Below are 47,182 nucleotides of genomic sequence, written 5' to 3'. Positions count from 1 at the left end.
GACCGGCATGATCACCGAAATGCCCGAGTTCAGGTACCACTCGAACGCCGGGGTGTTGATGTCCCAGCCGTTGAAGTCGTCCTGGGCCCGCATGCCGTCCAGCAGGTACAGGCCCGGGGAGTCCGAGCCCCCGCTCTGGAACTGGACCTTGATGTCGCGGCCCATACTCGCCGAAGGCACCTGCAGGTACTCGACCGGCAAACCGGGCCGGGAGAACGCGCTCGCTTCGGGGGTACCGCCGACGGCACCGACCAGTCCCGCCAACAGGGCCGCGCCACCGGCGACGACCATCAACCTGTCAAGCAACTTCATCCTTGGCATCCTCATTCATTCGTTGCCGTACTTTGCTCATAGCGTGGCCCGACTCGGACCCGATCTGTGCGTACCAACGCGACAGTGCCGGTGTAGTCAACCACAAAATGTCGGAAATCCAAGACTCGGGGTTCACCCATTGGATTCGCCTACTCGCCAAATGCCTGATTCTGTGACGGTCGCGCTCGATCTCGATCAGGGGCATTCGAGCCGGTGGGAACCGGCTCCGCGGATGAACACGCTCAAGCAGCAATGACGTCCGTCACATTTTGGCGGGATCCGCACTCAGGGGAGCTCCGGCGGCATCCCGGTATAGGTCGCTCGGGTCGGTTCGGGCACGGCCAGTCCGCAGCGGATCAGTTCGTCGCGCGGGACCCGCTCGATCCGGTAGCGGGTGAAGCTCGGCGAGTGCAGCACGTTGGACAGGAAGCGGCGCGGGCCCATCGGCGCACGCACCGAGCCCAGCACCGCCGCGGTGTCGGGGCAACGCAGGGCCGCCTCCGCCTGGGCGATCCAGTCCTGGTCCAGGTAGCCCGGGATCAGCGGGTACCACTTGACCCACGGGCCGTCGGCCACCACCCAGTCCCGGAACAGGTCCTTGTCGTGGCCGATCCGGCCGTGCTCCAGCCGCTCGGTGTGCGCCGCGATCGGATTGATCAGCCCGATCTGGTCCAGCACCCGCACGTTAAGGCCGGTGTTCATGCCCAGCATGCCCATGTTGGTGAAGAAGACGGTGTGCGGCCCGGTTCCGCCCGGATCGGGATCGGCCGGAACGCCGATGCCCGGGGGTACCGGCAGGATGACCGGCACCACGTCCCACTGGTCGTAGTTGCCCGACGGCAACAGCAACGCCCCGTCGGGCGTGGCGGCGATGGTGGTCAACACCGCACGCATCCGCGGGTAGCCGAGGTAGTCCGCGGCGGTCAGCGGGTGGGCGTTGCCGGTGGCCTGGGAGTAGAACCGGCGCTCGTCGACGATCCCGGAGTAGGTGACACGGGTCGCGTCATCACCCATCCCCGGCGAGTTGGCTGCCCACAGCGCCCAGCCGGCCACCGCCAGCCACAGCAGGCCTACGGCACCGCTGAGCGGCAGGCTTGCTTCGCGGCGATACCGCGCGCCGTCGGGCAGCAGCAACGGAATGACCGCCACCGGGGCCAGCATGCAGAACAGCGGGGCCAGCAGCACCCGCCCGTGCATGAAGTCGCCGCCCTGGCGCACCCAGTAGGCCGCCTGCAGCAGTCCGCTGAACACGAAGAAACACACCACCGCACCCGGGCTCTGCACCAGTCGGGCCCACGGGCCGACGCCGGGCGGCACCGGCCGGCGCGGCCGGTAGCGCACGGCGGCGCCCACCCACAGCGCCGCGCCCAGCGCCACCAGCAGCACCGCGGGCACCCACAGCGCGTAGGGCGCGTTGAAGTTGGCCAGGTAGATCATGCCCTGCGACCACTTGTCGCCGGCAGCGTCTTTGGCCAGCGCGGTCCCCGGCACCAGCAGGCCGTAGTAGCCCATCCGGAAGATCTGATACGCCACCGGCAGCGCGCCACCGGCCACCAGGATCAGCGCGCGCGGCCGCCACTCGGCCGCCGTGATCAACAGCATGACAAGCGCACCGCCGCCGATTAGCGCCAGCTCGGGGCGAACCAGCACACTGCAGCCGGCCACGAAAGCCAGGCATGCGGTGAAAAGCGTTCCGCGAGCGCGGGATCGGGGCATCCGCAGCGCCTGCGACCAACAGACCAGCATCCACCACAGCAGGCCCAGGTAGGCCAGCACCAGACCGGCCTCCAGGCCGGAGGTGGCGAAGTCTCGCGCCGGCGGCAGTGCGATGTAGACCAGCGCCCCGGCGGGCAACAGCAGCGCGCGGCGGCCCTGCAGCCCAGGCGCGTAGAGCCGGGCGGTGCCCAGCATCAGCATCGCCACCCCGGCCAGGCTCGCCGCCAGCGCGAAGACCAGCGCCACGTACTCCATGCGCACCGGCCCACCAAGCCAGCTGCCGAAATACATCAAATAGGTCCAGGCCGTCGAGGTGTTGGCCTCGACGCGCTCCCCGACGTTGAACACCGGGCCGTTGTCGGCCAGCAGATTGCGCACGGTGCGCAGCACGATCAGGCCGTCGTCGGAGATCCAGCGCCGCCGCCACGCCCCGATGCCGAACATCAGCACTACCAGCGCCACCCCGGCCCATGAGCTCAGCCGCACCGAGGGGCTGTAGGAGACCGCGGGCCAGCCCAGCGGCCGGACCCGGGGGTCCGGCGCTCTGCGGCTCGTGGCCCCCCGGGACGAACTAGCCGAAGGCGACGGCAGCACCGATGGTTCCGATCCAGGCCAGCGCCGCCAGCTGCAGCACCCGATCACGTCGCAGGATGTCCTCGGCTTCGCCGGCCATGCCACCGTCGACATCGACGGCGTAGCGCAGCACCCCGATGACGATCGGAATGATCGACACCGCGAACCACGAGCCGGAACCGCTGTCGCGCTCGAAGGCGTACAGGCTGTAGCAGACCAGCATCGCGGTGGCCGACGCCGTCCAGACGAAACGCAGGTAGGTGCCGGTGTAGTTCTCCAGCGACTTGCGGATCTTGGCCCCGGTCTGTTCGGCCAACTGCTTCTCGGCGTAGCGCTTGCCGGCCACCATGAACAGTGACCCGAACGCCATGACCAATAGGAACCACTGTGACAGCGGGATGCTTGCGGCGACGCCACCGGCGATAGCCCGCAGCAAGTACGCCGACGACACGATGCAGATGTCCAGCACCGCTTGGTGTTTGAGCCCGAAGCAGTACGCCAGCTGCATGGTCAGATAGATGGCCATCACCAGCGCCAGATTCGGCGTCAGCCACCAGGAGATGCCCAGCGAGCCGCTGCCCAGCAGCACCGCCAAGGCGTAGGCCAGCCCGACCGGCAGCACACCGGCCGCGATCGGCCGGAACCGCTTGGTGGGATGCGCCCGGTCGGCTTCCACATCACGGGCATCGTTGACCAGGTAGATCGCCGAGGCCGCCAGGCTGAACGCGACGAACGCGATCAGCGACTTGCGTGCCAGATCGGCGTAGTCATAGTGGATGCCGCCGCCGAGCGCCGCCAGTGGGGCCGCGACCACCAGGACGTTCTTCACCCATTGGCGGGGCCGCATGGCCTTGATCACCCCGGAGAGCAGGTTGGCCGGCGGTCCGAGCTCCGACGTGCGATCTTGCGTTTCTGCGCTCATGCCGAGTCTCCCGAGTTGTCCAGGCGGATCGCGGCTGCGGCGACGGCGGCACCGATCAGCGCGCCGGCGGCAACATCGCTGGGGTAGTGCACCCCGAGCACCATGCGCGATAGCGCCATCGGTGGCACCAACACCGCGGGCAGGACCCCGCGCCGCAGACCGGCCGCGCGGCCCAGCAGGATGGCCGCCGCTGCGGTGGAGGTGGCGTGCGCCGAGGGGAAGCTCAACCGGCTGGGCGTGGCGACGTTGACCGCGATCGCCGGGTGATGGGGCCGCTCGCGGCGCACGATGCGCTTGATGACGACCGCGGCGGCGTGCGCGGCGAATGTCCCGGCGCCGGCCAGTAGCCAGCTGCGGCGGCGCTGCGGCTGGAGCAGGGCGCCGAGCCCCGCTACCGCCAGCCAGCCCAGGCTGTGCTCGCCGAAGTGCGACATCGTCCGGGCCGCCGGCAGCACACCGGGGCGACCGGTCAGTGCCGACTGCACCGCCACCAGCACGGCGTCCTCGCCGTGCGGGGGTACCGAATCATCCAGGTCCATGCGGTCGGGGGCGCTGCCGAGTTCGGTCATGACGTCGTGGCGCCATCGGGAAGGAGCACCGTCTCCCACTGCTGTTTGCTCGCCAGTGTGGGCAGCGCCCGGCGGTAGGTCCGGCGCAACGCGTCGAACCGCCGTGCCAATTCGTATTGGCGGCGCAATGATTCGCGCAGCAGCGAGAACATCTTCTCCCGGTCGCGTTGCCGGTAGACCACGCCGCGGCCGTCGGCGGTGGTGACAGTGACGCCGTCCTGGGTGCACAGCAGGAACCAGCGGGCGTCCTGGGTGGGCACGTTGAGCTGCGGGCGCCGATGATGCTCGGGCTCGGTGGCCTTGAGGTTGTGCAGGATGCCACGGGCCAGCCGGTAGCCGATGGTCAGCGGCTGCACGGGGGGCCGCATCGGCTTGCGGCGCTGCGAGGGGGCAGGCAGCTCACTGGCCGCCGGCAGCACCACCGCATCGGGATAGGTCTTGCGCAGCGCGTGGATGTCCGGCAGCGCCGACTCCAGGATCGAGAAGATGTGCTCGGGGCCGGCCATGAAGTCGTCCAGCGCCTTGTTCTGCACGGCGACTGTCGAATACTCCAGGCAGGCAAGGTGTTTCAGGGTGGCCTTGAGGTGGCTGCGGATCAGCCCGGAGATGTTGCCGTCCCAGTGCAGGGCCGCCACCATCAGCCGGTTGCGCAGGTGGAAATACGCCTGCCAGTCGATCGCGTCGTCTTTATCACTCCAGGCCATATGCCAGATGGCCGCACCCGGCAGGGTGACGGTCGGGTAGCCGTGCTCGCCGGCCCGGATCCCGTATTCGGCGTCGTCCCACTTGATGAAGGACGGGATCGGCTGGCCGATCTCCTCGGCAACGGCGCGCGGGATCATGCACATCCACCAGCCGTTGAAGTCGACGTCGATGCGCCGGTGCAGGTCCGGGGACTCGGCCAGCGGGTCGGTGGCGAAGTTGTGGTCGTATTCGGTGTGCGGGGCGTTGGTCCACATGAAAACGCCCGAGTCGACGACCTCACCCATGATGTGCAGGTGCGAGGGCTCCTGCAGGTTGAGCATGTGTCCACCGATGAGGGTGGGCGTCTTGGCGAACCGGTTCAGCGCCAGTGCCCGCAGGATCGAGTCCGGCTCGATGCGGATGTCGTCGTCCATGAACAGGATCTGTTCGCAGCCGGTGTTCTTCAGCGCCTCGTACATGACCCGGCTGTAGCCCCCGGACCCGCCGAGGTTGGGCTGGTCGTGCATCGACAGCCGGTCTCCCAGGCCGGCGGCGGCCGCGGCGAAGCCCGGGTGGTCGCGAACCTTGCGGGTGCCCTGGTCGGGCACGATGACCGCGCTGATCACCTCGTCGACATCCGGGTCGGAGGTCAGCGCGAGCAGCGCGTTGACGCAGTCGTCGGGCCGGTTGAAGGTCGGGATGCCCACGGCGATGTCGGCCCGGCTGGGCGCCTCGATCGGGGCGTACCAGCCGCCGCGGTCCAGCGTGACCGCGGTGTCGGTGGTGATGTCGAACCAGATCCAGCCGCCGTCCTCGAACGGCTGCAGGCCGATCTCGAATTCCACCACCGTCGGGGTGTCGCTGTTCTCGACCGACCCGAAAGGCTTGCCGTCCACCGCGATACGCGCACCGGTCGCTTTCGAGCGGTAGACGTCGACGCGCCCCGCCCCGGTCAGCTCCAGCTGCAGCACCACCGATTCGACGATCGACCAGCGACGCCAGTAGGACGCCGGGAAGGCGTTGAAGTAGGTGGCGAACGAGACTTCGGACTCCTCGCCGATCTCCAGGCTGGTGCGGGTGAGCGGGTGGGCCCGCCGGCTGTTGGTCTCGGATTCCTCGATGTAGAGCTTGCGCACATCCAGCGGCTCGCCCTGGCGAGGCAGGATGATCCGCGAAAGCCGGCTCACCGCGCGCGAACTGTCGGTCATGCCTTACTGCCCTCCCCCAGCGGCACCCCGTCGGACAGGTGCGGCGCCAGGACGTTGTCGTACATGTTCAGCGCACTGGCGATGGCCATGTGCATGTCCAGATATTGGTAGGTGCCCAGCCGCCCGCCGAAGAGCACCTTCGCGGTGTCCAGTTCGGCCTTGGCGCGTGCCCGGTAGGCCGTCAGCACCGCGCGGTCGGCCTCGGTGTTGATCGGGTAGTAGGGCTCGTCGGCGTCGTCGGCGAACCGCGAGTACTCCCGCATGATCACGGTCTTGTCGGTCGGGTAGTCGCGCTCGGGGTGGAAGTGCCGGAACTCGTGGATACGGGTGAACGGCACGTCGCCGTCGTTGTAGTTCATCACCGGCGTGCCCTGGAAATCGCCGGTGTCGAGCACTTCGAGCTCGAAGTCCAGGGTCCGCCAGCCGAGCTTGCCTTCGGCGTAGTCGAAGTAGCGGTCCAGCGGGCCGGTGTAGACGACCGGGGCGGCGGGGCTGGCTGCCCGGAGTTCGTCGCGGACGTCGAACCAGTCGGTGTCCAGGCGCACCTCGATGCGCTCGTCGGCCGCCATGTTCTCCAGCCACGCGGTGTAGCCGTCGACCGGCAGCCCCTCGTAGGTGTCGTTGAAGTAGCGGTTGTCGAACGTGTAGCGCACCGGCAGCCGGGTGATGTTGGCCGCCGGGAGTTCCTTGGGATCGGTCTGCCACTGCTTGGCGGTGTAGTCCTTGACGAATGCCTCATACAGCGGGCGGCCGATCAGGCTGATCGCCTTCTCCTCGAAATTGGCGGCGTCGATCCCCGATATTTCCGAGGCCTGCTCGGCGATCAGAGCGCGGGCCTCGTCGGGGGAGAAATAGCGGCCGAAGAACTGCGACACCAGGCCCAGCCCCATCGGGAACTGGTAGGCCTGACCGTGGTGCATGGCGAACACCCGGTGTTGGTAGCCGGTGAACTCGGTGAACTGCCGCACGTAGTCCCAGACCCTCTTGTTAGAGGTATGGAACAGGTGGGCGCCGTACTTGTGGACCTCGATACCGGTCTGCGGTTCCGCTTCGGAGTAGGCGTTGCCGCCGATGTGCGGGCGCTTCTCGACGACGAGAACGCGCTTGCCGAGCTGCGTGGCTGCGCGCTCGGCGATGGTCAGGCCGAAGAATCCGGAACCCACGACAAAGAGGTCAAAACGAGCGGTCATCGGCGCCAAGGGTAGCCGACCAGCGCCCGCCCGCCTCGTCGGCGCCCCGCCGCCCCCGCTTGCACCTTGACTATCGCCCGCCGATTCCCGGCCGCTCGGCGATCCGGGGACCCCGGAGCGCCGAGGAAGGGTTGGTAGCGGTTTCCTCACGATTCGATCTCGTCACTCTTTTCACACGAGTCACACGCGTACCGTCGGTCACGTAGGACAGATGCAAGTGCAGTGAGCGCCACGACGGCCCCGCGCAAGTGCGGCCCCGACGGCAAAACATATTGAGGAGACTTCCGTGCCGAACCGACGTCGACGCAGGCTCTCGACAACCATGAGCGCAGTCGCCGCCCTGGCGGTCGCGAGTCCGTTCGCAGTTGTCGCAGTATCCGAGCTGGCCGCCCGCAACAGCGCGCCCCAGCACCATGACTTCGTCGCGGCGTCGTCCGTGGCCGACCTGCCCGGTGAGCTGATCACCGCCCTCACCCAGGGCCTGTCCCAGTTCGGGGTGAACCTCCCGCCGGTGCCCGGTTTCACCAACGGAACCGCCTCGACCGGGATGTACCCCGGCCTGACCTCGCCGGGTCTGGGCACACCGGGCCTCACCGACCCGTCCCTGGGCGCGCCGGGCCTCACCTCGCCCGGGCTGGGCACACCGGGTCTCACCGACCCGTCGCTGACCACGCCGTCGCTGTCGACGCCGCCGCTGGGCACGCCGGGCGTGTCCACCACATCCGGCCTGACCACGCCCGGCCTGACCACGCCGCCGCTGACCGATTCCGGCTTGACCAGCCCGGGATTGACCAGCCCCGGCCTGACCAGCCCGTTGACCAGCCCCGGCCTGACCAGCCCGCTGACCAGCCCGGGATTGACCAGCCCCGGCCTGACCAGCCCGGACACCGGCCTGCTCGGGTCCGACGGTCTGCCGCTGACGTCGCCGGTGGGCCTGGACCCCGGCCTCGACGGCACCTACCCGATCCTCGGTGATCCGTCCCTGGGTATGCCGGAGACCAGCAGCGGTAGCGGTGGTCTGGTCAGCGACCTGATGAGCGCTGCCAACCAGTTGGGCGCCGGACAGGCCATCGACCTGCTCAAGGGTGTGGTGATCCCGTCCATCGCACAGGCCGCACAGGGCGCCGGACCGGCAGTCGCCGCCCCGGCCCCGCCGCTGCCGTAACCAGACACACAGCGGAGCTGTTCCGCCCAACGGCACCGCAGAGTCAGCCCGCACCCGGCGGGCACCGGAAGACTCTGCGGTGCCGTTAACAATTGCCCAGGAGCCGGCCGTTGTCGGTGGACGCGTGTCGCATCACCAACAACACAAGACACATACGTAACATCAGCACGTGCCAACCCGTCGTCGTCCCGCGCCGACGATCAAGCTGACCGCGTCTCTCGCGACCGTGCTGATCCTGCCGTGGGCACTGAATTCCGGGTCGGACTTCAAGCCGGTCGACGCCGCCAAGCGGCCCCCCAGCGCCGCCGCGACCAAGCTGAACCAGCAACCGCTGCCAAATCTGGAGCCGGGCGTCACCGTCCGCGAGATCACCCAGGACGAACCGTTCACCATGGTCGCGCTCACCGGCGCCGACCTGAGCGGCACCTCGGCACGGATTCGCGCCAAGCGCGCCGACGGGACCTGGGGGCCCTGGTATGCGACCGCGCACGAGACCAAGCAGGAGACACCGGGTCCACGGCCGGCCGATGCGCCCGCTCCCGGACCAGACGGGACCGAGCCGGTATTCGTCGGCCGGACCACGGCAGTACAGATCGCGGTGACCCGATCCGCACCGAACACCCCCGGCGATCCGGCTCGACCCACGGCCGGGGCCAACAGGCCGGCCACGACGAAGGACCCCGCCAAGTCCGGGCCGGCCCCCAAGAAGTCCACCCCGGGCGATCTCGGTTATGTACCGGCCACCGCCGCACAACCCTTCGCCCAGAACGTCTCCGCGGTGCTGATCACGCCGCCCAAAGCCCCGGCCGACGCACAGTGGCAGCCGCCCAAGGCGGTGCTGGGGCCAGGCCAGCCCCCCAACATCATTCCGCGCAGCCACTGGGGCGTGGGCGCCTACGGCCGGTGCGGCAAGCCCGTGGAGAGCGGCCCGGTGCACGCGGCCGTGGTGCACCACACCGCAGGCTCCAACGACTACTCCCCCGAAGACTCCGCGGAGATCATCCGGGCGATCTACGCCTATCACACCCGCACCCTGGGCTGGTGCGACATCGGCTACAACGCGCTGGTGGACAAGTACGGCCAGGTTTTCGAGGGCCGGGCCGGCGGCCTGACCCGGGGCATCATGGGCAGCCACGCGGGCGGGTTCAACAACAACACCTGGGGGGTGTCCATGATCGGCACCTTCGACGACGCGCCTCCCCCGCAGATCCAACTCGAGACAGTCGGCCGGTTGTTGGGCTGGCGGCTGGGTCTGGACCGCACCGATCCGCGCGGTATCACGCAGCTGGTCTCCGCCGGCGGCTCGTTCACCCATTTTCCGCGCGGTTCGTCGCTGACACTGCCCTCGATCATCGGCCACCGCGACCTGGATGCGACCGAGTGCCCCGGTGAGCAGGGCTACGCCGCACTCAACGAGATCCGGGAGATCGCCTCCCGGTTCAACGAACCGCCCGGGCCGGAAGATCTCGCCCGGGTGATGGAGGGCGGCGCCATCCACACCCGCTGGATGGAACTGGGCGGTGCCGAGGGCATCCTCGGCGCCCCGACGTCGCCGGAGGCGATCGGCGAGGGTTCCACCAAGTACGCCACCTTCGAGCACGGCGCGGTGTACTGGTCGCCGGAGACCGGCGCGCAGCCGATCACCGGGGCCATCTACGACGCCTGGGCTTCGCTGGGTTACGAGCGTGGCGTGCTCGGGTTGCCGACCAGCGCCGAGCTCGCCGAACCGGAATGGGTGGGGCAGAACTTCCAGCACGGCACCCTGAACTACAACCGGGCCAGTGCGACGGTCATCAGGGTCGTCGACGGCAACGCCGAGGAGCTGCCCCCGCCGCCCCCGGAGGGTCCGCCGGTGCAGCTCGAGCGCTTCTCCCGGGTGATCGACCCGTTCGGAGTCAGCTAACCGGCGTCGTGATGCGGCGCGGGCGGGAAGGTGCGAGAGGACTGCGCCACCGGCGCAGCGTCAACGCAGGTAGATCCGCTCCAGGACCCGCGCCAGGCCGTCATCGGTGTTGGGCGCGGTGATCTCGGCGGCCGCCGCCAGCACGTCGGGATGGGCGTTGCCCATCGCCACGCCGTGCCCCGCACGCACCAACATCGGCAAGTCGTTGGGCATGTCCCCGAACGCCACCACCTGCTCGATCCCGATCCCCAGCGGCGCGATCAGCTCCTCGATACCGCTGGCCTTGGTGATGCCCGCCGGCACCACCTCGATCAGCCCGTGATTGGTGGAGTAGGTGAGTTCGGCGGCCGTTCCGACATGCGCCTGCAGCTGCTCGGCCATGGCGGCGCTGGACATCCCCGCCTTGCGAATCAGCAGTTTGATCGCCGGCTGCGACAACAGGTCATCCAACGACACCTCGGTGTTGTCCGGGTTGAGCCAGGCGTGTTCGTAACCCGGCGAGCTGACGAACTGCGGGGTCGCCGCGTCGTGTGCGCTCTCGCCGATCCGCTCCACGGCCAGACCCGCCCCCGGGAGGGCGCGGCCGACGACCTCGGCCAGCTTGACCAGACTGTCGGCCGAGAGCGTGCGAGCCGAGACCACCCGGTCGGTGGCAGGGTCGTAGAGCACCGCCCCGTTGGCGCACACCGCCATCGGGGCGAACCCGAGCGCGTCGACCACCGGCGCGATCCACCTCGGCGGGCGTCCGGTCGCCAGTACGAAGCGGGCGCCGGAGTCCACCGCTGCGTGCACCGCATCACGCGTACGCGCGGTGATGTTCTCGGTGTCGTCGAGCAGGGTGCCGTCAACGTCGCTGGCGATCAGTGCGGGCGGTCCGCCGTGGAGCTGCATCAGCGCGAACTCCGCCCGGCCGGTGTCCAGCGCCGCGGTCCGCGGTGGGCCTGCTCGGCCCGTTTGCGATCACGCTCGGCCAACTCGGCTGCCCGCATCTCCAACGCTTCGGCCAGGGTGGGCGCGCTGCCGCCCAGCCGGCGCGGCACCCAGTGCGCCCCCGCCGGATGCGGATACTCCAGTTGCGCCTCTTCGAGCATCGCCGCCATCGTGTTCCTCAGCTCAGCGGTGGTCGCCGCAGCATCCGCGGTGGCAGCCATCGGCTCGCCGATCTTCGCCAGCACTGGAATATGGTTGCGCCACAGAAGCTTCGGGTGGTCCTTTGTCCAGACCCGGTGGATTCCCCAGACGATGACGGGGATCAGCGGAACGCCCGCGCTATGGGCCATCCGGGCAGCCCCCGTCTTGAACTCCCGCAATTCGAAGCTACGGCTGATGGTGGCCTCTGGATTCAGACCGACCAGCTCGCCTTGCCGCAACCGCGCCACCGCTTCGTCGTAGGCGCCGGCCCCGGCGGAGCGGTCGACCGGAATCAGCTTGAGGTGCTTGATCACGAAGTTGACCACCGGGACCTCGGTCATCTCGGCCTTGATCATGAAGCGCAGCCGGCGGCGTCGCCGCAAGGCCGCGATCGAGGCCGGAAACCAGTCCAGGTAGCTGGTGTGGTTGACGGCGAGCACCGCCCCGCCGCGCTCGGGAATGTGCTCCAAGCCCTCGATGGTCACATGCGGCCCGTTGGCGTTCGCCAGCCGCGGGACCACAATCTCCAGCGCCCGGAAGACGGGTTCTGCCATGATCTACTGCTCCGTGCCAGATGGGTCGGTTCGCCGGTCGCCTGCGCGCTTGCGCATCCGTTCCGCCAGCTCCTGCTCTTCGGCAACCCTAGCCTCGTCGGGAGTGGGCGCGCCGCCGCCGAGTCGCCGGGGCACCCAGAACTCGCCTGCGGGGTGCGGATATTCCTGCTGCACCTGAGCCAGCAGCGGCGCCATTCGCTCGCGCAATCGGGCGCTGAGCGCGGCGGCGTCACCGGACGGGGCCAGCGGTTCCCCCGCCAGGACGGTGATCGGGATGTTGCTGCGCACCAACCGCGCCCTCGGGTGGTCCTTGGTCCACAGCCGGTGGGCACCCCAGACGATCAGCGGGACGATCGGAACCTGCGCCTCCAGCGCCATGCGGGCCGCACCGGATTTGAATTCCTTGAGCTCGAAGCTGCGGCTGATGGTGGCTTCGGGGTAGACACCCACCACCTCGCCGGAGCGCAACGCGGTCACCGCGTGCCGGTAGGCGTCGGCTCCGGCCGCGCGGTCGACCGGAATGGTGCCGGTGTGGCGGATCAGATAGTTGACCACCCGCACCTGCTGCATTTCGGCCTTGATCATGAACCGCATCCGGCGTCCGCGGCGGTATGCCGCCAGTCCGGCCGGCAGGAAGTCCACGTAACCGGTGTGGTTGATCGCGATCACCGCGCCGCCCTCAGCCGGGATGTGTTCCAGGCCGAGGTAGTCGATCGCTGCGCCGGCGATCTTCGCCGCGCTCAGCGCCGTGAGCTCCAAGGCCCGAAATACCGGCTGCATGCCAGCTCTACTCCGCTGTGCCCGTCGGGCTCGGCGGCTGCTTCTGGCGGGCGGCCCGCTCCTCGGCCTTGCGCGCCGCTTCGGCGGCGTCGAGCTGGAGCGCCTCGGCGGGGGTGGGGGCGCTGCCGCCCAGGCGCCGGGGAACCCAGAACGCACCGGCGGGATGTTCGGGGTAGGCGTCCTGCGTCTGCTCCAGCAGGTGCTGCATCCGGGTCTGCAGCAGCGCGCGGAGCTCTTCGACCGGCAATGTCGGCGGTATCGGCTCGCCGATGTTCACCGAGACCGGTATCTTGCTGCGGCCCAGTTTCTTCGGGTGGTCCTTGGTCCAGATCCGCTGGGCGCCCCACACGATGTGCGGGATGATCGGCACCTGCGCCTCGATCGCCATCCGGGCGGCGCCGCTCTTGAACTCCTTGAGCTCGAAACTGCGACTGATGGTGGCCTCCGGGTACACCCCGACCAGCTCACCGGCCTTGAGGCAGGAGACGGCGGTGGCGTAGGACTCCGCCCCCTGGCTGCGATCCACCGCGATGTGCCGGCAGCCGCGCATGATGGGCCCGCTGTAGCGGTTGTCGAACGTCTCCTTCTTGGCCATGAAGCGCACCCGACGCCGCGGCTTGCCGTCATAGGAGGCCACGCCGGCAAACAGGAAATCGAGGTAGCCGGTGTGGTTGATCGCGACCACCGCGCCGCCGGTGGCGGGCAGGTGCTCCCGGCCGGTGACGGTGATCTTCAAGCCCTCATAACGCCACAGCGTGTGTGCAGCTACAGCGACAGTCCCGTACCAAGGCTCCACAGCGCCCAAGCCTAGGCGATGGGACGGGCCACGCCGCCGGTAAACTCCTCAGGGAGCTCTTTCAGCGTCGGGAGAAGGTACACGTGCAGGTCACCAGCGTCGGGCACGCCGGCTTCCGGATCGAGACCGCCGCAGGCAGCATCCTGTGCGACCCGTGGGTGAATCCGGCCTACTTCGGCTCGTGGTTCCCGTTTCCGGACAACTCGGCGCTGGACTGGGACGCTCTCGGCGACTGCGACTACCTCTACATCTCGCACCTGCACCACGATCACTTCGACCCGCGGCACCTGGCGGCGCACGTCAACAAGGACGCGATGGTACTGCTGCCCGATTACCCCGTGCCGGATCTGCGTCGCGAGCTGGAAGAGCTGGGCTTTCACCGGTTCTTCGAGACCGCCGACTCGCAGCGACACACCGTGTCGGGCCCCAAGGGCGAGCTGGACGTGATGATCATCGCGCTGCGCGCCCCGGCCGACGGCCCGATCGGCGACTCCGGGCTGGTGGTCTCCGACGGCGTGACCACGCTTTTCAATATGAACGACTCCCGTCCGATCGACCTCGACGTGCTGCAGGCTTTCGGCGCGATCGACGTGCACCTGCTGCAGTACTCCGGGGCGATCTGGTACCCGATGGTCTATGACATGCCGGCCCGGGCCAAGGAGGCGTTCGGCACCCAGAAGCGCCAGCGGCAGATGGACCGCGCCCGCCAGTACGTCGCCCACGTCGGGGCGACCTGGGTGGTGCCGTCGGCGGGTCCGCCGTGTTTTTTGGATTCCGAGCTGCGTTACCTCAACGACGACCACGGCGATCCGGCCAATATCTTCCCCGACGAGATGGTGTTCCTCGACCAGCTGCGCTGCAACGGCCACGACGGCGGGCTGTTGATGATTCCCGGGAGCACCGCGAGTTTCACCGGGGCGCAACTGGATTCGCTGACCCACCCGCTCCCCGACGCCGACGTCGAGGCCATCTTCACCACCGGCAAGGCGGACTACATCGCCGCCTACGCCGAGCGGATGGCACCCGTGCTGGCTGCCGAGAAGGCGTCCTGGGCGCCGGCGGCCGGTCCGGCGATGATCGAGCCGCTGCGCGCCCTGTTCGAGCCGATCATGGCCCGCAGCAACGAGATCTGCGACGGTATCGGCTACCCGGTGGAGCTGGTGCTGGACGGGGAGGGCCACACCGAGACGGTGGTGCTGGACTTCCCCAAACGGATGGTGCGCGAGCCGATTCCCGGCGAGAAGTTCCGTTACGGCTTCGGTATTCCACCCGAGCTGGTGCGAACCGTGCTGCGCGACGGCGAACCGGACTGGGTCAACACCATCTTCTTGTCCACCCGGTTCAGGGCGTGGCGGGTCGGCGGTTACAACGAATACCTGTACACCTTCTTCAAGTGCCTCACCGAGGACCGGATCGTTTACGCCGAAGGCTGGTTCGGGGAGAGCCACGACGACTCGGCGACCATCACCCTGGGCGACTGGCAGGTTCAGCGTCGCTGCCCGCACATGAAGGCCGACCTGTCGAAGTTCGGAGTGGTCGAGGGCGACATTCTGACCTGTAATCAGCACGGCTGGGAATGGGATCTCAAGTCCGGACGCTGCCTGACTGCCAAGGGCCACGAATTGCGTTGCGAGAAGCTGTGACCGGCGGCTCCTACGACGACGGATTGGTCGTCCTGGATCGCCGGGCGATCACGTTGCGCCGCTATCACTTTCCTTCCGGTACCGCGAAGGTGATCCCGCTGTCGGCGATCCGCGGTTACCGCGCAGAGCCGTTGGGCATGCTGACCCACCGGTTCCGGATCTGGGGCAGCTCGGATCTGCGGCGCTGGCTACCGCTGGACATCAAGCGCCCGACGCGGTCCGCCCTGATCACCCTGGAGCTGCACGGCGACCCGTGGCCGCAGCCGGCATTCACCCCGGCGGACCCGGACACGTTCCGGGCACTGCTCGACGAGCTGCTGGCGGCGCAGCGGTAATCGCCGCCCGCCGTGTCGCTCAGCGGTCGGCCAACACCTGGTGTGCGGCGTTGTAGCCCGGGATGAACGTGATCCCCGGCCCGCCATGACAACCCGCGCTCCCCAGATACAGTCCGGCCACCGGTAACGGCTGGCCGAGAAAGCCGCGCGGCCCGGGCCGGTTCGGGCCGATCTGGTCGGGATTGAGCAAGCCATGGCAATAGTCGCCGCCGGGCGCACCGAACATGGTTCCCATATGCCGCGGGGTGAAGGTGGTGTGCCGAGTGATGCTGCGCTCGAAATTCGGTGCCAGCCTGGTGATCTTGTCGATCACCCGCTGCCCCATCTCGACCTTCATCTCGCCGTAGTTGCCGTCCCCCTCGATGGGGAACCACAGCGCGAACGCCGACGCGGCGTGCTTGCCCGGCGGGGCCAGCTCGGGATCGTGCAGCGACGGGATCTGCAGCACCACGGTCGGATCGGCCGGGACGATACCGCGACGCGCCTCCTCCCACTGCTGCTGCACCTCTTCGGGCGTGCAGAAGATTCCCAGCGAAGCCTGCATGGCGGGGTTGTTGAGCGCCTCGTAGGGCGCGGTGAACACCGGCGCCTCGTCCAGCGCGAAATGCATCTGCAGGTAGCTGCCGCGATGGTCGGTGCGGGCGTAGCGGGCGCGCACATCCTCGGGGACCGAAGCCGCGTCGAGCAGTGCGGTGACGGTGATGTCGGGGGCGATCGCCGACACCACCACCGGTGCGTGCACGGTGTCGCCTGCTTCGGTGCGCACTCCGGCCACCGCCCCATCGGCGACCAGGATCTCCGCGACCGCGGCGCGCAGCCGCAGCTGTCCGCCCAGGCCGGTGAAGGTGTCGCACAGGTGCCCGGTGAGTGCGCCGATTCCGCCGCGCAACTTTTTCATCAGCACGGTGTTCTCGTCGGGCACACCCAGGCCGAAGGCCAGCGCCGCGGCACTGCCCGGGGTGGCGGGCCCGCGGTAGAGCGTGTTGACGGCCAACACGGTGAAGGAGCCGCGCAGCGCCGCGTGCTTCTCCCGGTCGGGCAGGTAACGATCCAGCACCTCGGTGACCGAGCCGAACAGCATGTCGTCAATAGCTGATCGCTCGAATTCATTTGCGGCGCAGGCATACATCTCGTCGAGCGATTTCGGCGCCCGACCCGCCTCGAAGCGGCCCAGCGCCCGGGTGGGCGCCTGACTCCAGGCCAGCAGCCCGGCCATGCCGTTGACCGCCTCGGCGCCGTGCACCTCACTGAGGTGGGTGAACAGCTTCATCGGGTCGGTGTACTGGATCAGCGGGTCATCACCGACGCCGCGCATCGCCACCGACATGACCTCGAGATCGATGCTCTCCAGTCCGTCGAGGCCCAGCTCCGCGCTGACCGCGGCCGACGTCGGGAACTGCACCGAGCCGGCGATCTCGAACCGATAGCCGTCGAACAGCTCGACCGTGGACGCCATCCCGCCGGCGTAGCGCCCGGCCTCCAGGCACACCGTGCGCAGTCCGGCGCGCTGCAGGATGAGCGCCGCGGCCAGGCCGTTGTGTCCGGCGCCAATGACGATCGCGTCGTAATCGGTCATCCATGGGCCCCTTCCCGCTTTCGGGGAACGCTGGCACGCGCGGATAGTTTTGTCAATATTGACGGAACTAGAGATCGGCCAGCGAGTCCAGCGCGGTCCGGCACATTCGGGCCAGCTCGGCCAGCGAGCGGTCCGCACCCAGCATCCAGACCTCCATCGCGGCGAACACCGCAGCCGCGATGCAGCGGGACGTTACGGCCACGCGCAGGGGATCGGGCGCTGCTTTGGCCCCCGTGGCCCGCAGCCGCTCGGCGACCGCATCCGCGAAATCGGTCTCCACCTGCCGGATATGGCGCACGATCCGCTCCGGATCGAGTTCCTCGGCACGCAGCGCGGCGATACGGGTCACCGCCTCGACGTCGTAGGGGAACGCGAAGATCGCCGCCTGGACCGCCTCGATCATCGGCTCGGCCGGCGGGCGGGCGGCCAGTGCGCTGCGGAACCACTGCAGTCCGGCGTCGTAATCGGCGAACAGCAGGTCGTGCTTGGAGGTGAAATGCCGATAGAAGGTCCGCAGGGACACCCCGGCGTCGGCGGCGATCTGCTCGGCGGAGGTGTCCTCCACGCCCTGCGCCAGGAAACGGACCAGTGCGGCCTGGCGCAACGCCTCGCGGGTGCGTTCGCTGCGGGCGGTCTGGGGCGCTCTGGGCATGCCGGTAAACGTACCCCAGCACCGGCGCACCAAAATTGTCATTATTGACAAAACTTGCAGCGCGTGATGAGACTGGCCGCATGACCTCGCTCATCGTGCATGCAGTGCTCGGCCTGGCGACCATCTGGTGGATCGTGGCGTCCAACCGCGCGGTCTTCGCGAAACCCGCTGCGGGCGGCGCCCTCTCACCCCTGGAGCTGGTGTACTACGCGATCGGCCTCGCCTCGATCGTGCTGGGCTGGTACTTCAACATCCGATTCGTCCAGGAGTATGCGCAGGGCCCCAACCACAATCCGATCTGGGGGCCGGGCAGCTGGACGCAGTACATCCAGCTGATGTTCACCAACCCGGCTGCCGGCTCGGCCAGCCAGGACTACACGATCATCAACGTCGTCCTGCTGCCGCTGTTCACCATCGTCGACGGCTATCGCCGTGGGCTGCGGCGCCCGTGGCTGTACTTCGTGTCGAGTCTGTTCACCAGCTGCGCGTTCGCCTACGCCTTCTACTTCGCCACCATCGAGCGCCAGCACCGGCATGCCAAGGCTGCGGCGTAGCGGCCGGCGACCCCGACCTCGCGCGCGGCGCCAGATGACGTTGACCCGCAGCGACCGGCTCCGCCGGCGTTGCGATCACCGCTAAGCTGGGCCGCGTCGAGGAGGAGGAATGTCGTGGCCAAGCCGGTGGCGGCGCGCGGCTCCGCACGCGAGCGGGTGCTGCAGGCGGCCTTGGACCTGTTCATCGAGCACAGCATCGGTGGCACATCCATGCAGATGATCGCCGACCGGCTGGGCGTGAGCAAACCCGCTGTCTACTACCAGTTCCGGTCCCGCGATGACATCGTCGTCGCGCTGGTGGAACCGATGTTCGACGACATCGTCCGGGTCATCAAGATCGCCGAGGCCATGCCGACCCGGCAGGGCCAGCGCGACGTGACCGTCAGTGGCGTCGTCGAGCTCGCCGTCCGCTACCGGCGGCTCGCCTTCCTGTTCTACGACCGCGGCATGGAGCACGCGGTGCGGGCCCGCGACGACTTCATGGCCGTCAGCGACGCCGCGGCGGCCATCCTTCGGGGCCCGGATCCCGATGCCAGAACTCGGGTGATCACGACCACCCTGATGGCTGGAGCCTTCACCGCGGCAGCCGACCCAGAACTGGCAGACATCGCCGACGAACAGCTGCACGAGATCCTGCTGGACACGGCACGGCAGATCATGGCGTTACTGACCTAACGGGTCAGGTCCAGTTCCACACCCCCATGTCGGCAGCGGGGTACTGCGCGCACACGTCGGTGGCCCGGGCAGCGACCCCGTGGTTGTTGAAGAACAACTTGGCCCAGTTCGGCCACGCGAAAGCGAGCTTCTCGTAGTAGATGTCGGTGGCCAGGTTCTCCGAGTAGGCGCGACGGCCCGGGTAGTCCATGGAGTAGAACCAGTGAATCCGGTCCTGCACCGCCTCATGGACCTGCGGGGACTTGTTGTTGTAGTCGATCATGTAGCGCTCGTAATAGACCGGCGCGACATCGCGGGCGGCCGCCATGATCTGTTCGGCGGTACAGGTGGTGTGCAGCATCCGGTTGGGAATCGGAAAGTTCTCCGTGGCATCCGCCGACGCAGTCCCCGCCGCGGCCATTCCGGTCAGCAGCCCTACCGCCAGAGCCCAGCTCCTGCGGTTCATCGAATGCCTCCAGCCTGTTCCAGAATGATCAGCTTGTCGGGGCAGTAGGTGCTCAGCGCCGTACCCACGAATTGCCAGGCCTGCTGGGAGTCGACACCTTTGATGTTCTTGCTGACGAACGCCGCCGACTCGAAGGCGTCATGGTCGACGTCGTTGGTCAACCGTTTACAGGTGAGTTTGCCGATCCAGGCGTTGTAGTCACGCGCCCCGTAGATGCCGTAGCCGTGCAATCGGCCGGCGAAATCGGTGTCGACATCGGCGTGCGCGGGCACCGCGAACAGGATTGCCGCTGACGCACCTGCCAACGCGCATGCGGCTCCGAGCCTCATCACCAACCTCCCCGATGCGCTCCACCGCCGGACCCCACGAGCTCGTCGCTAGGGTTGCGCTGCAACGGCGCCGGCCAGGGTGCGGGCTTGGGACGCAGTCGCGGCACCTGCGGCCACCAGAACCATTTACCGAGCAGAGTCGCGATCGACGGCGTCATGAACGAGCGGATGATCAGGGTGTCGAGCAGCAGCCCCAAGCCGATGGTGGTGCCCACCTGACCGATCACGCGCAGTTCGCTGATCGCCATCGTCATCATGGTGAAGGCGAACACCAGTCCCGCGGCGGTCACCACCGAGCCGCTGCCGCCCATCGCCCGGATCATGCCCGTGTGCAGACCGGCGTGGATCTCCTCGCGCAAGCGGGAAACCAGCAACAGGTTGTAATCGGCACCCACCGCCAACAGGATGATCACCGCCATCGCCATCACCATCCAGTGCACCTGCAGCCCGATGATGTTCTGCCACAGCAGCACTGACAGTCCGAAGGCGCTGCCGAGTGATACCACCACGGTGCCCACGATCACCAGCGCCGCCACCACGGCACGGGTGATGATCAGCATGATGATGAAGATCAGGCACAACGCCGCGACGCCCGCGATCATCAGGTCGTAATTGGAGCCCTCCTGCATGTCTTTGAACATCGCGGCGGTACCGCCGACGTAGATCTTCGAGCCCTCCCAGGGGGTGGTCTTGATGGCTTCCTTGGCAGCGAGCTTGATCGCGTCGATGTGCTTGATGCCGTCTGCGCTCAGTGGATCGCCCTCGTGGTTGACGATGAACCGCACGGCACGCCCGTCCGGCGACACGAAACTCTTCATGCCGCGCTGGAACTCGGCGTTGTCGAAGATCTCCGGCGGCAGGTAGAACGAGTCGTCGTTGCGGGCCTTGTCAAAGGCCTCCCCCATCGCGGCGGGATCCCCTTGGGCTTCCTGCGCCTGCTTGGCCAGTCCGCTCTGGGTGGCGTAGGTGGCCTGCATCATCGCCTTGGCGTTCGTCATCATCTGGATCATCGGCGGCATCAGCGTGAGCATCTGCGGCAGTTGCGCCGCCATCGCGTCCATGTCCGGAACGATCTGCTTGAAGTTGTCGGTCATGGTGTCGACACCATCCATGGCATCGAAGACCGACCGCAGCGAGTGGCAGACCGGAATATCGAAACAGTGTGGTTCCCAATAGAAGTAGCTGCGCATCGGCCGGAAGAAGTCGTCGAAGTCGGCGATCTTGTCGCGCAGTACTTCGATGTCGTCGACCATCAGGTGCATCTTGCCGACCATGCGTCCCATGGTGGCGTTCATCTCCTCCATGAGCTCGATCATCTTCGTCATGGTGTCGATGTTGACCTGCATATCCTCTGCTTGCGCCAGCATGTCCGCCGCGCGATCCTCGTTGAACTTGCGGGTCATGTCCTGGCTGACGGCCTGCATGCCGAGCATGTAGCCGAAGGTGGAGTGTTCCATCGGAATACCCTGCGGCCGGGTTATGGACATGACGCGCGAGACACCCTCTACCCCGGTGACCCGCTTGGCGATTCGCTCGATCACCAGAAAGTCCCCGGAGTTTCGAATGTCGTGGTCTGTTTCGATCATGAGCATCTCGGGGTTCATCCGCGCGGAGGGAAAGTGCCGGTCCGACGCCAGGAACCCCTGGTTGGCGGGTAGATCCGCGGGCATGTAGGCGCGGTCGTTGTAGCCGGGCTTGTACCCGGGCAGGGCGAGGATGCCGACCAGCGCGGCCGCAGTCGCGGCGATCAGAATCGGCCCTGGCCAACGGCTCACGGCCGCACCGATTTTGCGCCAGCCGCGTCCCCTGTTGGCTCGCTTGGGTTCCAGCAGCGTGCCGAACCGCCCCGCCACCGCGATGACGGCGGACCCCATCGTCAGCGAGGTGATGACGACGATGGTCATGCCGATCCCCAGCGGAATCCCCAACGACTGGAAGTAGGGCAACCGGGTGAAGTGCAGGCACAACGTGGCGCCCGCAATCGTCATGCCCGAGCCGAGCACCACATGCGCCGTGCTGCGAAACATGGTGTAGTACGCCTGTTCCCGGTCCTCGCCCGCGCTGCGCGCTTCCTGATATCGGCCGATCAGGAAGATCGCGTAGTCGGTGGCTGCCGCGATGGCCAGTGTCACCAACAGACTGGTGGCGAAGGGCGACAGGCCGATCAGACCGTGATAGCCCAGGAACGCCACGATGCCCCGGGCCGACGCCAGCCCGGTCACCACCATCGCCAGCGCCAGCGCCACGGTGGTGATGGATCGGTAGACCGTCAGCATCATGGTGATGATGACGACGAACGTCAGAGACTCGATCATGTGCATGCTGCGGGTGCCGGCCTTGTCCTGATCGGCCGCCAGCGCCGCACCGCCGGTCACATACGCCTTCACACCCGGTGGCGCGGTGACACTGTCTACTGCTTGGTTGACCGCTCTGACCGATTCGTTGGCCAGCGCCTCACCCTGGTTTCCCGCGGTATAGATCTGCACGTACGCGCTCTTGCCGTCCGGGCTCTGGGCTCCGGCGGCGGTCAGGCGATCACCCCAGAAATCCTGGATGTGCTCGACATGGGTGGTGTCGGCCTTGAGCTTGGCGATGATCTGGTCGTAGTAATGGTGCGCATCGGCACCCAGCGGCTCGTCGCCCTCGAGGACCAGCATGACCGAGCTGTTGGAGGTGAACTCCTTGAACACCTCGCCTTGGCGTTTGACTGCGATCATCGAGGGCGCGTCGTCCGGGGTCATCTGGACCGCGGCCATTTCGGCGACCTTCTCCAGCTGGGGGACGGTCACGTTCGCGAGAACGATGATCCCGATCCAGCCCAGCATGATCGGAACAGCAAGGCGCCGGATCCATTTCGCGATCACGCCCGGCTTGGCGTAGTCAGCGGCAACCGCGGGGATGGTCTCGGTGGGCGCCTCGGGCGGGAAGTTGTCCGTAGAAGTGCTCATGCAGATTTCACCAAGCAGAAGGTCAGGGCGCTGACGCCGGTGGCGGTTCTCTCGTCTTTGAGCTCGTTGTCGATGCTGATGCGGCAACCCAGGGTGGAGCCTTTGCCCTGCGCGTAGAGGTTCGGCGATACCGCGGACAGCGTGGTGCTCAGGGTCACCGACCAGGGCAGTGTGGCGGCGTCGACGTGCTGGGGCCTGCTGTCGAGGTCGAGGTATCTGATGTCGGCAGTCGCGCCGGGTTCACCGAAGACCTCGTAGGTGACGACCTTCGGGTTGTACGGCTTGGTGTCGTCGACCTTGGTGCTGATGAGGTTGGAACTCTCGCCGCCGAAGTAGGTGCGCAGCCGCAGGACGGTCAGCGTCCCGAGCACCACCACCACCACGATGAGCAGCGGCATCCACGCCCGCCGCAGCGCCTTCATCGAATGGACCCGGTCTGGCCGCCGGCCTTGCTGACCACCACCTGGACGTGGGTGTCGGCCGCGAACCGATTCGCCGTGGCACCCAGTTCGGCGATCGCATCGAACAACGGGTGGTCGCCGGCCACGACCTCCGGCGCGTCAACCACATACGCGGTGATGCCCGGGGACATCGGGCCAACGCCGGACGTGGCCGGTTCAGGCCGGGAAAGCCTGTGCACGTGTGGTTTCAGCATCAGCGACGCCCCTTTCGGCCCGGATCTGAGGTTAAGCGCGACGGAAGGCAAAATTATACGATCAGTAAAGTATAATCAAGCGATCGGTCAGTAGAACTGTGCGACGTGGCTCACGCCCGTGAGCGGTGCGGTAGAGCAGGGAGGCATGGGAGTGGCGAAGACGGCGGCTCCGCGGGGTTTCGCGCGGGAGCGCGTATTAGAGGCCGCGCAAGGGCTGTTCGCCGAGCATGGGGTGAGCGGCACGTCGCTGCAGATGATCGCCGACCGATTGGGCGTCAATAAATCGGCGGTGTACTACCAGTTCCACTGCAAAGACGACATCGTCGTCGCGGTATTCCGTCCGGTGTTCGAGGACATCGCCCGGGTGGTCACCATCGCCGAGGCAATCGACTCCCGCGAGGTCCAACGCGAGGCCACCATCAGCGGCATCATCGAACTGGCGGTGCGGCACCGTCGCACCACGGCCCTGGTCCACACCGATCCCGCCGTGGTGGGAGTCGTCGAGGCCATCGGAGACTTCCGGGACGCCTCCCGGCGCTTGCAGTCCATCCTGGCGGGACCACAGCCCGACCCGGCCACCCTCATCGCGATCGCTGTTCTGGTGCCCGGGATTCTCGGCGCAGCAGCCGATCCCGCGGTTTCGGATATTCCCAACGAGGAACTGCACCGGATGCTGTTGGACTGCTCGCGGCGGCTCTTCGCCGCCTGATGCGGCCGGCGGGTCAGGAGGCGGTCGGCTCCAGCACGTCCACGCCGACGTAGGGCACCAGCGCCTGCGGCACCCGCACGCTGCCGTCGGGCTGCTGGTGGTTCTCCAGGATCGCCACCAGCCACCGGGTGGTGGCCAGGGTGCCGTTGAGCGTGGCCGCGGTCTGCGGCTTGCCGTTCTCGTCGCGATAGCGGGTGGCCAGCCTGCGCGCCTGGAAGGTGGTGCAGTTCGACGTCGACGTCAGCTCCCGGTAGGTGCCCTGGGAGGGCACCCACGCCTCACAGTCGTATTTGCGGGCGGCCGAGGACCCGAGATCGCCTGCGGCCACGTCGATCACCCGGTAGGGCACCTCGATGCGGGCCAGCATCTCGCGCTGCCAGCCGAGCAGCCGGTCGTGTTCGGCTTCGGCGTCCTCGGGCCGGCAGTAGACGAACCCCTCGACCTTGTCGAACTGATGCACCCGAATGATGCCGCGGGTGTCCTTGCCGTAGCTGCCGGCCTCCCGGCGGAAGCACGACGACCACCCCGCGTAGCGCAGCGGCCCGCCCGACAGGTCGAGGATCTCGTCGGAGTGGTAGCCCGCCAGCGGCACCTCGGAGGTGCCCACCAGATAGAGGTCGTCGGCCTCGAGTCGGTACACCTCGTCGGCGTGCGCACCCAGAAATCCGGTGCCGGACATGACTTCGGGACGGACCAGCGACGGCGTGATCATCGGGGTGAACCCGTTGTCGACGGCCAGTCGCACGGCCAGCTGCAACAGACCCAGCTGCAGCAGCGCGCCCCGGCCGGTCAGGAAGTAGAACCGCGAACCGGAGACCTTGGCTCCGCGTCCCATGTCGATCAGACCCAGCGCCTCGCCGAGCTCGAGGTGGTCGCGCGGGTTCTCGATGGCCGGCGGCTCGCCCACCACGTCGAGCACCGCGAAGTCGTCCTCGCCGCCGGGGGGCACGCCGTCGATCACCACGTTGGCGATCGCCATGTGCGCAGCCGTGAACGCCGTCTCGGCCTCGCCCTGGGCGGTCTCGGCGGCTTTGACCTGCTCGGCCAGCTCCTTGGCCCGGGCCAGCAGGGCGGGGCGCTCCTCGGGCGAGGCCGCCCCGACCGACCGGCTGGCGGTCTTCTGTGCGGCACGCATCGAGTCCGCGGCCGCGATGGCGGCACGACGTGCGGTGTCGGCAGCCAGCAAGGCGTCCACCAGGGCCGGGTCCTCGCCGCGACCCACTTGGGAGCGGCGGACACGGTCGGGATCTTCACGCAGCAGCTTCAGGTCGATCACGGCAAAACCCTACAACCTGGCCGGCGGCATCACTTTCGCATCATTTGTCACGCGCTCGCGGCTGCCTGTCAGAATGGACGCGATGTCAGAGGCAGCCGACCAGGAGAATCCACCCGCCAAGCGGGTGTCTTGGCGACGCACGCTCCAGGCCGCCCCGACGCGCCGCGCTCTGTTGCTGACCGCGCTGGGCGGGCTGCTGATCGCCGGTCTGATCACCGTGGTGCCCGTCGTCGGCGGCGGCACCGGCGGGCTGCTGGGCCGTCTGAACGCCGAGCCGGCACCGGGAACGGGCGGCAAGGGCGCCGGGCCGGGACTGGGGCTGGGCACGGTCAAGGGCAACGAGGCGATCGACCACGCCGTCGCCGGCGACTGCCTGAACTGGCCGGACAACGACTTGGACGCGGCGACGATCGTCAGCTGCGCCGACGAGCACAAATTCGAGGTCGCCGGCCCGGTGGACATGAAGATGTTCCCCGGTGCCGAGTACGGCCCGGATGCCCCGCCGCCGTCGATGGCCCGCATCGAGCAGATCACCCAGGAACAGTGCGAGTCGTCGGTGCGCCGTTACCTCGGCGCCAAGTTCGACCCGCACAGCAAGTTCGTCGCCAGCATGCTGTGGGCAGGCGAACGCGCGTGGCGCCAGCATGGTGAGCGCCGGATGTTGTGCGGACTGCAACTGCCGGGCGTGGGCGGCCAGCAGACCGCGTTCGTCGGCAAGATCGCCGACATCGACCAGTCCAAGGTCTGGCCGCCGGGCACCTGCCTGGGCATCGATCCGGCCACCAACCAGCCCAACGACGTTCCGGTGGACTGCGCGGCGCCGCATACCAAGGAGGTCACCGGCACGGTCAACCTGGCCGAACGGTTCCCCGACGCGCTACCGCCCGAGCCCGAGCAGGATGCGTTCATCAAGGAGTCCTGCACCCGGCTCACCGACGCCTACCTGGATCCGGTGCAGCTGCGCGACACGACGCTGACATTGACCTACGCCACGGTCTCGCTGCCGAGCTGGGCGGCCGGCAGCCGCGAGGTGGCGTGCAGCCTGGGCGCCACCCTGGGCAACGGTGGCTGGGCGGCGCTGATCAACAGTGCCCGCGACTCGCTGCTGATCAACGGCCAGCCTCCGATTCCGCCGCCGTCGATTCCCGCGGAGCGGCTGAACCAATTGCCCGCGGGTAGCCAACCGCGGTGAGTGTCCAGATGGACCCAGGCCGGTTCGACGATCTGGTCTCCGACGCGCTGGATCTGATTCCGCCCGAGTTGGCCGCCGCCTTCGACAACGTCGTGATCCTGGTGGCGGACCGCAACGCCGAGGAGCCCGACCTACTCGGCCTCTATGAAGGGGTGGCGCTGACCGAGCGCGATTCGAGCTACGCGGGGTCGCTGCCGGACACCATCACCATTTACCGGGATGCACTGCTGGAGATGTGCGAGTCCGACGATCAGGTCGTCGACGAGGTCCGGATCACGGTGATCCACGAGATCGCCCATCACTTCGGTATCGACGACGACCGGCTGCACGAATTGGGCTGGAGCTGACGGTGCCCGGCGCGGCGCGGCACAACGACCTTGTCGGCGCGCAGTGCTATGAACGATCCATGGATGACCACTGCCGAGACTGCCGGGCGGAGCTGGAGCACTGCCACGGCACACTCATCCACCACGTTCACCAGATCGCGGAGTGCACCGAGGAGGGTTGCGCCGGTGAGGTGCTGCCGCACTCGTTCGCCCTCGATTGCGAGGCGGTGGGGTGCCGCTGCGCCGAGGTGTACGCGCTGGCGGTCTAGCTGCTAGCCCATCGGGTCGGTGTCGGATCGCAGCGCGTCGCCGACCGGGTCCGGATGCGGTTCGGGATAGAACGGCGGCGTCAGCGAGCCCCACTGCACACAGCTCCATCGGCCGTCGGTGATCGGAGCCAGCACCACGGCGGTGGCGTTCTCCAGGTGGTTGTCCAGTACGAAACCGCCGTCCACACCCGCCAGCGTCGCGGCCGCCAGCCGGATCGCCGCGCCGTGGCTGACCACGACGATGTCCCCGGTCCAGTCGTCATCGTCGAGATAGCGCAGCCGTAGGTCGGTGACGACCGGCAGGTAGCGGTCGAGCACCTGTTCGGCCGACTCCCCGCCGGGCAATGCGACTCCGGGCTCGCCGGAGTGCCAGCGCTGATAGATCGCGTTGAACTCGGCGATCGCATCGTCGTCGCTGCGGTTCTCCAGTGCGCCGGCCTGCACCTCGTGGATGCCCTCGAGGGCGCGGGCGGTGACCCCGAGCCGGCCGCTGATCTCGGCTGCGGTCTGAACCGCGCGGGTGGCCACCGAATGGGCGACCAGCATCGGACGGTGCGCGCCCTCGGCGGCAAAAGCCCGGGCCTGGCCGCGCCCCAGCGGGGTCAGTTCCGAGCCGGGCGGGCGGGTGTCGAGGCGGCGGTCGACGTTGCCGTAGGACTGGCCGTGGCGCAGCAGCACCAGCCGCCCGCTCATGACCCCGCCCCGCATCGGCCCCCGGGCTCGATCGGCCAGGAGCCCAGGTAGCGGACGTCGGCGCCGCTGCGGCGCAGGGCCTGCAGGGCCTCGGCGACCGCTTCGTCGTCGAGGTGTCCGACGCAGTCCAGGAAGAACAGGTACGTGCCCAGCTCGGTGCGGGTCGGGCGGGACTCGATGCGAGTCAGATCGATGCTGCGACTTCCGAACTCGGTCAGGGCTGCCGCCAGGGCTCCGGGCGCGTTGTCCAGGCGCAGCACCACCGACGTGCGGTCGGAGCCGGTGCGCGTCGGCGGCGGCGCGGGGGCACCCACCAGCACGAAGCGCGTGCGGGCGTTGGGCTCGTCGATGACGCCCTCGGCCAGGGTGACCAACCCGCGCTGTTGGGCAGCCAGCGCGGTGCTCACCCCGGCATCGACCTCACCGTCGTAGACCTGCTGCGCCGCAGCGGCATTGGAGTTGGCGGGCACGGTTTGGGCCCCGGGCAGGTGCTCGGCCAGCCAGCGCCGCACCTGGGCGCCTGCCACCGGATGGGCGGCCACCGTGCGAATCTCCCTCTCGCCGCGACCCGGTGCGACGACGATCGAGAACCGGACATCCAAGGTGGTTTCGGCGAATATCTGCAACGGAGACCCGACCGCGAGTCCGTCCAGAGTGGGCGTCACCCCGCCCTCGATCGAGTTCTCGATCGGCACACATGCGTAGTCGACGGCGCCGGAGCGCACCGCCTCGAGAGCGGCCGGCGTGCTCTCGGCCGGCACCGGTTGAAGGTCTGCGCCGGGAACCCGTCCGGCGCCGGTCAAGGCGAGCAGCGCCGCTTCGGTAAAGGTCCCCGCCGGGCCCAGATAGCTGATGCGGGTCACCGGACAACCCTATCGGCCGCCACCGGCCGGCGCGCTCACCGGCGGCGCCCGGGTGAGCTCATTCCGCAATTTCCTGTTGCGCCCACCCCGGTCATTAATTAAGTTAGCCTTACCTCACTTCGAAAGGTGATCGATGGCCACGACCACAGCAGCAACCGTCCCGACGTCCGCCGAGCGGATTCGCAGCGCCTGTATCCGGGGTCAAGCGCTCCTGGCGATCGCCGACGCCGCCGACGCCGCGCCGGTCAATGCGCCGGTCTGCCACCTGCTGCGGGACGGTTCGCTGGTGGTCGCGGTCCCGATCGGGGACCCGGTCGCGCAGGCCGCCGCCGACTCCGGTGTGCAGGCGATGCTCGAGCTGACCGATCACGCGCCGTTGCGGCTGCGCGAAAGAGTGCGTGCGCTGGCCTGGATCCGGGGACTTCTGCGCCCGGTGCCCGACCGCGAGATCTCCGTGCTGCTCGACCGGATCGCGGCGGTCGACCCCAACCCTGCTCTGCTGCAAGTCGTCTCACCGCGTTCGGCATCGCACTCCCGCGATGTGGGTGCACCCGACGACAACGATTCCGACATCGACTACGCGCTGCTGCGGCTGACACCCGAGTCGGCGGTGCTGGCCGACGCCACCGGAGCCGAGGCGGTCGACGTGCACGAGCTGCTGGCGGCCCGCCCCGATCCGTTCTGCGCGATCGAAGCGCATTGGCTGCAGCACCTCGACTCGGCGCATCCCGACATGGTCGCCCGGCTCGCCGCCGCCAAACTGCCGCCGCAGCTGCGCCGCGGTCAGGCCCGCCCGCTCGCCGTCGATCGCTACGGCATGTGGCTGCGGGTGGAGGCCCCCGAAGGTGACCGCGACGTGCGACTGAGCTTCCCGCACCCCGTCAACGATGTGACGGGTCTCAACCGGGCGGTACGCGCACTGATGGGCTGCCCCTTTCTCAACGGGCTGCAGGCCCGGCGCCAGGCGCGGTAGCAGATCGACGCCATCAGCCCGCGGCGATTGCGAGCGCGGCGGAGCCGGGCGCAGCAGATCGGCGCCATAAGCCCCGCTACCGTGGCGAGGTGACCGAGCTCCAGCCCCAGCGACACGCCCTGCGGCTGGAGATCGTTGTGGTCCTGGCGGTCACCTACGGGCTGAGCGCCGTCACCGCCATGCTGCAGCTGGCCGATGCGGTGTTGCGCGACCTCGGCGCCCAGCGGATCCCCCTCAACCCGCGCCGGTCCTATTTCGACCTGATCGACCTCGGTCTCAACGCCGCCTGGGCGGCGCAGCTGATCGCGTGGGGTGCACTGGCGCTGTACCTGCTGTGGCGCAGCGGATTCGGGCCCGCCCGCATCGGACTCACTCGGTGGCCCCGCCGCAGCGACCTGGCCGGCGGCCTCGGCCTGGCCGCCCTGATCGGGCTGCCCGGCCTGGGCCTGTACCTGCTGGCACGAACCCTGGGTCTCAACGCCGACGTCATTCCCGCAGCGATCAACGACACCTGGTGGCGCGCTCCGATGCTGGCGTTGATCGCCTTCGCCAACGCGTTCGCCGAGGAAGTGATCGTGGTCGGCTACCTGCTGACCCGGCTACGGCAGCTGCGGGTTTCGCCGTGGGTGGCGCTGGCCTGCTCCGCCCTACTCCGTGGCGCCTACCACCTCTATCAAGGTTTCGGCGCTGGGCTGGGCAATATCGCCATGGGCCTGGTGTTCGGCTACACCTGGCAGCGCACCGGACGGCTGTGGCCGCTGGTCCTGGCGCACGCCCTGATCGACACCGTGGCGTTCGTCGGATACGCCCTGTTCGCCGACCAGCTGGGCTGGCTGCGCTGACCGCTACGGCGGCCGGCGCAGACCTCAGCCCACCGCCCGAGTCACCGTGACGGTGATCGTGCTGGCGCCGGCGTTGGATCCGATGACTAGGACCGCAGCGTTGTCCGCCGAGACCACCTGACCGCCGGTCACGCTGACCTGGTAGCCGTTCGGGAACTGGACATCCGGGATCGAGATCTGAGTCTGCGACCCGGCGTCGAAGTTGCCCGAGCCGTCGGCCATCGCCGTGGAGTAGCTGAAGGAGAAGACGCCGCCGGAGAACGACCAGCTGTTCGGGATTCCGGCGATCACCTGCGGGTAAGGCTGCGCCAGAGTCGCAACGATGGCCTCGTCGACGTTGTCGCCGACCGGCGGCAGGTTGGTGTTGTGCACCAACGAGCCGGCCTCGTTGGTGTAACCCCAGTACAGCCAGCCGAATCTGTGCGAGTCGATCGAGTTGAGCTGGCTGGTGATGGTGTCGGTGTTGTGGGTGGCGCCGAACTCGGTGACCACCGCCGGGACGTTGTAGCGGTCGATGAAGCGCTGGGCACCTTCCATCATCATCCCGTCCCACAGTGAGCAGCCGAAAGCGCTGCCCCCGCCCAGGGCGTCGAAGATGCAGTAGTCGTGGAAGGCGAACACCGAGTTGTCGTCATCGACCGGGCGCAGGTTGGTGAGCGCGGTCGCGTTGCCGAACAGTACGTTGGGCTCGTAGTACACCGTGGTGTTCGGGTCGACCGACCGGATCGCCGAGGTCACCTGGTCGTAGAACGGGGTCAGCGTCTCGCGGTCGAAGTGCGCGTTGCCGAGGAAGCTGCCCAGCCACGACGTACCCGGCCACGGCTCGTTCATGATCTCGTAGCCGGCCACGCCCGGGGTGCCGCCCAGGTAGTCGGCGGTGACCTGCCACATCCGGGAGTAGTGGTTCAGCAGCCCGGCTCCGTCCACCTTCTCGTTGGACCAGAACGCATCCCACGCCTGGTTCTGCGCGGGGTTGAGCGCGTAGGCGAACGGGAACGGCTGGGTGGGGTCATTGTCGGCCGGGTTGAATATGGTCGCCCAGTCCGGCGCGCCGTGGCCACCGATCTCCTCGCTGTAGAGGTCCTGGTGCATGTCGATCACGCTGACGATGCCGTGCGCCTTGAGGGTCTCGATGGTCTCCTTGACCGAGTCGAGGTAGGCGAAGTTGTACACCCCGGGCTGCGGCTCGATCTCAGACCAGTACACGCCCAGCCGCACCGCGGTAAAGCCGTTGGCGGCCAGGAAAGCCGCGTCGTCGTCGCCGAAGCCGTTCCCGCCGGGCGAGAACGGCGGTGACTTGTACACCTGGTTGACACCCTGCAGGATGACCACCCGGCCGTCCTGGTCGACGATCCAGTTGCCGGCGGTTCCGAGTTCGGCCGGTGCCCTCTCCGGAGCTCCGTCGAGCGTGCCGAAGTGGCCCACCGCGCCGTGGGTGCCCAGCGATCCGGCGAGGCCGCCGGCCCCGCCCAGCGCGGGCAGGTCGCCCTGACCCAGGTAGACGCCGTTGCCGCCGTCCCCGCCGGCGCCACCGCCGCCGAACCAGATCGAACCGTTTCCGCCGTCACCGCCGTTGCCGCCGAGATGGGTGCCGTCACCGCCGTCGCCACCCGCACCGCCGATACCGAGCATCCAGCCGCGCCCGTCGCCACCGGCCCCGCCGATGCCGCCATTTACGCCGTCGCCACCGGCGCCGCCGGCGCCCCCGACCCCCATGTACCACCCGCCGACTCCGCCGACACCACCGCTGCCGCCTTCGCCGCCGTCACCACCGGCGCCACCGTTGCCGAAGAACCCGGCCGCTCCTCCGGCCCCACCGCTACCACCGAACTCGCTGTTGTCCCAGCCCGCCCCGCCGTCGCCGAACAACCAGCCGCCCGCACCACCGGCGGCATGCTCCGCCGTACCGTCCGCACCATCGCCGATCATCAGGCCCAGGCCCAGCACCCCACTGATCTGGTTGGACACCTCGATGACCGGCGCCATCAACGGGTTGCCGACCAACCAGTCGATACCGGTGTAGAGCGGGCTGTAGACCCAGTTCTGGACCAGCGCCGCAACGTCGGGGTAGAGCAGGCTCTCCAGGCTCGACGACGCAGCCGCCGAACCGGCCAGCAGGCCATCCCAGTTCGTCGCGGAGGCGAACGCATCCCAGGCCGCAGGGCTGAACACCGCATCCCAGTCCAGGCCGCCGGCAGTCGTGTCCATGAACGGGGCCAGCACCTGCTCGAACACGGCCTCGAAGCCCTCGGCGGCCGCCACCGGTGCCGGCGCCAGCGGCAGCACCCCGAACGCCAGAAACGCCCCCGCTGCCGTACCCAGCCCGGCAACCCGGCGGTTCCGCTTCGTGCTGCACTGACGAGTCATCTGTGGGTAGACCTCTCTTCATGACTGGGCCGCGACCGGCGTGGTCAAGATAACGATCCCTTCGGAAAATTACTAACAAAAGCTGAGAACAACGCGGGTGTGGACCGGCGCACCGGGAAGGCTCTACGTCCACCGCTGCGCCGGCCCGGGCCCGGGAGATCGCCTCCGCGCTGCTCGATACGTAGATTGGGCGGGTGAACGGTGATCGCGGGCCGGGTCCGCCCTGGCGCCCCCCACCGCCGCGTCGTGAACCGCCGCCGATGTTGTATCGCGACCCCCGTGGCCGGCCGGTCTCGCCGCCGCCCCGGGCGATCTGGAGGCCAGCGGCGCCCCCCGCGCCGCCACCTCCGCCCGCGCCGCGGCCGCCGGCGGCGCGCGCACCTGCGCCGCGTCCCCCCGCTGCGCGCCGGCGGAGATCGTGGCCACGTCGTCTGTTGGCGCTCGCCGCGCTGGCGGCCTTGCTCGCCACCGCGTCCCTGGTAGGCGCCGCGGCCTGGCTCGACACCGCGCTGCAACGCACCGCGGCGTTCTCCGGTTATGCCGACCGTCCGCCGCCGGCCCGCGGGACGACGTGGCTGCTGGTCGGTTCGGACAGCCGCGCTGACCTCTCTGCCCAGGAGCAGCAGACCCTGAGCACCGGCGGGAACCTCGGCAGCGGACGCACCGACACGGTGTTGCTGGTCCACCTGCCCAGCCCGGGATCCGGGTCGCCGGCCACGGTGGTATCCCTGCCGCGCGACTCCTACGTCACGGTCCCGGGCTACGGCAAAGACAAGATCAACGCCGCCTACACCCTCGGTGGCGCCCCCCTGCTGACCCGGACTGTGGAGCAGGCCACCGGCCTGCGGCTGGACCACTATCTCGAGATCGGATTCGGCGGCTTCGCCGCGCTCGTCGATGCCCTGGGCGGCGTCACGTTATGCCCGGATGAACCGATCGACGACCCCCTGGCGGGACTGAATCTGCCGGCCGGCTGTCAGACGGTCGCCGGTAGGGCCGCGCTGGGCTACGTCCGCAGCAGGGCCACGCCGCGCGCCGACCTGGACCGGATGGCCCATCAGCGGCTGTTCCTGTCGGCGCTGCTGGCCCGGGTCGCCGATCCCGCCGTGTGGCTCAATCCGCTGCGCTGGTACCGCGTGCCGCGCGCCGCCGCACGCGCGGTGACGGTGGACGACGGCACCGGCGTGGTCGACCTGGCGGCCCTGGGGTGGGCGCTGCGCGGTACCACCACCATGCTGACCGTGCCGATCGGCGAGTTCGTCTGGACCGAGGCCGGCGACGCGGTGGTATGGAACGACGCCGAAGCCACCCAGCTATTCGACGCATTGCGTCGCGATACACCACCCGAATCGGGCACCGACAATTAAGTCAAACCTAATTTCCGACGCGATTTCGCCATTTCAGCGTACCCTATCTTTACTTAGGCAAAGCTGACCTGACTAAGCATCACCTTGGATGCAAACCCGCTCTGACCAGGGTAGTGTCGCGGTCATGATCGAGAACGACAGCCACAAGACGAAATTTCACGCGCTGCTGCAAGAGCAGATCTACCACGAATTCACCGCCGCCCAGCAATACGTCGCGGTCGCCGTTTATTTCGACGGCGAGGATTTACCACAATTGGCGAAGTTCTTTTACGCCCAGGCCGTCGAGGAACGCAACCACGCGATGATGCTGGTGCAGTACCTGCTCGACCGCGACATCCGCGTCGAGATTCCCGGCGTCGACCCGGTGCGCAATCAATTCGACACACCGAGGGATGCGCTGGCCCTGACGCTGGAGCAGGAGCGCACCGTTACCGAGCAGATCAGCCAACTCACCACTGCCGCGCGCGACGAGGGAGACCACCTCGGCGAACAGTTCATGCAGTGGTTCCTGCGCGAACAGGTTGAGGAAATGGCCGTGATGACCCGGCTGCTCCGAGTCGCCGACCGTGCCGGGCACAACCTGTTCGAGTTGGAGACCTTCATCGCACGCGAGGTCACGGTGAGCCAGGAAGCCGGCGCACCGCGAATCGCCGGCGGGTAAACCCCTCTCCCGCCGATCAGCCCGCCCGCAACCGCGCCTTGGTTCGGGCGGGCTGATTCGTGGCAATCCACGCGACCCCGACATCCCTGCAGAAGTCGACGTCCTCGTTGCGGTCGACGGTCCAGCAGTACAGCGCACGGCCCCGGGCGGCGGCCTGGTCCACCAGCTCCGGATGTTCGCGCAGCGTCTCGATCGACGGGCCGATCGCAGTGGCACCGACCGTCGTCGCCGCGGTGCCCCCCAGATAGCGGGCGCCTGACCCGAGCAGGACCGTCGGCAGCAGAGGTGCGGCCCGGCGGATCCGCCACACCGCCGCCGCCGAGAAGGACATCACCACCGCGCGCGACCGCGAGGCCGACGCCGGCGCGGCGAGCCCGAATCGCTGCAGCAGCGCGAGCACTTCACGCTCGACCATTGCGCCATACCGCACCGGATGCTTGGTCTCGATGAAGATCTTCACCGGCCGGCGCCAGTCCAAAACCAGCGCAACCAGTGCATCGAGGGTGAGCAGGCCGGTGTCGCCGATGCTGACGCCATCCGGCGAACCCGGCTGCCCCTTGTGGTGCCAAGCGCCGTAGTCGAGGCGCTGTAGTTGCGACAACGTCATCTCGCTGACCAGCCCGACCCCGCTGGAAGTCCGGTCCACCCGACGATCGTGCACGCAGACCAGGTGACCGTCGCTGGTCAGCCGCACATCGCACTCGACGCCGTCCGCCCCCTGCTGCAACGCCAAGTCGTAGGCGGCCAGGGTGTGTTCCGGGCGGTCGATAGACGCGCCCCGGTGCGCGACCACGAACGGGTGCTCCGAGACGACATCGCCGGCCGGGGTCATGGCCTTACGCTGCCGGTTCCCGTCCGTCGGACTCAAGGGCCGGCGCCGGTGTGGTGGCTCCTTCGGCCTTGGGCTCGGCGGCCGGATCCGGCGTCGAGCCCGCGGCGGTGTCGCGGCCGTCGGCCACCACCACCCAGTGGTGAGCCGGCCGGCCCATCGACCGCCGCTCGAATCCCTCGACCACCCGGGCCGCGGTCACCACTGCCGCCAGGCCGAGGAGGTACGCCACCACGGTCGCCACCATGTTGTTGGCAATGCCCTGGGCCCCGTCGGCCCAACTGGTGGCGGTGGCGAAGATCGCGCCCGCGGTACTGGCCGCCCACACGGCCCACCACACCACGATGGGCTTGCGCAGCCGCTCCAGCCGGTCCTCGCGCTTGGCCAGCTCCATGACAAACACCGGCGCCCACGCCAGGTTGACCACCGGCACCAGGCAACCGGCCCACAGCGCCCAGGCCGGACGCGTCTCGGGCAGGTGCAACCGGGCGAAGGCCACCGAACGCCGGGCGAGCAGCCACCTGGTCAGCACCACGGCGCAACTGACCACTGCCGCGATCGCGGCCAGCCCGGCCAGCCGGCCCAGCCACACCGCGCCACCGGCGATCAGGGGATTCAGCAGCATGGTGCGGTTGACGATCATCAGCACATAGATCAAGGCGTGCACCAGAGCCGCGACGCCCAGCGCGGCGACCGCAGCAGCCAGCGTCTTCTCCAGCGAGCGCGCCGAAGGTGCCGGCCGTTGTCCCGGCTTCGACTGTGCTACAGCACGAATCGGCCCGCCCATCAGCGTCCAACGGGGCATCACCGCATAACGCGGGGTGGGGCCCAGCGGGCGCCGGGCCGGCGGCTGCGGAGGCGGCGGACCGGGCCGCACCGCGATCCAGCGGTAACCGGGCCCGGGCTGCGGCGGCGCCTGCCCGGGTGCTGCCGGCGGTGCCGGGGGCCCGGGCTGGGTCCACTGCAACTCGGCTTCTTGCTGGGGTGTCAGCGGCGCCCACAGCGCGCCGTTGCAGCGTGGGCACCAGGCCCGCTGCTGGTCGCGCACGTTCCACCGCGTCTTGCAGCGGGAACACACCTGGATCACCGCACCAGCCTAGCGGCGACCGCAAGGGCGGCGGAGCCGACCGCAGCCGGGTCGACGCCCTCAACACCGCGGCGACCGCAAGGGCAGCGGAGGCGGGCCGGGCGGGCGACCGGCGAATGGTGGCGAGGGCGTCCCTAACGGCCCGCGCCGGGCCCGGCAGCTACCACCGGCTATCCACAGTTTCCACAGGTTTATCCACACACCAATCGACAGCGGCACGGGGCGTGATGTGCTTGTTACATGCCGCCAGACGCATCAGTTGTGGATAACGCGGCGTCATCGAAGCGAACCGACTAACAGCGCCGAGCGAAATCGATTGATTAGCTAAGCAGCCGCCTACCGCCCGCATTCGGCCGCCCGGTAGCCGTGGAGCGTATCGATGCAGGTAAGTCGGGTTATCCAGGTGAATTTTTCCACTGTGCGAACAAAGCGCTATGATCGCCGTCACAGAACGGATGTGATGCGCCTCACGGGGGTGGGCGCACCGCGAGATTTGGGGGCAAGACAGATGACGGCAAGGCCGATCGGACCAGGTCCCGTCGCAGCGACGTCGGGCTGGCATTCGGGATCGTCCACTTACAAGCGCGCCTATCTGCTGGCGTCGCTGCGTGCCGGGGTGATCGCCCTCGTGCTGCTGACTTTCCTCGTGGTGCTCGTCCTGACCTGAACCTCGGCTGAGCTTTGCGGTCGGCTGACGGCGCGGCCCAACTCCACCCGTTGTTGCGGTACACCCGGCGTTGGAGCAATGTGGTTGCCGGTGGCCCCCTCGGACCGCGACCGCGGTGACGTGGGGTGCCGCTAGACCGTCAACGCCTGTCGACAATGATCAACGGTGACTGACACCGGATCAGTACCGAAGGAAGGAACCCCGTGGCCGACTACACCCTGCCGGACTTGGACTGGGATTACGGAGCCCTTGAGCCGCACATCTCGGGCCAGATCAACGAACTGCATCACAGCAAGCACCACGCCGCCTACGTTTCCGGCGTCAATACCGCACTGGAGAAGCTCGCGGAGGCTCGGGCCAACGACGACCACGGCGCAATCTTCTTGAACGAGAAGAACCTGGCGTTCCACCTCGGCGGGCACGTCAACCACTCGATCTGGTGGAAGAACCTGTCCCCCAACGGCGGTGACAAGCCGACGGGCGAACTGGCCGCGGCCATCGACGACGCGTTCGGGTCGTTCGACAAGTTCCGTGCACAGTTCACCGCGGCCGCCAACGGCCTGCAGGGTTCGGGCTGGGCGGTGCTCGGTTACGACACCCTCGGCGGCAAGCTGCTGACCTTCCAGCTCTACGACCAGCAGGCCAACGTGCCGCTGGGCATCATCCCGCTGCTGCAGGTCGACATGTGGGAGCACGCCTTCTACCTGCAGTACAAGAACGTCAAGGCCGACTACGTCAAGGCGTTCTGGAACGTGGTCAACTGGGCCGACGTGCAGTCGCGTTTCGCGGCCGCCACCTCGAAGACTTCGGGGCTGATCTTCTAGCCGGACAGTCGTCAAGAGTGGGGCGTCGCGCCGTGGGCGTGGCGCCCCACTTGTTTTCTACGGCGGTTCCAGCTTCGCCTGTCCTCCGTCGAGCCTCGCTGAGCCACCGGCTTTTTTCACCGTTTCGTTATCCGCCGCCCCGCCGTGTCACCTTGAATCCGCCTGGCGGGTGCCGCATGCTGCCAGACAACCCCACCCGCTGAAATGCGAGCAGGCGAATCAGCCAACAAGCCAGAATGTCGCGGAGGGTGCGCGATGGAGACGACAGGGTCCGGCCGGGCGATCGAAGTCGCCCCGTTTCACTCCCGTGGCGAGCTTCACGGATTCGTGGTGTTCGGCCGTTGGCCGGATTCGACCAAGGAATGGGCACAACTGCTCAGCATCGCCGTCCGGGTCGCTTCGATGCCCGGATTGCTGCCCACCACAACGGTGTTCGGCACGCACGAGGAGCTACCCGACAATCCCGGCCCGGGCACCGTCGGATTGTTGCTGGCCGAGGGCACCGTCACCGGCGAGTCGGCGATCGCACCGGGGTACTTCGCCGGCCGGCAGCCTTCCGCGCTGCTGATGCTGCACCCGCCGTCGGAGACCATTCCCTCGCTGCCCGAGTGCCGGGGCGCCGCGTCGGGGTGCATTCTGCTGCCCGGCCTGCCCTACCTGGGCCTGGAGCATCGGGCGGCCTGGGTCGAAGCAGAATCCGACGGCACCGTCACCTCGATGGTGAGCCGGGTCGGCGTTGACCCGGTCAGCCACCCCGATACCGCGATCCTGGCCATGCTGCTTGCCGCATAAAGCAATTCGCGTGGAATTGTCCCCGTGCCGGATCATCGGATTCGGCCCGCCGAAATTCCCTGTCGCCTGGCGGCCGCGCAGTGCAGTCACTAGCCTCGGCAGCTGACGAAAGGGCGTCCCCGCATGCTTGCCGCCATGCTGATCAGCCTGGGCGTGGTCTTCCTCGCCGAGCTCGGCGACAAGTCTCAACTGATCACCATGACGTACGCGCTGCGGCACCGCTGGTGGGTGGTGCTCAGTGGCGTGGCCATCGCGGCCTTCGCCATCCACGGCATCTCGGTGACGGTGGGGCACTTTCTCGGACTGACGCTGCCCGCCCGTCCGATCGCCGCTGCCGCCGGCGTTGCCTTCATCGGTTTCGCGGCGTGGACGTGGCGCGAAGGAAGCAGTTCCGCACCCGGGGGAACCGCGGTCCGCGAGCCCCGATTCGTACTGTTTGCGGTGGTGTCCTCGGTGCTGTTGGCCGAGCTCGGGGACAAGACGATGCTGGCGACGGTTGCGCTGGCCAGTGACCGCAACTGGCTGGGCGTGTGGCTGGGCGCGACGATCGGGATGGTGCTCGCCGACGCTGTCGCGATCGCGGTCGGCACGGTGCTGCACCGGCAGTTGCCCGAACCCTTGCTGCACGCCGCGGCCGGACTGCTCTTCCTGTCATGCGGCTTGTGGATTCTCTTCGATGAGGCGCTGGGCTGGCGGCCGGTGGCCATCGCCTCGGTCGCCGGATCGGTGGCGGTGGCATTGGGGGCAGCCCTTTGGCGGGCTTCGCTGCGTCGTGCCGCACCGACCGCCGGAGACGATTCCGCCACTCGGTAGCAAATCCCACCGACAACGCCACACACGGTGGAAACTTCACTTCGCCGGAGTGGCTTCCAGAGGCGAGGACCAACGGACCGGTCTTGGTGGATCTCTTCGTTCGTCGTTGCCGACGCAATTGTGCGAGCTACGACAAGAAGATACGGCCACAGCGACCTCTACGAAGAGCCGAATGAACTGCACCCGGCCCGATCTCGTCCTTCAAGATCGAATTCGCTAGCCAAACACCCTTGGTTGTGTCGGTAACTATCGCTACGATGATCAGCAAATCATCAGGCGCTACCGCTTCCCCCTCGCGGAGCGCCTGTCGCCCGCCCTGCCTACCCCCTGGAGGTCCTAATCGATGAGCGCGACGTTCGCTGTCCGCTTGAATCGCCTTTTCGAGGTGGTCTATCCACCCGGCCGCGGACCGCATACGTCCGCCGAGGTAATCGCGGCACTCAAAGCGGAGGGCGTCACGATGTCGGCCCCCTACCTTTCGCAGTTGCGCTCGGGCAATCGGACGAACCCGTCCACCGCCACCATGGCCGCGCTGGCCAACTTCTTCCGGATCAAGCCGGCGTTCTTCACCGACGACGACTACTACGCCAAGCTCGACGCCGAGCTGTCCTGGCTGGACAGCGTCCGCGACGCCGGAGTACGGCGCATCGCGACCCAAGCGGTCGGGCTCTCACCGGAGGCCCAAGAGGATGTCCTGGCCCGCATCGACGAGCTTCGTCGCAAGGAGCACCTCAGCGTCTGAGGCCTCGGCGCCGCGATTAGGGTGGCTTGATCGGTTCCAGCGAGACACCGGGGAGGCGGCCGCGATGGGCCTGTTCAGAAAACGCAAGAGCCGCGCAACCCGGCGTGCCGAAGCACGGGCGCTGAAGGCCGGCGCCAGGCTTGAGGCGCGGCTGGCCGCCAAGAGCGAGGCGAAACGCTTCAAGGCCAGTCAGCGCGCGGACGCCCGTGCGCTCAAGGCTCAGATCAAGTCCGACCGCGACCGGGACCGCACCGCACGCAAGGCCGCCGAAAACCAGCTCAAAGCCGCCCGCGACGGCCGCATCCTCTCGCCCGCCAGGGTCCGCCGCACGCTGGTGGTCACCCGAATGCTGGCACCGGTCGTCGTGCCGCTGGTGTACCGGGCCGCAATGGCCGTGCGCGGCCTCATCGACGAGCAGCGAGCGGCCCGACTCGGGGTGCCGCTGGACCGCGTGGGCGAGTTCTCCGGACCCGCCAGACACACCGCCCGACTCTCGGCGCGGATCGCCGGGGCGGAGAAGACGCTGCGTCTGGTGCAGGACCGCAAGCCCAAGGATTCCGAAACCAAGCAGTTCGTCGCGGCGATCACCGACCGCTTGTCGGACCTGTCGACGGCGGTGACTGCCATCGAGACCATGCCGGGAGAGCGACGCCGAGTGGCCTCCGCCTCGATCAGCGACCAGCTCGATGGGATCGACGCCGATCTGATGGCCCGACTGGGGCTGCCGTCATGAGCACGGCGGTTGAGCGAGGCTCGACGGAGGAGAGGCGGAGCTGGGACCGCCGCATGAGCACCAGCGTGCGCGCCATGGCGCTGGCCACGGCGATCACCGCAGCGTGCTTCGGTTCCGCCACGCCGGCCTGGGCGCACGTGCACGCCAGCAGTCCCGGCGCGGTGCGCGGCGGGGTTGCAATGGTCACTTTCGAGGTTCCCAACGAGTCGCCGAACGGTTCTGCCACAACGGAACTCACCGTGACGCTGCCTGATGTGGCCTCGGCTCGCACGGAGACCAAGCCCGGCTGGACCGCACGCCTGGACCGCGACCCCCAATCCGGGGCGGTGCGCTCGGTGACCTGGACCGCCACGGCGGGCGCCGGCATCGGTGTCGACCAGTTCGGACTGTTCCGGATCGCGATGCGACTGCCCGACACCGAGACGGTGAACTTCCCATCGGCACAGCGGTACGCCGACGGCACCGAGGTGCGCTGGGACGAAACTCCCCCACCCGGCGGCGGTGAGGCGCGGCACCCGGTGCCCACGCTGCAGCTGGGGACCGGCCCCGCCTCGGCGACCGAGCACCACGCCCAGCACCCCGAGCCGGCCGTGTCCGCCGGCCCGGCGCCAGAGGCGGGATCCGAGGCCGGCGAGCACCGCGGCGACAATGCGGCCCGGCTGCTCGGCGGCGCCGCCCTGCTGGTCGCTGCGCTGGCTGCGACGATCGCCCTGGGCAGGCGGCGGGCGTGAGGCGGGCGTTGCGCGGCGCACTGGCGGGCATGTTCCTGCTGGGGATGCTGCTCGCGGCCACCGGGGTGGCCGCCGCGCACGCCGTGCTGGTGTCGAGCGACCCAGCGCGGGACGCGGAACTGTCGCGCGGCCCGGAGCGCGTCAGCGCGACCTTCAACGAGCAACTGCAGTCGGACTTCGCGGCCATGACGGTGGTCGGTCCCGACGGGCACCTGTGGTCCACCGGGGACACCCGGGTGGACGGCGCGGTCGCCAGCGTCGCGGTGCGCCCGCTGGGGCCCACCGGGACCTACACGGTCCACTATCGGGTCACCTCCGCCGACGGGCATGCGGTGTCGGGTTCGTGGCCGTTCCAGCTGACGGTGGCCGGCACTGGGGAGCCCGGCCCCGCGGTCACCGACCGTAGCGACGCCGCACCCGCCATTCCGCGCCGCTACGCCGACCCCCAGGATGACCTGCCGATTTGGCCCTTCGTCGCCGGCGCGGTGGTGCTCGTCGGGGCCGGTCTGTGGTTCAACCGGCCTCGATCCTGACTTTCGGCCCGGGGTCGCGCCGGCCGATGCTGGCATGATGGGAGCGTTGCCTGACGCCAAGTTGATCTGAGACCAGAACCCCGCCAGAGGAGCTGCCGTATGACCGAACCGCAAGGCCAGCCCGACCACGAAGCCGCTGCCGCGCCCGAGCCGGTTACTCCGGCTGCAGCCGAACTGCCGGCCGAGCCGCCGGCTCCGGCGCCGCAGAAGACGCCCGCGAAAAAGGCACCCGCCAAGAAGGCCCCGGCGAAAAAGGCGGCCGCTAAAAAAGCCCCGGCCAAGGCGGCCAAGAAGGCGCCAGCAAAAAAGGCGCCCGCTAAGGCCGCCCCCGCAGCGCCTGTGCCGGCCCCACCGGTGCCCGCCACGCCGGCAGTCGCCACCAACGGCTCGGGCCACCTCGCTGAGGGCGCCAAAGAAACGGCGGCCCAGGCAAAATCCACGGTGGACTCGGCCCGCAATCCGCTGAGCACGCCGGTTTCACCGGCACCGCGTTCACCCGGCCCGCTGCTGGCCGCCGGAATCCTCGGCGTGATCGCGCTGCTGTTGCTTCGCCGCCTGCGCGCGCGCCGGGGCTGACCGGCGTGACGGCACGCTTCCGGCCCACCGCCGACCTGGTCGACGAGATCGGCCCCGACGTGCGCAGCTGCGACGTTCAGTTCCGCCAACTCGGCGGGCGTACGGAGTTCGCCGGTCGCATCAGCACCGTGCGCTGCTTCCAGGACAATGCGCTGCTCAAATCGGTGCTCTCTGAACCGGGCGACGGCGGGGTGCTGGTGATCGACGGGGGCGGCTCGCTGCACACCGCGCTGGTCGGTGACGTCATCGCCGAGCTGGCGCGCAGCAACGGCTGGGCAGGGCTGATCGTGCACGGCGCGGTGCGCGACGCCTCGACCCTGCGCACCCTCGACATCGGCATCAAGGCGCTGGGCACCAATCCCCGCAAGAGCACCAAGACCGGCGCCGGTGAGCGTGACGTCGTCGTCGAGTTCGGCGGTAGCGCCTTCGTTCCCGGCGCGATCGCCCACAGCGACGACGACGGCATCGTCGTCGTCTAGGACGGGCACTCCGATGAACGCCACCCTGCGGGCGCGTTGGGAACAGCTTCGCGCGCGCGTCGACGACGCGTGCCATGCCGCGGGGCGTTCGCCCGCAGACGTCGACATCCTGCCGGTGAGCAAGACCTTCGGTCCCGAGCTGATCCGCGACGCCGTCGATCTGGGCATGCACCGATTCGGCGAGAACAAGGTCCAAGAGATCAAGGACAAGGCGGCGGCGTTGGCCACCGAGGAGGCCGGCCCGGGGATCGACTGGGTGATGATCGGACACCTGCAGACCAACAAGGCGGGCGTGGTGGCACGGTTGGCCGCGGAGGTGCAGTCTTTGGACCGGTCCAAACTTGCGGTGGCGCTCGACCGCCATCTGCGCGCCGAGAACCGCGTCATCGACGTGCTGGTGCAGGTCAAGACCTCTGACGAGCCCAGCAAGTACGGCCTGGATCCCGACCAGCTGCTGCCGTTCCTCGACGAGCTGGCCGACTACTCCACGATGCGGGTGCGCGGCCTGATGACGCTGGCCATCAACACCGACGACCCCGACACCGTCCGCGGCTGTTTCCGCCGGCTGCGCCAGTTACGCGATACCGCGGCCGAACACGGCCACGTCGTGCCGCGGCTGTCGATGGGGATGAGCGGCGATTTCGCGCTGGCCATCGCCGAGGGCGCTACCGAGGTGCGGATCGGGACCGCGCTGTTCGGATCCCGGCCCTACCCCGACTCCTACTACTGGCCGGAGCGCCCTTAACACCGGGCGCCGGCCCCGCCGCCCTCGCGATCGCCGCTAGACGCTTACCGGCGCCCGGTGCTTGCTGAACTTCAGCGACTTCTCGTCCACCTTGCCGTGCCGGATAAGCCGCAGGTCCAGCAGGTAGTTCTGCTTGAGCCGCCACGGAGCCTCCGAGCCCGAGCGCGGCAGGTCGTCCATCGCCCGGCGGAAGTAGCCGGGGCTGAAGTCCATGAACGGCTCTTCCTTCACCGCGGCACCGGGGTGCTGCGGCTCGACCCGGTCGAATCCGTTGTCGTCCATGTAGTTGAGCACCCGGCAGACGAACTCCGAGACCAGGTCGGCCTTGAGCGTCCACGACGCGTTGGTGTAGCCGAAGGTCACCGCGGCGTTGGGCACCCCGGAGAACATCAGGCCCTTGTAGGTCATCGCCTTGGGCAGATCGATCGGCTCGCCGTTGCGCAGCAGCGATGCCCCACCCAGCAGCTGCATGTTCAGCCCGGTCGCGGTGATGATGATGTCGGCGTCGAGTTCCTGGCCGGAGTTCAGCCGGATCCCGGTCTTGGTGAACGTGTCGATTGTGTCGGTGACGACGTCCGCCTTGCCGCTGCGAATGGTCTTGAACAGGTCACCGTTGGGCGCCAAGCACAACCGCTCGTCCCACGGGTTGTACCGCGGCCCGAAGTGCTTCTGCACATCGAAGCCTTCCGGCAGCCGGTGCTTGGCCATCGTCATCAGCGTCTTGCGCATGTACTTGGGAAACTTCCGCGCCAGCTGATACTGCAGAGTGCTGAAGCCGATCGCCTTCCAGCGGTTGGCGAAGTGCGCCGCTTTGGTCGGCAGGAACCGGTTCGCCTGAACGGCGAACGGGTCAACCAGAGGCAGCGCGCCGATGTAGGTCGGCGACCGCTGCAGCATGGTCACATGCCCGGCGCCGGAGTTGACCAGCGCGGGAATCAACGTCACCGCGGTGGCGCCGCTGCCGATCACCACAATCTTCTTGCCGGCGTAGTCCAGGTCCTCCGGCCAGTGCTGCGGGTGCACGATGGTGCCGGCGAAGTCCGCGGCGCCGGGGAATTCCGGCGAGTAGCCCTGTTCGTAGTTGTAGTAGCCGCTGCACGCGAACACGAATGACGTGGTGATCTGCTGTTGCTCGCCGTTGTTGTCGACGGTGACCGTCCACTGGTTGTCGGCGTCGGACCAGTCGGCCGAAACGACCCGGTGCCGGTAGCGGATGTGCTTGTCAATGCCGTTCTCGACGGCGGCCTCATTGATGTAGTTCCAGATGTCTGCGCCTTCGGCGATCGAGTGCGCCGACCGCCACGGCTTGAACCGGAAGCCCAGGGTGAACATGTCGGAGTCCGAGCGGATGCCGGGGTATTTGAACAGGTCCCAGGTACCACCGAGGTTGTCCCGGCTTTCCAGGATGGCGTAGCTCTTGTTCGGGCAGCGGTTCTGCAGGTGCCAGGCCGCGCTGATACCGGAGATGCCGGCGCCGACGATCACAACATCGAGGTGTTCAGTCATGGCGCCAGATTATCAACGGTGTGTCGAGTCGGTCAACACCCTGTTGAGTAAATCAACGTCGTGTAAAGTAGCGCCCATGGCCAGCCCCAATGCCACCCGTCACGGACGCCGCGCGGCGCGGCCATCCGGCGACGATCGGGAGCTGGCCATCCTGGCCACCGCCGAACGACTGCTCGAGCAGCGCCCCCTGGCCGAGATCTCGGTCGACGACCTGGCCAAAGGCGCCGGGATCTCGCGACCCACCTTCTACTTCTATTTCAAGTCCAAGGACGCGGTGCTGCTCTCGCTGCTGGAGCCGCTGATCGCCGCGGCCGACTCGGAGTTCGTCGGGGCGGTGCAACGACTGCCCACCGACCCGCGCCGGATCTGGCGCAGTGGCATCAAAGCGTTCTTCATCGCGTTCAGCTCGCATCGCGCGATCGCCCGGGCCGGAACCGAGGCACTGGCCACCAGTCCGGAGTTCAAGGCGATGTGGAACGGCTTCATGCAGAGGTGGATCGAGCAGACCGCTGCGATGATCACCGCGGAACGCGAGCGCGGCGCCGCGCCGACGACCATCGACGCCCTGGATCTGGCGACATCACTGAACCAGATGAACGAGCGCACCATGATGGCAGCGCTGGTCGGCGAGCAGCCTTCGGTACCTCACGAGAAGGTGGTCGACACATTGACCCACGTCTGGGTCAGCAGCATCTACGGCCAGGCGTCCTGACGCCGGCCGCAGTCAGACACTGTCAGAACCCGCCGACACCGAACCCGGCCAGCAGCACCGCGAAGCCGCCGACCTCGCCGATGACCAGCAGCACCATACCGGCGCGCAGCCGCCAACCGAACTGCTCGAACTGGTTCGTGGTGTCGCGCAACGCGCCGTGCAGCATGTAACTGCCGATCGCCACGACGAAGAAGAACACGATGACCATTGCCGCGACCATGTTCACCCAGGTCGGCCAGGCGCTGAGTTCCACGAACACCGCGACCAGCATTGTCGCGAAGGAGTACATCAACGCCGCTCGATGTGCGATATCAACGTAGACGTGCGCCTGGCGACGGTCCGAGGTCGCGATCTGTTGATACTTCCACGCGCCCAACAGCAGAGCGAGCAGAAAGATCAGGCCGGCCGACAACAACGTCACCTTGGTGTCGATGTCCAGATTGATGACCACCGAGTGAGCCTACGTCCCGCCACCTGAGTTTGCGGCTCCGCCGACCTTGCGATCGCCGCGGGGTTCACGGCGGCGACCCGCCGCGGGGTTCACGGCGGCGACCCGCCGC

50 protein-coding genes and 1 pseudogene are annotated in these 47,182 nt (G+C 68.2%); 26 read left to right on the top strand and 25 right to left on the bottom strand.

The genetic code is table 11. The features are described from left to right. From N416_RS21715 to glf, 6 genes are all read right to left on the bottom strand, one after another. Nucleotides 1-327, bottom strand: a 327-nt coding sequence (locus N416_RS21715) for an alpha/beta hydrolase-fold protein (RefSeq protein ID WP_231384279.1), incomplete at its 3' end; no start/stop codon positions are given. A gap of 270 nt (nt 328-597) precedes the next feature. After that, the gene (zomB, locus tag N416_RS0114525) at nt 598-2,622 is read right to left on the bottom strand and encodes a flagellar motor control protein ZomB (protein WP_036458109.1); all 2,025 of its coding nucleotides are present in this window, start codon (nt 2,620-2,622) and stop codon (nt 598-600) included. Then, nucleotides 2,600-3,523 carry a decaprenyl-phosphate phosphoribosyltransferase gene (locus tag N416_RS0114520; protein ID WP_024442831.1) on the bottom strand — a complete coding sequence of 308 codons (924 nt, stop codon included), beginning with the start codon at nt 3,521-3,523 and terminating at the stop codon, nt 2,600-2,602. The genes zomB and N416_RS0114520 overlap by 23 nt, the downstream gene beginning before the upstream one ends. Then, entirely contained in the window at nt 3,520-4,092 is a 573-nt protein-coding gene (locus tag N416_RS0114515) for a phosphatase PAP2 family protein (RefSeq protein WP_231384278.1), read from the bottom strand. Before N416_RS0114515 ends, N416_RS0114520 begins: the two co-directional genes overlap by 4 nt. Continuing rightward, nucleotides 4,089-5,984: a glycosyltransferase gene (locus tag N416_RS0114510; protein WP_036458107.1), complete on the bottom strand. Its 1,896-nt coding sequence runs from the start codon at nt 5,982-5,984 to the stop codon at nt 4,089-4,091. The genes N416_RS0114515 and N416_RS0114510 overlap by 4 nt, the downstream gene beginning before the upstream one ends. Then, complete coding sequence (gene glf / locus N416_RS0114505; RefSeq protein WP_192830996.1) at nt 5,981-7,183, bottom strand: UDP-galactopyranose mutase; 1,203 nt, start codon at nt 7,181-7,183, stop codon at nt 5,981-5,983. Before glf ends, N416_RS0114510 begins: the two co-directional genes overlap by 4 nt. Nucleotides 7,184-7,460: 277 nt before the next feature. Between glf and N416_RS21710 the strand changes: the two genes are divergently transcribed. Both N416_RS21710 and N416_RS0114495 read left to right on the top strand, forming a co-directional pair. Then, a complete protein-coding gene (locus tag N416_RS21710; protein ID WP_036458105.1) occupies nt 7,461-8,339 on the top strand; it encodes a hypothetical protein in 879 nt (292 codons plus the stop codon). Between the two features lie 169 nt (nt 8,340-8,508). Then, nucleotides 8,509-10,242, top strand: a complete 1,734-nt coding sequence (locus N416_RS0114495) for an N-acetylmuramoyl-L-alanine amidase (protein WP_024442827.1) — start codon at nt 8,509-8,511, stop codon at nt 10,240-10,242. Nucleotides 10,243-10,302: 60 nt separating this feature from the next. Here the strand turns inward: N416_RS0114495 and N416_RS0114490 are convergent, their stop codons facing one another. The 4 genes from N416_RS0114490 to N416_RS0114475 are packed head-to-tail and all read right to left on the bottom strand — an operon-like array spanning nt 10,303 to nt 13,503. Next, nucleotides 10,303-11,133 carry a Cof-type HAD-IIB family hydrolase gene (locus N416_RS0114490; RefSeq protein WP_024442826.1) on the bottom strand — a complete coding sequence of 277 codons (831 nt, stop codon included), beginning with the start codon at nt 11,131-11,133 and terminating at the stop codon, nt 10,303-10,305. Then, on the bottom strand, nt 11,133-11,927 hold the full coding sequence (locus N416_RS0114485) for a 1-acyl-sn-glycerol-3-phosphate acyltransferase (RefSeq protein WP_024442825.1): 795 nt from the start codon (nt 11,925-11,927) through the stop codon (nt 11,133-11,135). Before N416_RS0114485 ends, N416_RS0114490 begins: the two co-directional genes overlap by 1 nt. A 3-nt stretch (nt 11,928-11,930) precedes the next feature. Beyond that, complete coding sequence (locus N416_RS0114480; RefSeq protein WP_024442824.1) at nt 11,931-12,707, bottom strand: 1-acyl-sn-glycerol-3-phosphate acyltransferase; 777 nt, start codon at nt 12,705-12,707, stop codon at nt 11,931-11,933. Nucleotides 12,708-12,714: 7 nt separating this feature from the next. Next, nucleotides 12,715-13,503 carry a 1-acyl-sn-glycerol-3-phosphate acyltransferase gene (locus N416_RS0114475; protein WP_024442823.1) on the bottom strand — a complete coding sequence of 263 codons (789 nt, stop codon included), beginning with the start codon at nt 13,501-13,503 and terminating at the stop codon, nt 12,715-12,717. A gap of 83 nt (nt 13,504-13,586) precedes the next feature. On the opposite strand from N416_RS0114475, the gene N416_RS0114470 reads away from it, so the two are divergent. Together N416_RS0114470 and N416_RS0114465 are read left to right on the top strand one after the other, a co-directional pair. Next, nucleotides 13,587-15,146, top strand: coding sequence for an MBL fold metallo-hydrolase (locus N416_RS0114470; RefSeq protein ID WP_024442822.1), 1,560 nt, complete (start codon nt 13,587-13,589; stop codon nt 15,144-15,146). Beyond that, nucleotides 15,143-15,481 (top strand): hypothetical protein, encoded by a 339-nt coding sequence (locus N416_RS0114465; protein WP_024442821.1) that lies wholly within the window; start codon nt 15,143-15,145, stop codon nt 15,479-15,481. The genes N416_RS0114470 and N416_RS0114465 overlap by 4 nt, the downstream gene beginning before the upstream one ends. 19 nt (nt 15,482-15,500) lie before the next feature. On the opposite strand, the gene N416_RS0114460 is transcribed toward N416_RS0114465, so the two are convergent. Together N416_RS0114460 and N416_RS21705 are read right to left on the bottom strand one after the other, a co-directional pair. Next, the gene (locus N416_RS0114460; RefSeq protein WP_024442820.1) at nt 15,501-17,057 is read right to left on the bottom strand and encodes an NAD(P)/FAD-dependent oxidoreductase; all 1,557 of its coding nucleotides are present in this window, start codon (nt 17,055-17,057) and stop codon (nt 15,501-15,503) included. Between the two features lie 67 nt (nt 17,058-17,124). Continuing rightward, nucleotides 17,125-17,709 carry a TetR/AcrR family transcriptional regulator gene (locus tag N416_RS21705; RefSeq protein WP_036458103.1) on the bottom strand — a complete coding sequence of 195 codons (585 nt, stop codon included), beginning with the start codon at nt 17,707-17,709 and terminating at the stop codon, nt 17,125-17,127. A gap of 80 nt (nt 17,710-17,789) precedes the next feature. Between N416_RS21705 and N416_RS0114450 the strand changes: the two genes are divergently transcribed. Both N416_RS0114450 and N416_RS0114445 read left to right on the top strand, forming a co-directional pair. After that, on the top strand, nt 17,790-18,263 hold the full coding sequence (locus N416_RS0114450) for a DUF2834 domain-containing protein (protein WP_024442819.1): 474 nt from the start codon (nt 17,790-17,792) through the stop codon (nt 18,261-18,263). 114 nt (nt 18,264-18,377) lie between these two features. After that, nucleotides 18,378-18,938 (top strand): TetR/AcrR family transcriptional regulator, encoded by a 561-nt coding sequence (locus tag N416_RS0114445; protein ID WP_024442818.1) that lies wholly within the window; start codon nt 18,378-18,380, stop codon nt 18,936-18,938. Nucleotides 18,939-18,942: 4 nt separating this feature from the next. Here N416_RS0114445 and N416_RS0114440 read toward each other — a convergent pair whose 3' ends face one another. Genes N416_RS0114440 through N416_RS23295 form a run of 5 tightly spaced genes read right to left on the bottom strand, consistent with a single transcriptional unit; the run spans nt 18,943 to nt 23,315 of the window. Beyond that, a complete protein-coding gene (locus N416_RS0114440; RefSeq protein ID WP_024442817.1) occupies nt 18,943-19,383 on the bottom strand; it encodes a DUF5078 domain-containing protein in 441 nt (146 codons plus the stop codon). Continuing rightward, nucleotides 19,380-19,712 carry a DUF732 domain-containing protein gene (locus tag N416_RS0114435; RefSeq protein WP_024442816.1) on the bottom strand — a complete coding sequence of 111 codons (333 nt, stop codon included), beginning with the start codon at nt 19,710-19,712 and terminating at the stop codon, nt 19,380-19,382. Before N416_RS0114435 ends, N416_RS0114440 begins: the two co-directional genes overlap by 4 nt. Further along, a complete protein-coding gene (locus tag N416_RS0114430) occupies nt 19,712-22,660 on the bottom strand; it encodes an RND family transporter (protein WP_024442815.1) in 2,949 nt (982 codons plus the stop codon). The genes N416_RS0114435 and N416_RS0114430 overlap by 1 nt, the downstream gene beginning before the upstream one ends. Further along, nucleotides 22,657-23,082 (bottom strand): MmpS family transport accessory protein, encoded by a 426-nt coding sequence (locus N416_RS0114425; RefSeq protein ID WP_024442814.1) that lies wholly within the window; start codon nt 23,080-23,082, stop codon nt 22,657-22,659. Before N416_RS0114425 ends, N416_RS0114430 begins: the two co-directional genes overlap by 4 nt. Then, nucleotides 23,079-23,315, bottom strand: a complete 237-nt coding sequence (locus tag N416_RS23295) for a hypothetical protein (RefSeq protein ID WP_155943380.1) — start codon at nt 23,313-23,315, stop codon at nt 23,079-23,081. The genes N416_RS0114425 and N416_RS23295 overlap by 4 nt, the downstream gene beginning before the upstream one ends. Nucleotides 23,316-23,466: 151 nt before the next feature. Between N416_RS23295 and N416_RS0114415 the strand changes: the two genes are divergently transcribed. Next, nucleotides 23,467-24,024 (top strand): TetR/AcrR family transcriptional regulator, encoded by a 558-nt coding sequence (locus N416_RS0114415; protein WP_024442813.1) that lies wholly within the window; start codon nt 23,467-23,469, stop codon nt 24,022-24,024. Between the two features lie 13 nt (nt 24,025-24,037). Here N416_RS0114415 and serS read toward each other — a convergent pair whose 3' ends face one another. Continuing rightward, nucleotides 24,038-25,300 (bottom strand): serine--tRNA ligase, encoded by a 1,263-nt coding sequence (gene serS, locus N416_RS0114410; RefSeq protein WP_024442812.1) that lies wholly within the window; start codon nt 25,298-25,300, stop codon nt 24,038-24,040. Nucleotides 25,301-25,373: 73 nt separating this feature from the next. Here serS and N416_RS0114405 point away from each other — a divergent pair. The 3 genes and pseudogenes from N416_RS0114405 to N416_RS0114395 form a co-directional block, all read left to right on the top strand. Beyond that, a pseudogene (locus tag N416_RS0114405) lies at nt 25,374-26,471 on the top strand (septum formation family protein); the annotation flags it as partial. A gap of 17 nt (nt 26,472-26,488) precedes the next feature. Beyond that, on the top strand, nt 26,489-26,839 hold the full coding sequence (locus tag N416_RS0114400) for a metallopeptidase family protein (RefSeq protein ID WP_024442810.1): 351 nt from the start codon (nt 26,489-26,491) through the stop codon (nt 26,837-26,839). A 59-nt stretch (nt 26,840-26,898) separates the two neighbouring features. Next, a complete protein-coding gene (locus N416_RS0114395) occupies nt 26,899-27,087 on the top strand; it encodes a hypothetical protein (RefSeq protein WP_024442809.1) in 189 nt (62 codons plus the stop codon). A 3-nt stretch (nt 27,088-27,090) separates the two neighbouring features. On the opposite strand, the gene N416_RS0114390 is transcribed toward N416_RS0114395, so the two are convergent. Both N416_RS0114390 and pheA read right to left on the bottom strand, forming a co-directional pair. After that, nucleotides 27,091-27,780 carry a histidine phosphatase family protein gene (locus N416_RS0114390; RefSeq protein ID WP_024442808.1) on the bottom strand — a complete coding sequence of 230 codons (690 nt, stop codon included), beginning with the start codon at nt 27,778-27,780 and terminating at the stop codon, nt 27,091-27,093. Further along, a complete protein-coding gene (gene pheA / locus N416_RS0114385) occupies nt 27,777-28,643 on the bottom strand; it encodes a prephenate dehydratase (RefSeq protein ID WP_024442807.1) in 867 nt (288 codons plus the stop codon). The genes N416_RS0114390 and pheA overlap by 4 nt, the downstream gene beginning before the upstream one ends. Nucleotides 28,644-28,776: 133 nt before the next feature. On the opposite strand from pheA, the gene N416_RS0114380 reads away from it, so the two are divergent. Next, nucleotides 28,777-29,616 carry a DUF2470 domain-containing protein gene (locus N416_RS0114380; protein ID WP_024442806.1) on the top strand — a complete coding sequence of 280 codons (840 nt, stop codon included), beginning with the start codon at nt 28,777-28,779 and terminating at the stop codon, nt 29,614-29,616. Nucleotides 29,617-29,705: 89 nt separating this feature from the next. Further along, a complete protein-coding gene (locus tag N416_RS0114375) occupies nt 29,706-30,458 on the top strand; it encodes a CPBP family intramembrane glutamic endopeptidase (protein ID WP_024442805.1) in 753 nt (250 codons plus the stop codon). A gap of 24 nt (nt 30,459-30,482) precedes the next feature. Here N416_RS0114375 and N416_RS24280 read toward each other — a convergent pair whose 3' ends face one another. After that, nucleotides 30,483-32,825 (bottom strand): cellulase family glycosylhydrolase, encoded by a 2,343-nt coding sequence (locus N416_RS24280; RefSeq protein WP_024442804.1) that lies wholly within the window; start codon nt 32,823-32,825, stop codon nt 30,483-30,485. Nucleotides 32,826-33,019: 194 nt separating this feature from the next. Here N416_RS24280 and N416_RS21700 point away from each other — a divergent pair, with 194 nt between their 5' ends. Next, nucleotides 33,020-34,192, top strand: a complete 1,173-nt coding sequence (locus N416_RS21700; protein ID WP_024442803.1) for an LCP family protein — start codon at nt 33,020-33,022, stop codon at nt 34,190-34,192. Between the two features lie 124 nt (nt 34,193-34,316). Next, complete coding sequence (locus N416_RS0114360) at nt 34,317-34,853, top strand: ferritin (protein WP_024442802.1); 537 nt, start codon at nt 34,317-34,319, stop codon at nt 34,851-34,853. Between the two features lie 16 nt (nt 34,854-34,869). On the opposite strand, the gene N416_RS0114355 is transcribed toward N416_RS0114360, so the two are convergent. Beyond that, nucleotides 34,870-35,685: a glycerophosphodiester phosphodiesterase gene (locus tag N416_RS0114355; RefSeq protein ID WP_024442801.1), complete on the bottom strand. Its 816-nt coding sequence runs from the start codon at nt 35,683-35,685 to the stop codon at nt 34,870-34,872. Between the two features lie 4 nt (nt 35,686-35,689). After that, the gene (locus N416_RS0114350; protein ID WP_024442800.1) at nt 35,690-36,769 is read right to left on the bottom strand and encodes a DUF4328 domain-containing protein; all 1,080 of its coding nucleotides are present in this window, start codon (nt 36,767-36,769) and stop codon (nt 35,690-35,692) included. Between the two features lie 508 nt (nt 36,770-37,277). Here N416_RS0114350 and N416_RS23560 point away from each other — a divergent pair. From N416_RS23560 to N416_RS0114295, 11 genes are all read left to right on the top strand, one after another. Beyond that, nucleotides 37,278-37,436 carry a hypothetical protein gene (locus N416_RS23560; RefSeq protein ID WP_164517908.1) on the top strand — a complete coding sequence of 53 codons (159 nt, stop codon included), beginning with the start codon at nt 37,278-37,280 and terminating at the stop codon, nt 37,434-37,436. A gap of 203 nt (nt 37,437-37,639) precedes the next feature. Beyond that, the gene (locus tag N416_RS0114340; protein WP_024442799.1) at nt 37,640-38,260 is read left to right on the top strand and encodes a superoxide dismutase; all 621 of its coding nucleotides are present in this window, start codon (nt 37,640-37,642) and stop codon (nt 38,258-38,260) included. Nucleotides 38,261-38,515: 255 nt separating this feature from the next. After that, entirely contained in the window at nt 38,516-39,052 is a 537-nt protein-coding gene (locus N416_RS0114335) for a hypothetical protein (protein ID WP_024442798.1), read from the top strand. 123 nt (nt 39,053-39,175) lie between these two features. After that, nucleotides 39,176-39,865 (top strand): TMEM165/GDT1 family protein, encoded by a 690-nt coding sequence (locus N416_RS0114330; protein ID WP_024442797.1) that lies wholly within the window; start codon nt 39,176-39,178, stop codon nt 39,863-39,865. A gap of 343 nt (nt 39,866-40,208) precedes the next feature. Further along, nucleotides 40,209-40,607, top strand: coding sequence for a helix-turn-helix transcriptional regulator (locus N416_RS0114325; protein WP_024442796.1), 399 nt, complete (start codon nt 40,209-40,211; stop codon nt 40,605-40,607). A 64-nt stretch (nt 40,608-40,671) separates the two neighbouring features. Beyond that, entirely contained in the window at nt 40,672-41,340 is a 669-nt protein-coding gene (locus tag N416_RS0114320; protein WP_024442795.1) for a DUF6474 family protein, read from the top strand. A 53-nt stretch (nt 41,341-41,393) separates the two neighbouring features. Continuing rightward, entirely contained in the window at nt 41,394-42,071 is a 678-nt protein-coding gene (locus N416_RS0114315; protein ID WP_024442794.1) for a YcnI family protein, read from the top strand. Between the two features lie 29 nt (nt 42,072-42,100). Next, nucleotides 42,101-42,604, top strand: coding sequence for a copper resistance CopC family protein (locus tag N416_RS0114310; protein ID WP_081654579.1), 504 nt, complete (start codon nt 42,101-42,103; stop codon nt 42,602-42,604). A gap of 99 nt (nt 42,605-42,703) precedes the next feature. Further along, complete coding sequence (locus N416_RS0114305; RefSeq protein WP_024442792.1) at nt 42,704-43,180, top strand: hypothetical protein; 477 nt, start codon at nt 42,704-42,706, stop codon at nt 43,178-43,180. A gap of 5 nt (nt 43,181-43,185) precedes the next feature. Then, nucleotides 43,186-43,659 (top strand): ribonuclease E activity regulator RraA, encoded by a 474-nt coding sequence (rraA, locus tag N416_RS0114300; protein WP_024442791.1) that lies wholly within the window; start codon nt 43,186-43,188, stop codon nt 43,657-43,659. A 13-nt stretch (nt 43,660-43,672) separates the two neighbouring features. Further along, complete coding sequence (locus tag N416_RS0114295) at nt 43,673-44,404, top strand: YggS family pyridoxal phosphate-dependent enzyme (protein WP_024442790.1); 732 nt, start codon at nt 43,673-43,675, stop codon at nt 44,402-44,404. A 36-nt stretch (nt 44,405-44,440) separates the two neighbouring features. On the opposite strand, the gene N416_RS0114290 is transcribed toward N416_RS0114295, so the two are convergent. Further along, nucleotides 44,441-45,910, bottom strand: a complete 1,470-nt coding sequence (locus tag N416_RS0114290) for an NAD(P)/FAD-dependent oxidoreductase (protein WP_024442789.1) — start codon at nt 45,908-45,910, stop codon at nt 44,441-44,443. Nucleotides 45,911-45,986: 76 nt separating this feature from the next. Here N416_RS0114290 and N416_RS0114285 point away from each other — a divergent pair, with 76 nt between their 5' ends. Next, a complete protein-coding gene (locus tag N416_RS0114285) occupies nt 45,987-46,622 on the top strand; it encodes a TetR/AcrR family transcriptional regulator (protein WP_024442788.1) in 636 nt (211 codons plus the stop codon). 22 nt (nt 46,623-46,644) lie between these two features. Here N416_RS0114285 and N416_RS0114280 read toward each other — a convergent pair whose 3' ends face one another. Beyond that, nucleotides 46,645-47,067: a hypothetical protein gene (locus tag N416_RS0114280; RefSeq protein ID WP_024442787.1), complete on the bottom strand. Its 423-nt coding sequence runs from the start codon at nt 47,065-47,067 to the stop codon at nt 46,645-46,647. Nucleotides 47,068-47,182 lie beyond the last annotated feature (115 nt).

Source organism: Mycobacterium sp. UM_WGJ (assembly GCF_000455125.1).
In the GTDB taxonomy this organism is placed as follows: domain Bacteria; phylum Actinomycetota; class Actinomycetes; order Mycobacteriales; family Mycobacteriaceae; genus Mycobacterium.
Note: the sequence above shows the minus strand (reverse complement) of the source record. Positions and strands in the feature narration are given on the sequence as shown.

Excerpts from the sequence above, each read along its gene's own strand:
- N416_RS0114520 (WP_024442831.1), bottom strand. The coding sequence starts at position 3,523 with ATGAGCGCAGAAACGCAAGATCGCACGTCGGAGCTCGGACCGCCGGCC.
- N416_RS0114515 (WP_231384278.1), bottom strand. The coding sequence starts at position 4,092 with ATGACCGAACTCGGCAGCGCCCCCGACCGCATGGACCTGGATGATTCG.
- N416_RS0114510 (WP_036458107.1), bottom strand. The coding sequence starts at position 5,984 with ATGACCGACAGTTCGCGCGCGGTGAGCCGGCTTTCGCGGATCATCCTG.
- N416_RS0114490 (WP_024442826.1), bottom strand. The coding sequence starts at position 11,133 with ATGCAGCTCCACGGCGGACCGCCCGCACTGATCGCCAGCGACGTTGAC.
- N416_RS0114485 (WP_024442825.1), bottom strand. The coding sequence starts at position 11,927 with ATGGCAGAACCCGTCTTCCGGGCGCTGGAGATTGTGGTCCCGCGGCTG.
- N416_RS0114480 (WP_024442824.1), bottom strand. The coding sequence starts at position 12,707 with ATGCAGCCGGTATTTCGGGCCTTGGAGCTCACGGCGCTGAGCGCGGCG.
- N416_RS0114460 (WP_024442820.1), bottom strand. The coding sequence starts at position 17,057 with ATGACCGATTACGACGCGATCGTCATTGGCGCCGGACACAACGGCCTG.
- N416_RS21705 (WP_036458103.1), bottom strand. The coding sequence starts at position 17,709 with ATGCCCAGAGCGCCCCAGACCGCCCGCAGCGAACGCACCCGCGAGGCG.
- N416_RS0114450 (WP_024442819.1), top strand. The coding sequence starts at position 17,790 with ATGACCTCGCTCATCGTGCATGCAGTGCTCGGCCTGGCGACCATCTGG.
- N416_RS0114440 (WP_024442817.1), bottom strand. The coding sequence starts at position 19,383 with ATGAACCGCAGGAGCTGGGCTCTGGCGGTAGGGCTGCTGACCGGAATG.
- N416_RS0114435 (WP_024442816.1), bottom strand. The coding sequence starts at position 19,712 with ATGAGGCTCGGAGCCGCATGCGCGTTGGCAGGTGCGTCAGCGGCAATC.
- N416_RS0114430 (WP_024442815.1), bottom strand. The coding sequence starts at position 22,660 with ATGAGCACTTCTACGGACAACTTCCCGCCCGAGGCGCCCACCGAGACC.
- N416_RS0114425 (WP_024442814.1), bottom strand. The coding sequence starts at position 23,082 with ATGAAGGCGCTGCGGCGGGCGTGGATGCCGCTGCTCATCGTGGTGGTG.
- N416_RS23295 (WP_155943380.1), bottom strand. The coding sequence starts at position 23,315 with ATGCTGAAACCACACGTGCACAGGCTTTCCCGGCCTGAACCGGCCACG.
- N416_RS0114395 (WP_024442809.1), top strand. The coding sequence starts at position 26,899 with ATGGATGACCACTGCCGAGACTGCCGGGCGGAGCTGGAGCACTGCCAC.
- N416_RS0114390 (WP_024442808.1), bottom strand. The coding sequence starts at position 27,780 with ATGAGCGGGCGGCTGGTGCTGCTGCGCCACGGCCAGTCCTACGGCAAC.
- N416_RS0114380 (WP_024442806.1), top strand. The coding sequence starts at position 28,777 with ATGGCCACGACCACAGCAGCAACCGTCCCGACGTCCGCCGAGCGGATT.
- N416_RS24280 (WP_024442804.1), bottom strand. The coding sequence starts at position 32,825 with ATGACTCGTCAGTGCAGCACGAAGCGGAACCGCCGGGTTGCCGGGCTG.
- N416_RS0114360 (WP_024442802.1), top strand. The coding sequence starts at position 34,317 with ATGATCGAGAACGACAGCCACAAGACGAAATTTCACGCGCTGCTGCAA.
- N416_RS0114355 (WP_024442801.1), bottom strand. The coding sequence starts at position 35,685 with ATGACCCCGGCCGGCGATGTCGTCTCGGAGCACCCGTTCGTGGTCGCG.
- N416_RS23560 (WP_164517908.1), top strand. The coding sequence starts at position 37,278 with ATGACGGCAAGGCCGATCGGACCAGGTCCCGTCGCAGCGACGTCGGGC.
- N416_RS0114335 (WP_024442798.1), top strand. The coding sequence starts at position 38,516 with ATGGAGACGACAGGGTCCGGCCGGGCGATCGAAGTCGCCCCGTTTCAC.
- N416_RS0114330 (WP_024442797.1), top strand. The coding sequence starts at position 39,176 with ATGCTTGCCGCCATGCTGATCAGCCTGGGCGTGGTCTTCCTCGCCGAG.
- N416_RS0114325 (WP_024442796.1), top strand. The coding sequence starts at position 40,209 with ATGAGCGCGACGTTCGCTGTCCGCTTGAATCGCCTTTTCGAGGTGGTC.
- N416_RS0114320 (WP_024442795.1), top strand. The coding sequence starts at position 40,672 with ATGGGCCTGTTCAGAAAACGCAAGAGCCGCGCAACCCGGCGTGCCGAA.
- N416_RS0114315 (WP_024442794.1), top strand. The coding sequence starts at position 41,394 with ATGAGCACCAGCGTGCGCGCCATGGCGCTGGCCACGGCGATCACCGCA.
- N416_RS0114310 (WP_081654579.1), top strand. The coding sequence starts at position 42,101 with ATGTTCCTGCTGGGGATGCTGCTCGCGGCCACCGGGGTGGCCGCCGCG.
- N416_RS0114305 (WP_024442792.1), top strand. The coding sequence starts at position 42,704 with ATGACCGAACCGCAAGGCCAGCCCGACCACGAAGCCGCTGCCGCGCCC.
- N416_RS0114295 (WP_024442790.1), top strand. The coding sequence starts at position 43,673 with ATGAACGCCACCCTGCGGGCGCGTTGGGAACAGCTTCGCGCGCGCGTC.
- N416_RS0114290 (WP_024442789.1), bottom strand. The coding sequence starts at position 45,910 with ATGACTGAACACCTCGATGTTGTGATCGTCGGCGCCGGCATCTCCGGT.
- N416_RS0114285 (WP_024442788.1), top strand. The coding sequence starts at position 45,987 with ATGGCCAGCCCCAATGCCACCCGTCACGGACGCCGCGCGGCGCGGCCA.